Raw genomic sequence first — 57,671 nt, forward strand, 5'->3', positions numbered from 1 at the left:
TATAGAGCACTTACTGTATGTTATTCCATTTACCCAAATTTCCCGCTGAAATTCGTATTAGTCATCTCAATGCGCGTGTGAATGAACAAAGAAAAAAAATTGCACAAACAACAGCGTCTCGTCTGGAATTACTGCAACTGGTTCAGCAACTTGCTAAAGAAGCAAAAGTGCGCCGCAAGAATGATCAAAAGATTTACGTGCTCGATTTTAAAGGCGATGTACAGGCTTCTGCTGTGGATACCATCCGCGAAGAAATCACTTTAATCTTGGCAACAGCAAAAGCTGGACATGATCGTGTCGTGGTGCGTCTGGAAAGCCCGGGTGGCATGGTGCATGGTTATGGGCTGGCAGCGGCGCAACTGGTGCGTTTACGCGATGCAGGTTTTCATGTCACGATCTGTGTAGATAAAGTGGCGGCAAGTGGTGGCTATATGATGGCGTGTATTGCCAATGAAATCATCTCGGCACCATTCGCGGTGGTAGGTTCAATTGGTGTTGTTGCCCAGGTTCCTAACTTTAACCGCCTGTTAAAACAACATAATGTTGATTTTGAATTGTATACCGCAGGTGAATACAAACGTACCGTGACCATGTTTGGGGAAAACACCCCGGAAGGCAAGGCAAAGTTCGAAGAAGAACTCCAGCAAACCCATGCCTTATTTAAGCACTTTGTTGAGAAATATCGTCCCCAACTGGATGTTGCAAAAGTGGCAACGGGTGAGCACTGGTATGGTGAAGATGCCCGCGAGTTAAATCTGGTGGATACCTTGCAGACCTCAGATGAATATTTACTGAGCCTGCTGCCAAAGCATGATATCTATGTGATTAACACGCGTAAACGCCCAACATTTGGTGAAAAGCTGGGTCTACAAGCGGCACAAATGGCTGAGAGTCTTATACCAGCGGTAATGGGTAAAATTACAGATAGTCTTGCGAAGGCGAATAGTACTCTTGTACAAATGCGCGATCCAAAATTCTAATCCGAGTCTACTTCAAGAAACCAGCCAGATCAGGCTGGTTTTTTTATATGGCATCAAAATATGAATCATTTTTTATAGTCCGGTTTTTGAACGCATGGTCAATTTAAATTAAACCGCATAAATGCTGCTGTAGAGATTGTTGTTGTAGGAATGTTTTGATATTTTAAATGCGGATGAATTACTTAATTATTCATTAACCGACAAATAGATAAAAATATAATTGATAAGTGAGCATAAAAATGACAAGAGTTGTCGTTTCTTCGAAGAAAAATTCGAATATTTTACAAGATGGACAAATAAAAGCGGTCATGCTCGATCAGCCGTCGATTGTCCAGATTGGTGTAAATCAGGACGATATCAAATCTATTATGAAACAAGGTAATGATCTTGTCATTACACTTAAAAACGGTGAAAAAATCATTATTAGTGATTTTTATACTGATGCAAATGTCACGGAACATACTTTGGCTTTCCCTGAACAAGATGGTAGCTATAGCATCGCCCAGTTTGATGATTCAGGCCAGTTCGTGCGTTATGTACCGACCACGCAATTGACTCAGTTTGCTTATACGCAATCACCTTCACAGAGCATGATGATGTCAGATGCTACAGAAGACTTAGGGATTACCAAATCACAATTGCTCAAAGCGGGTTTGGTGGCCTTGGCGGCAGAAGGCGTTTATTTGCTGGCTGTCAAAGATGATGATGACGATAAAAAAGCAGAAACTCCTAAAGAGGTTGATCGAACACCGCCAGTCGTTAAGGCTGTAATAGATACCAAGGACTCACAAACAATCACCGTTAAAACTGAAGCAAATGTTGCAATTAAAATCGTCGATAAAAACGGGAAAATCCTTGCAACTGGACAAGCCGATGCTCAGGGAAACTATACCTTTAAATTAACTGATCCTTTACCGGCTGGTGAAAAGGTGACTGTAACCGCAACAGATGCTGCAGGTAATTCAGCAAGTAATGAGGTTGTGGGAAATAAAGATGTCACCGCACCTGATGCACCGACTGCCCAGCTTAATGCCGATGGCACCATTGTCACCGGTAAGACTGAGGCCAATGCCAAAGTCTCGATTTATGATGCCAATAATAACCTGCTCGGGACCGTAATCGCCAATAAACAGGGACTGTATTCGATCAAGGTTTCACCTCCTTTAACCAGCGAGAAGGGCGGAACTGTTGTGGCGGAAGATAAGGAAGGCAACAAGTCAGAACCTTCAAAAGTATTTGCTGGCAAGGATACGGTTGCACCCGATCAACCGACCGTAGAAGTGAATAAAGAAGGGACTTCAATCGTAGGGCGGGCAGAAGCCAATAGCAAAGTTGTGGTCAAAGATGCCGAGGGTAATGTGATTGGAAGTGGCACTACTGATGCGCAAGGCAAGTTTGAGATTGGCTTGTCACCGGCTTTAGGTGCGGATAAAAAGGCCTCTATCGTGCTGGAAGATGCGGCAGGTAATGTTTCAAAACCACTGGAAATCACTGCAGGTAAAGATACTATCGCACCAGACAAAGCTGCTGCCCAGATCAATGCTGCAGGTGATACGGTTACCGGTACTGCCGAAGCGAATAGTAAAATTGAAATTAAAGGCCCGGATGGTAAAACGATCGGGACAGGCACGGTTGGAGCCGATGGGAAATTTAGCATCACAGTCTCTCCTGCGTTAACCGATAAAAATATGGGTAAAGTGTATGTGATTGATGCGGCTGGTAATCGTTCGGATGCCACTGACGTACTGGGCGCAAAAGATACCATTGCCCCGAATAAACCGATCTTGCAAACGGTGACTGATGATGTGGGACCGGTTAAAGGGGCTATTGCTGCAGGTGCAAATACCGATGATAGCAAGCCGACTTTAGCAGGAATTGGAGAGGCCAAAGCAGTACTGACGATTTATGATAATGGTCAGCCGGTGGGTACGGTAACCGTAGGGGATAATGGCAAATGGAGTTTTAACTTTAGCCAAGAATTAGGACTCGGCGCGCATAAGATCACCTTAACCCAGACCGATGCTGCGGGTAATATCAGTGAAATGAGTGATGGATTTAGTTTCAACGTGGTTGCGCCGACCACGACAGCATCACTACAAAGTGAAGCTTCGGACTCTGCCGTAACGCAAGCCTCTCTGGTTGATGCCATCAATCTGGAGGCTTTTCAAAGCAAACAGGCAGCGGTCTCACCCTCATCTGCAGCAGAGAAGTTAAATCTTAGTGAATTGTTGTCTACTACTGAGACGTCAAACCATCAGGTCGATGAGGTGTTGAATCAAATTATTGCTACTCAAGCCCCATCAACGGCGACTGCAAGCCCAGACCATCAGCATTTAGAAAATTTTGATTTTGCCCAAACCATCAAGGCCGGGCCTTTTGACCAGTTGGATGTATTACAGCATTCAATTATCTAATCCCTCTACTGATGTAATAAGACGCTTATTTTTCAATAAGCGTCTTTTGTTTTACCAGTTGAATAATACCGGTCAGGATCGCTCCAATTGTTGCCAGGAACATATCTTTATGCGCATCCCACATATCACCTTGCTGACCATTATAGTTTTCTGCATCTTCCGGCGATAACCCGATAGAAAGTCCCCATTCCAGTAATTCATAAAATACACTGGAGGCCATGACAAACTGAATTACAAGCAGAAATAACGAAAATGGCTTTGCAGTGGGTAGCCAGACCTGAAAGCAGCGATAGACAAAAGGATAGAGCAGCAGTCCATAAGAAAAATGAACCAGCCGATCATACATATTGCGTGACCAGCCCATGCTTTGATCTAAATCAAAATTGAAATAATAGAGAATCCATTGGTTATAAGGTACATAGGAGTAGAGGTAGTGCGCACCAATAATATGAATCAGAAGAAAGACGAGATAGCAGCAGAAACTTGCATAATCAAGGCCCACTTTTTTGAACGTCAGCAGCAGCACAATCAACATAAAGACAGTGCCGGCCTGATGTAACAGATATGCCTCAAACTCCAGTGGATCAATACTTGCAATGGCAACGGCGACTACGATCAGCGCTAGTGCCAGATAATGTTTTAAAGTAAATTGTTTTTCGATCATGTCACGTCCTAAACGCGATCAGGAAAAGCGTATTCCCCTTACTCTGTAGAAGTTACAGCAATCGGTTCTTTTGTTGTAGATATACCGCCAAGTGCCTGACACGCTTGTATATATAATTGATATTTTTGTTGTACAACTTCATCTAGGGGAATGTCAAAGAGATCTTCACCATTTTTATATTGTTCAATATAAGAAGCGGCCTTTTCCTTGTTGGCAGCCAAGGATTGCTGATAAAAAGTTGAAATAGAAGAGGTCGCCAGCTCACTGGATTCAATATTATGACATTGAAAATTTTGTAAGACTTTCTCTGCACGTTTGACCTCGCTTGATTTTCCAAAGATACAACCGGTTAAGCTAAGCGTGGCAAGGAGTAAGCACAAAAGTTTCATGATAGATCGAGATACAGTGAAATTTTAAAGACGCTATTATTGTATAGAAGTTTAGTTTTATAAATTAAATATTTATGTCTGACAGAATAAAAATTAAAAAAACTTATACATCTTTTGCATGATTTCACTCTAGCAAAAACTGCAGGATTGAAATAGCCCATCGAAGCATGCATAAAGATCAGTCGTATAAATTTTAATTGATTGATAAGAAATAACTTTTAGCGTTATCCTAGTTTGGGGGATAAGTAATATAGATGATGATGCGTATTAAGCATATTTTTTTACTGCTTCTGCTGCTTTGTTGCACTGCTGGGGCGCAGGCAGAAGACTATGATTTCTTTGAGCCGTTCCATGATGACCGCGAAGAAATGTTTGACGCCGCCTATCCGCAAATGAAAACAGATTATTCAGTTTTGCATAACCTGTTTTTTCGGAATGAACGGTGGCGTATCTATAACCATACCGCTTATCAGACCAATCAGTTTAACCATAAAATGCTAACTGGCGATACCAGCAGTTTGTCTTTAGACGACTTCTCGATTTCAGTTGGGTATGGTGTCGCTTATCAGCTGAATTTCCGTCATCGCATTGGTTATGAATATCTGTCCAGTTTTCCTTTTGATCGTGGCCAAATGATCCGGTTTTTCTGGCTGAGTATTTTCTAAACCACTTTTTGATAGAGGCCTGCGCGAACCAGCCCAGCTTTGGTTTCTTTGATTTTTTGCCAACTCAGCGGAAGCTTCAGTTGGGACAGGTCACGATCGGCTTCTACATAGATATAAGCATTCGGGTTAAGCATTGGATCAGCCAGCTCAGCCAGCTCTTGCCATAAATCAAGGCTATAAGGTGGATCAAGAAAGACCACATCAAAGCTATTTTTTAATTTGCTTAAAGCTTGCTGGGCCGTTGTGACCAGTAACTGACAATTTTCAGCTTTTAACAGCTGAATATTGTCTTTTAAAAAGCGTGCCTGGGTCGGATTCGGTTCAATCATGGTGACTTGGGCTGCACCACGTGAAAGGGCTTCAAAGCCCAATGCGCCAGAACCGCTGCACAAGTCGAGTACCTGTGCATTTTGAATATCCCACATTAACCAGTTAAATAAGGTTTCCCGGACACGATCTGGGGTTGGGCGTAAACCTTCAATACTTGCAAAGGGTAAAGTACGGCGTTTCCATTCACCACCGATAATTCGTAATTGATTCTTCATTATTCAGTGACTCCATCATCTGCGGGTTGAGCGGCTGGCGGTGTGGTCGCAGGTGGCGTTGCGACCGGGCTTGAAGCTGACGCTGCATTTTGTGCTGCTGCCGCATTTGCCATCGATAACTCACCTGGCTTGATTCCCGCCGTCATTAAACCGCCACTGACCTGATGATTGGCTGGACGCAGTGGATTCTTCTTACGCGTCACCAGCCAGTAATCAAAGATTGGGCGGGCAATCTGTGCAGCTGAACCACCATGTCGACCATTTTCCCAAACTACGGCAATGGCAATTTCTGGATGATCAGCGGGTGCAAAGCCAACAAACAGACCATGGTCCCATTGGCGAGAGGACAGGGCCGCTTCGTTATAGCGTTTACCTTGTGCAATACTCTTCACCTGTGCCGTACCGGTTTTACCTGCAATTGAATATTGCAAACCACCTTTGATGCCGCGACCTGTACCGGATTGAATCACGTCAACCATTGCATCATGCATATTGGTCCAGTCTTGTTCTGTGCCGTTAAACTGGATTTTGCCATCAGGCGCATTGTGTACAGCGAACTTTTTGGCACCTTTGGTTTCTCTGAGGACATGCGGCGTAACATGTGAGCCTTTATTGGCGGTAATCGCAGTGGCCATGGCCAGTTGTAATGGTGTTGCGGTAAATGCACCTTGCCCGATACTGACCGAAATGGTTTCACCCTTGAGCCATTTGGATTTGCGGGTACGCATTTTCCATTCCGGGCTTGGGTATAGGCCTGAGCTCTCGCTTGGTAAATCCACACCGGTTTTTTCACCAAAGCCAAACTGACGCATCCAGTCATTCATTTTTTCAATGCCCATGCGATAGGACAGGACATAGAAATAGGTATCGCAGGAAACGATTTGAGCCTTGTGCATGTTGACGGAACCATGTCCGCTTTTCTTATGGTCACGGAAGCGGTGACTATCGCCCGGCAGAGAGAAATAACCCGGATCTGAAATGGCGGTGCCCCAATCCACCAGACCATAGTGAATGCCACCTAAACCGAACATCGGTTTAATGGTTGAGCCGGGTGGGTAAGCGCCTTGAACTGCACGGTTATACAGGGGCTGGTCGAGATTATCACGCAGTCCGCTATAGTCTTTTGAGCTAATACCAGTGACAAACAGGTTTGGATTAAAGCTTGGGCTAGAAACCAAAGCCAGAATTTCACCTGTGCGTGGATCCATGGCCACAATGGCACCACGACGGTCTGCTAATTGCTGTGCAGCAACGGTTTGTAGACCGTAGTCAATTGATAAATAAAGATCATTACCACGGGCTGGATTCTGGCGGCCTAAATTACGCAGTACATTACCGTGGGCATCCGCTTCAACAGATTCATAGCCTGGTGTACCGTGTAACAAGTCTTCATAACTTTTTTCCACTCCGATTTTACCAATCAGGTTAGTGCCTGCGTATAAGTCCTTATCAATCGATTTGAGCTCTTTATCATTAATCCGTCCGACATATCCAATCACATGGGCAAACAGTTCGCCATGCGGATAGTAGCGGGTCATCTGCGTTTCAATTTTCACCCCGGGAAAAGCATATTTCACTTCGCTGAATTTCGCGATATCGGCTTCAGTCAGGTTTAATTTGATTGCCAGACGTTCGGTTTTACGTGCAGTTTTGACCCGGCTTTTAAAACGGTCTACATCTTCCTGACTGAGATTTAAAATCGGGATCAGGCGAGTAATGGTATCGTCAATATCGCTGACATCGGCCCGGCTTAAGGTTGCGGTGAAGACCGGATAGTTATCTGCGAGCAACACCCCGTTGCGGTCATAGATATAACCACGGGCAGGTGCCAGAGGTTGTAAGCGAATTCGGTTCTTATCTGAGGCCGTTGTAAAGTCATCGTAATGAACAATCTGTAAATATGCATAACGACAGATCAGTAACAGGAGGAAAAAACCGACCAGAAAAATGGCAAAGAAGATTCGACCCTTATAAATGCGCTTTTCTTGTTGCATGTTTTTTAAAGGAAAGTGCTGTTTCATAGGGTGTCGACTTAATTACAGAGGTGAGAGATACAAAGACGCAATATTTTAACGTAAGTTGCATGATCATACTGTAGAATTTTCAACAATTCATGCAAATGTTGACGCGACAGTTTTTGACTTTGCAGACATTAAAATTATAGGGTCTTGTATATTAGAAGCAAAATAATTCTGTTAAAGTCACAAACTATTCGAAATAGGATTTTCCAATACAGACATAGGGAAAATGGAGAAAATAATGAGAAAAATTTGCCTTTTATTATCGGTTTTAACATTTACGGGCTTAAGTCATGCGGATGATAATCCATTTATGCCGGAGCCTAAATTGAAAGATGCAAACGTTTCAACATGGAATGTCGGGGCAGGTTTTACTAAAAAATTATTACATGGCAATTTGGAATGGGTCAATCCTTACGGAATTGCCTATGCGAAAGCAGGTGCCTTCTTAAATGATGACAATGAAATTGGTGGACAAGTCGGTTTTCGCTATCCGTACTATCTAACCGGTACTGACAAAAATGGTTATTACGTTGGGGTCTATGCAGGCCATTTAGACAGTAAAAATTATGGCGGTAAGCAAAAAGCCAACCTGGGGGTGGGTGCCGATCTTGCATATGTCTGGCTGAACAGTGAACGGATTAGTACCTTCAGCGTTGGCGCAGGAGTACGTGAAAAATTAGAAGATGGAGATGGCAATACGGTGAAAAAAGCACAACCTGTGTTGCAGTTTTCTTACACCTTAAGTTTTGGTTTATAAGAGGAGAATGCAGATTTATTCTTTTATAAGCCATCATGTATCAATAATTCTGAGAGTCATGCATGTTTGATTACGTCAATGAATTGTGGCAGATTTTCTTAAATCGACCAGACCATCTGGCAGTGTTAAGTATCATTCCCGTGACCGCCTTTGTAACTTGGGCGCACGTGTGGATGGCACTGAAAATGGTATTTTACCCAATTAATTTCTGGGGATTCCATTTAGGCCCGTTACCTGTCGGTTGGCAAGGGATCGTGCCGCGTAAAGCTGGACGTATTTCAGGCATCATTACCGATAATACCTTATCGAAATTGGGATCACTGCGCGAGTTTCTGGAAGCCATGGATCCTGAAGATATGGCCATGATTATTGGTGAACAGGTTGGTTTTGAGCTTGAACACCTGATTGATGAGGTGATGATCGATCGTAATGCGGTGCTCTGGGAAAATCTGCCTTATTCCATTAAACGCCGTATCTATGCACAAGCCCATAAACAATTACCCAATACGCTTAGAGAACTTGTGACTGAGCTGACCATGAACGTCGAGTCACTGGTCGATATGCGTGAAATGGTGGTGAGCCAGATGGAAGGTGATCGCCGTTTAATGGTGCGCATGTTCCTGAAAGTAGGGCAGAAAGAGATCAACTTTATTTGGCATATCAGTGCCTTGATCGGGATGTTCTTTGGTATTTTCCAGATGATCGTCTGGTTTGTGGTGCCGTGGCACTGGACGGTCCCGTTCTGGGCTGCTATTTGGGGCTTTTTAACCAACTGGATCGCCATCTGGATGGTGTTTAATCCGATTGAACCGCACTATATCCGCTATCCACAGATCTTCCGTTTGACCAAAGACCGTAAATTCCCGTGGATTGTACCTGTCTTGAAGATTGGAACCTATAATGTCCAAGGCGCATTTATGAAGCGTCAGGAAGAGGTTTCGGATGTATTTGCCAGTGTGGTGACTGAAGATTTAATTACCTTAAAATCGATCATGACTGAGATGATGTATGGCAGCAAGAAAGACAAAACCCGTCGTATTGTCAAACGCCATATCAATGAAATCATGGAAACTCCTCTGGTCAGAACTTCATTGCAGCTTTCATTAGGGCCAAGAGAGTATGCTAGACTCAAGACTGACTTGATTGATCGCTCAATTGAAATTACCATGGGACCAGTATGTGACCCAGCTCTGAATGCAAGTCGTGCGCAGAAGATCTTTCAAATGTTTAGAGACCGCATCCGTGAACTAACACCGAAAGAGTTCCAGAATTTATTGCGTCCTGCTTTCCAGGAAGATGAGTGGATTTTGATTGTACTAGGTGGAGTGACTGGTTTCTTTGCTGGTTTAATTCACTTATTTGTTGCTTTCTTATAATTAATTTGATGTTGGTTGAGCGATAACTCTGTATGATATTGCTCAATTTAAGATTTATTGTTTTTAAATGAGGATGTTCTTTTATGCGCATTATTTTACTCGGACCACCTGGGGCAGGCAAAGGTACTCAAGCTCAGTTGATCTGTAAGCGCTACAATATCCCACAAATTTCAACCGGTGATATGCTCCGTGCTGCAATTCGTGAAGGTACTGAACTTGGCTTAAAAGCAAAAAGTGTCATGGAATCAGGCGGTTTAGTTTCTGATGAATTGATCATTGGTTTGGTGAAAGAGCGTATTGCTCAGCCTGATTGTGAAAATGGGTGTATCTTTGACGGTTTCCCACGCACAATTCCTCAAGCTGAAGCATTAGAATCAGCGGGCATCAGCATTGATCATGTGATTGAAATTGATGTACCGGATGAAGAGATCGTGCAACGACTTTCTGGCCGTCGTCAGCATCCAGCTTCTGGCCGTGTTTATCACACGGTTTACAATCCACCAAAAGTGGAAGGTAAAGATGACGAAACCGGCGAAGACTTGGTACAACGTCCAGATGACCAGGAAGAAACCATTCGTAAGCGTCTTGGTTCTTACCACAGCGAAACTGAGCAATTGGTTGGCTTCTATCAAGGTCGTGCTGCGTCTGGTGAAAATGCACCGACTTACGATAAGCTAGATGGTTTACGTGCAATTGAAGACGTTCAAAAAGAATTATTTGCGATTTTAGATAAATAATCTGAATTGCAGACGATAAAAGAGCTCTGGTATAGGGCTCTTTTTATTTTGGAGAAAGACCATGCTACTAAAAGTTGTTCTGATTTTAGTTGTAATTTTTAGCTTGGTTTTATTGTTGTTTTTATTGTATCAAAGCCAAAAAATGTTGCGTCATGTGCAGAAACAGCAGGCTTTGGAAAATAAACTGAACGGTAAAGCACGTCAGCTACATCCAAAATTACAACAGCATAAAAAACCTCAGGATTAACTGAGGTTTTTAACGGCAATGGCTTTGTTTGCGCCAAATTCAAAGCGATCCGGCCAGTTACAGACATCGGCAACCACACATTCACCACATTTCGGTTTACGTGCGATACAGCAATAACGACCGTGCAAGATTAGCCAGTGATGCGCATCGATAATAAACTCTTTGGGAATCACTTTAATCAAGCGATCTTCAACCTCGAGCACATTTTTACCCACCGCCAGACCCGTACGATTACCCACACGGAAAATATGGGTATCGACTGCCATGGTCGGCTGACCAAATGCCGTATTTAGTACCACATTTGCTGTTTTACGCCCGACACCGGGTAAAGCTTCCAGTTCTTTACGTGTTTCCGGAATTTTGCCCTGATATTGCTCTACCAGAATGCGGCAGGTTTTAATTACATTCTCGGCTTTAGAATTATACAGACCGATGGTCTTGATATATTCTTTCAAGCCATCCACCCCAAGATTTAAAATCGCCTGGGCAGTATTGGCAACTGGGTAGAGTTTATCGGTGGCCTTGTTGACACTCACATCGGTTGCCTGAGCAGACAGCAGAACCGCAATCAGCAATTCAAACGGTGAAGAATAGTTCAGCTCGGTTTGTGGATGTGGTCTTTGTTCACGTAAACGTTCGAAAAAAGTCTGAATCTGCTTTTTGGTCATATTTTTAACGGGCATTTAGATGTCCTGCAATTCATTTAAACGTTGTTGTAAAGCCAGTAACTGGGCTTGTTTTTGCTCATCTGCACGGACACTCAGCTGTTTTTCCAGTTTCTTGATCTGCGTGCGTACTTTGGCAAGTTCAATGGTAGTTTTAGCATCCAGTGCTGGCGTTTCTTTGGGTTTATCCACGAGGGTAATCACAGGCACGTTGTTGAGTGCCTGAGAAAACTGAGCAAAGAATTCCACATCAATTTCTGCACGGACAATCGGGCCTTTACGGCTTAAACGACGTTTCTCTTCACGTTGAATATGTGCGTAGTAACGATGTCTTAAATCGTCCTGTTCAACGCTGCGTTGTTCTGCGCTTGGCAAGGGTTGACTGTCTGCCACCAGATCAATGCAATCCACTGGACAAGGCGGAATACATAACTCACAGCCTGTACACAGATCGGTCAAAATGCTATGCATCAGCTTACCACTGCCGATAATTGCATCCACTGGGCAGGCACTAATACACTTGGTACAGCCAATACATTCATCTTCCCGAATGATCGCTTTCATGCGCTGTGGACGACCATCCGCTTGAATTTCCCAGACACTGGGTTCAGCCGGAAGAGAAGGACGTTGCAATAGCTCTGCCAATGCATCAGCAACAGGTTGGCCACCCGGTACACACTTATTTGCCTCTTCGCCTTCTGCAATCGATTTTGCATAAGGTAAACATCCATCACGATGACCACATAAACCACATTGTGTCTGTGGTAAGAGCTGATCTATTTGGACGATAAGAGAATGTTGTACGGTTGATGACATGGACATGGATGAAGCAAAAAACAGGGAGCCTAGTATAACAAATAATGACTTTAGGCGGGGTCGCCAAGCTGGAAAATCATCCAGACTGCATGTTGGTTTTTTGCTTAAAAATAGTGCGATTGTTGATGTTTTTTAGTGCGAATTAAAAATAGGACCGCGATATAAAGGATAAAGCTGGAAAAATATCACCGCATTTTTTAAGCAATTTTAGGTACATTTATTATAAAAATAATGAACATTTATTTAAATAAGTTTTTGATTATTAATAATATAAAGTTTGGCCTAAAAAATAATATTGTGATGCAATAGTAATCTGTATTAAATATATGCGATATTCTATTTTGGTGCATTTTTCGCACCAAGATAAATCATGGACTTGGGGGTGAATGTTGAAGTACAACAGCTTAAATGACTTTCTGGATTATGTTAAAGCGAGAGATCCTAATCAACCTGAATTTTTACAAGCTGTCGAAGAGGTCATGACCAGTTTGTGGCCGTTCATTGAGAAAAATCCTAAGTATGCTCAATATGGTCTGCTCGAGCGTCTGGTTGAACCTGAACGCGCTATCCAGTTCCGGGTATCATGGATGGATGACCAGGGTCAAACCCATGTGAACCGTGCTTTCCGGGTGCAATACAACTCAGCGATCGGGCCTTATAAGGGGGGAATGCGTTTTCACCCTTCAGTGAATCTTTCAATCTTAAAGTTTTTAGGCTTTGAACAAACCTTTAAAAATGCCTTAACGACGCTACCCATGGGCGGCGGTAAAGGCGGTTCTGATTTTGATCCGAAAGGTAAATCAGATGCAGAAATCATGCGTTTTTGTCAGGCATTAATGCTGGAGCTCTATCGCCATCTCGGTTCGAATACTGATATTCCGGCAGGGGATATTGGGGTCGGTGGTCGTGAAGTTGGCTATATGACCGGCATGATGAAGAAGCTGAGCAATGACACTTCTTGTGTCTTTACCGGTAAAGGGATTTCATTTGGCGGTTCTTTGGCCCGTCCTGAAGCAACGGGTTATGGCACGGTTTATTTTGCAGAAGAAATGCTGAAAACCCGTGGCGAAAGTTTTGCAGGCAAGACCGTGTCGATTTCAGGTTCAGGTAATGTTGCTCAATATGCAGCAGAAAAAGCCATGTTCCTGGGCGCAAAAGTGGTGACATTGTCGGATTCAAACGGGACAGTGTATCTAAAAAATGGTTTCAGCAAAGCATTGCTTGATGAAGTGATGGAACTGAAAAATGAAAAACGTGGCCGTATTTCCGAGTTTGCTTCAAAACATGGTTTCGAATATTTCGAAGGTCAAACACCTTGGCATATTCCTGCGGATATTGCTTTACCGTGTGCGACACAAAATGAGTTAAAAGCGGAAGATGCTGCAACTTTGCTGGCAAATGGCGTGATTTGTGTTGCAGAAGGGGCCAACATGCCATCAACGCTTGAGGCGGTTGAAAAGTTTGTTGAAGCGAAGATTTTGTATGCACCCGGTAAAGCTTCGAATGCGGGTGGCGTTGCAACCTCAGGTCTTGAGATGTCTCAAAATGCTAACCGCTTGGGCTGGTCTTTTGAACAGGTCGATGAGCGTTTACATGCGATCATGAAAGAGATTCATCGTAACTGTGTCAAATACGGTACTCAGGAAGATGGTTCAATCAACTATGTTGATGGTGCCAATATTGCGGGTTTTGTAAAGGTTGCTGATGCCATTCTAGCGCAGGGTATTTATTAAAAGTCTCTTTTTAAATTAAGAAAGACTTCCCATAAAAAAAATCCGATGTTAAGACATCGGATTTTTTTTATTTACAGCTATAAATTATGGTTTTTTAACAATCTCTTGTTCAACAACCATATCGAGTACGTCTGCAATGCTTGATTGATCAGCAGCTGGGTTTTGAATGTCAAAACGTTTTACACGTACAATCACACGTTGTTGCGGATTGTGCTCAAAACCTTCGATTTGACCGTAGTAAAGCGACCAGTTTTTGTCAGCGTAAGTTTTTAAACCTTTATCGTCATATTTAACTTCACGCACTTGCATACAAGTTTGTGGCGCAACGCCTGTGCAAGATTTAGTTTCTGGTGCAATTTCCAAGAAAACAGTTTTACCTTCAGACTGGTATTTTGCTTCAGGTGTCATTTTACCCACGAATGTATATTTTTGACCTTTTGCATCCGCGATGACCAAAGTTGGTTGTTCTGGATTGCTTGTATTCACTTCATAAGCGATTTTACGTTTTTGTAAAAGGTCACCCGCAAACTGTTCCTGTTTCATCAATGCAGGTTCGCATGCCATCATTGTTGAAGCCAACGCACCGATCACGATCGCACCGTTTTCGATTTTCCAAGAGGTATTTTGACGGTTACAACCCGTATCTACAGATAAACGGTCATTGCCTAGGAAGCTTAATACGATTGGACGTTTAGTATCAGCAGGTTGATATGACCAAGTATAATTGGTCAATACATTGTTATTTGTCACTTTAGCACCTGTGAATACGTGTTTTTGACCTTTGCTGTCCGTCACAGTCAAGATTGCCTGACCATTCACCGTACTGATTTCAAAAGGTACTTTTTTCTTGCTGAAAATATCAGCAGATAAACGTTCTTGTTGCATTAAATCGTCTGCACACGCCATCATGGTTGATACCAGTGGAGAAGTGACAATGGTATTGCCTTCAACTTTCCAAGTACCGCCCTGATTGTTACAACCGGTTTGGATTGCAAGCTTCTGGTCTGCACCAAATGCTAAAACCAAAGGTTTAGACGCTTTTGAACCTTGGTAAGTCCAGTTGTATTCAGCCAAATTTTTTGCAGCAGTTGTATTAATTTGTGAAATCACGTTATCAGTCACATTTTGTACCGTTTGACACGCCATTAAAGAAAGTGGAAGTAAGGCAAGAACTAAATATTTAATTTTCATATTCAAAACAACGGGAAATAAATAACAGACCTAAGCTTAAAGTATTCTTAAAAAAAGAGCATGGGTGCCACTTAGGCATTAAGTTTGTTAAATGTTTCTATTTGTAAATTTTAAAAAATATAATGGATTTATAGGCTTGCTAATATTATATGCAAGCCTATTTTATTTTTATGTGATTCAGTACGCAATTTAGTCGAATCGGTAAATATCCATCCCGAGGGAACCCATCGAGAAGCTGCTGTGCACAATATTAAAGCGATTTCCTGTGCCCATCGCAAAGAAAAGTGGTGCAAAATGCTCTAGAGAGGGGTGATTTCTCTGTACATAGGGTAAGGATGGCCAGTCCAGCACAGCATCATAATCCTGATGAGTCAGTTTGTTGACCACTGCATTGCGGAAAGTGCTGGCCCAAACTGGCACATCGGCATCTGCTTGCCAGGAAAGTTCAGCCAGATTATGGGTGATACTGCCTGAGCCGATCAGTAAAATCTGTTGTTCACGCAGTGGTGAAAGTACTTGTCCAATTTTATAAATCTCGTCGGCATTCATATGTATCGGTAATGAGATTTCGATCACCGGAATATCTGCATCTGGATACATATGCAGTAACGGCATCCAGACTCCATGATCTCGTGGACGGGTACTGTTGGCATGCGCAGCCAAACCTGCTTCAGCAAACAGCTTCAATATTTCTTCTGCCAACTGCGGTGCGCCAGGTGCCGGGTAGCGAATCTCATAAAGTGCAGGTGGAAAACCACGAAAGTCATGCCAGGTTTCAGGACGTGTCGATGTACTGACTTCCAGCGCCTGACTTTCCCAATGTGCCGACATGACAATAATCGCTTGAGGTTTAGGTAGGTTGCTACTCAAGCGATTTAAGGCCGGGCCAACCTGTTCCGGGTCAAGGGCAAGCATAGGCGAACCATGAGAAATAAAGAGTCCGGGTAAGGTCTGGAAAGTCATATAGGGCACCTGATTAAAATGACATGATTATCGTGACAAAAAAGTGATGACAATGACAGCCATTAAACGTCAACATATTGTTCTAAAATCAGAACAGCCTTTAGGCCCGATGATAAGGATGATTATGGTTAATACTCATCGCTCTATATAACTGTTCAATTAGCAGGATACGCACCATCGGGTGGGGCATGGTCAATTTCGATAATGACCAATGCCAGGCTGCTGCCTTACGAACCGCATCTGAATGTCCATCCGGCCCACCAATTGCAAGCGCAATATCATTGCCTTCCAGCATCCATTGTTTCATGGTATGTGCCAGTTTCTCGGTACTGAGTTCGCGCCCGCCGACTTCTAAGGCAATCAAGGTTTCATTTGGCTTGAGCGCACTTAAAATACTATCACCTTCAATTTGGCAGTATTTTAAAATATCTGCTTCGGAGTCATTTTTTCCGCGTTTTGCCATCGGTAGTTCAATCACTTGTGTTTGCACGAATGGCTGGATACGTTTGAAATAGTCTTCAAATCCGGTAAGAACCCAAGCAGGCATTTTTTGACCAATGGTAAGAATGCGAATTTTCATAAGAACGGCTTATTTAGCAAATTCCACACATTATAAATGTTGCGGACCCGCATAGGGCAAAAGCTGCGGTTTATCTTGTCATAAATAATACAAAAAGCTGTTTTATATTTTCCATAAAAAACGCAGCTCAAAATGCGTATGAGCTGCGATCAAAGAGCCATCCGTCTGGAGTTCAGATGGCACTAAAATGAGTTCACTGAGTCAAACTTGATCTTTGTTTTATCGACTCTATTTTATTATGCAAGATATTGGTTATTTTTCAACCAGAAGATGTAACAAAAAAAGAGAGCCGAAGCTCTCTTTTATCAATCACTGCTTAGTGACGTGCAGCTTTTGCCTCTTCCACCGGTTTTACAATCGGTGTTTTAGGTAAAGGCTTTGGTGTATCCGTTAACGCTAAAGGTAGGATTTCATCAATACTTTTTACAGCCTTGATTTCTAAACCTTCTTTCACGTTATCTGGAATCTCAGCCAAGTCGCGAACGTTATCTTGTGGAATGAAGACCAGCTTGATTCCGCCGCGGTGTGCTGCAAGAAGTTTTTCTTTCAGACCACCAATACGCATTGCACGGCCACCGAGACTGGTTTCACCGGTCATGGCGATATCTGGACGAATCGGAATACCTGTGAATGCCGATACGAGGGCTGTCGTAAGAGCTAAACCAGCAGATGGACCATCTTTTGGCGTTGCACCTTCAGGTAAATGCACGTGAACATCGGTTTCTTCAAAACGTGAAGATTCAATGCCCAATTCATCCGCACGGGTACGTACCACGGTCATTGCTGCGGTAATCGACTCTTTCATAACATCACCGAGTGAACCGGTTGTAATGAATTTGCCTTTACCTTTGACTGCAGCAACCTCGATGGTCAGCAATTCACCACCAACAGACGTCCAAGCCAGACCGTTGACACGGCCCACCTGTGCTTCATCTTCTGCGATACCAAAGTCAAACTTATGCGGACCCAAGTATTCAGGAAGATTGGCAGAAGTCACGTCGATTTGTAAGTTTTTCGACTTCTTGCTGACTGCTTCTTTTACCACTTTACGGGCAATTTTAGAGACTTCACGCTCTAAGCTACGAACACCGGCTTCACGTGTATAACGTTGAACGATGTCGCGGATTGCTTCTTCATGAACAGACAATTCTTTGGCACGTAAGCCATTGTTCTTGATTGCTTTCGGAACAAGGTAACGTTCAGCAATATTGACTTTTTCATCTTCGGTATAACCCGGTAGACGAATCACTTCCATACGGTCCAGTAAAGCCTCTGGAATATTCATGCTGTTTGCGGTACAGATGAACATCACTTCAGAAAGGTCAAGATCAAGATCTAAATAATGGTCATTGAACTTGCTGTTTTGTGATGGATCTAGGACTTCAAGCAAGGCTGATGCCGGGTCGCCACGATAATCCTGTGCCATCTTGTCAATTTCGTCGAGTAAGAACAACGGGTTCTTTACACCAACTTTTGTCAACGACTGCACGATTTTACCTGGCATCGCACCGATATAGGTACGACGGTGACCACGAATTTCAGCTTCATCACGTACACCACCGAGTGCCATACGAACAAACTCACGGCCTGTCGCTTTGGCAACAGATTCACCAAGCGAGGTTTTACCCACACCTGGAGGACCGACGAGACAGAGGATCGGACCTTTGAGTTTTTTCACACGAGACTGAACCGCAAGATATTCCACAATACGATCTTTAACGTCATCTAGGCCGTAATGATCGGTATCAAGAATTTCCTGAGCTTTATTCAGGTTAATGCTCACCTTGCTGGCTTTGTTCCATGGCGTATCCAAAATCACTTCCAGATAGTTGCGAACTACAGCAGCTTCACTTGAAGCAGGTTGCATGGCCTTAAGTTTACGAAACTCAGCTTCAGCTTTTTTGCGCACGTGTTCAGGTAAATCGGCTTCAGCCAGACGTTTTTCAATTTCTGCAACGTCATCTTCAGCCCCGCCATTCATATCGGAAAGTTCACGTTGAATGACTTTCATTTTTTCATTCAGAAAGTATTCACGTTGGTTCTTTTCCATTTGGCGTTTTACGCTGTCGTGCAGCGTTTGTTCAATTTGCTGTTCAGCAGATTGATTCATCAAATAATTCATCAACTCTTGCAAGTGAGCTTCAAATTCATCGTGCTCTAAAAATTTTTGTTTGACTTCAATATTTAAAGGCACACGAGTGGCAACGAAGAACATCAATTGTAATAAGTCTTCAATTTTATTTGCTGCTGCGACGAGTTCACGCGCATTACGTAATTTTGCTTCGGCATATTGAGCAAAAAGGGTACGTAATTCATTTAAGCGAGTTTCTTGGGTCTCTTGATCCAAAGATAATGTCATTGGGCTTAAATGATGTTCAGCTGTTAAGTATTCTTCACCATCAATAATGCGTTCTAACTTAGAACGGTGTAGGCCTTCGATCAGTACTTTAATGCAGTTTTCATCATTTTCATGATTAACAACCTGTACGATTTTGGCTACAGTTCCATATTGATAGAGATTATCGTGATCAATTTCTTCTGTAAGCGAATCTTTTTGCGCAACTACAAATACTAAATTGTCACTGTTACGAGCCACATCCACTGCATTGATCGATTTTTCACGACCCACGAATAGCGCAATTTGCATGTGCGGATACACCACAACATCACGTAACGCTAATAGTGGTAATACACTTGGAACCTGTGGCTCTAAGCTTGTTTCATTATTTAAAATATATTCAGACATGGGCACTCCTAATGAGTGACAACGGTGTTGCCATGTTTTTTATAGTGATGTGCATTTTAAAAATTACAAGGGTTTTTACTTAGAAAATATAAAAAAAAGACTAAATTACTCAAGATTTAGGGCCGTGATAACAAAAAGTGGGAGTTAGCGATTGAAAAAATAGAATTTTTTAGGTGTGAGTAATCCATCTAGAGGTTGATCCCATTTCTCCCGTAATAAAGGTTGTTGTATATATTGGAAGTCATGGGCCAGACCGAGACGATAAGGACGCTGTTGAGCACTGGCTAGAGTCCGGTCATAAAAACCACCTCCCATGCCGATACGTGTTCCCCGATAATCACAGGCCAGCAAAGGCATAAGCAGTAGATCGAGTCGGGAAACATGGTGGCCACGATTTGCCATGGGTTCCTTCATCCCTAGCGGGTGGTGTGAAAAGCGTTGATTAAGATATTGGTTTGAATGCACCCGTACCCAGACCAGTTGCTGGTTCATATTACAGATCATGGGTAAATAAACCTGTTTTCCGTGCTGAAAACAGAGTTTTAGAATTTTGTGAGTATGAATTTCACCAAAGGCATGTAAATACAGCCCGATTTTTCTTGATGTTTGAAAAGGTGCTGACTTTCTGAGCTGAATCAAAACCTGCTGTTCAGCTTGCTTTTGTTGATAAGAGGAGAGTTGTCTTCTTTTAACGCGTAGCTGTTTTCTTAATAATTTTAAATCTTGGCCCATAAGATTGCAGCAATATTTTTGATAAGAGAATCATACTCGATTTAGCAAACAATATCTAAAATCCAGAGTTTTGGAATTCATAAGTAAAAATTGTTAGTGATGTGGTTATTTTTATTCCAGCTAATAAATGATTTTTTGATTACTTATTTCAATAATTAATGATAATTCAAGGTATTGAATATTATTTTGCTTTGTTTTATGGAGTTTTTGCTCTACTTTTCATTTTATTTGTAAAAAGAAACAAAACGAAAACAAAAGAAAACATAAAATTATTTTTTAGTTAAATCATGAATTTATTTTACATGATTTTTTAATAATGTGAGAAATAAGTCTCACATTTTATCAAAAAGTGTTCATTGTATCTTTACCAATTTACTCGGTTTTATTAGCATCCGCGGCTCTTTTTCGGCATCGAAACTAAAAATGCTCATTTGCATTTTTAGACCATCAATAACTGTAGTAAACATCTGAGAATTTTATGAACAAAGTGTATAAAGTGGTTTGGAATGCATCTATTGGCGCATGGGTTGCAACCTCTGAACTGGCAAAAAGTAAAACCAAAACTAAGTCAAAAATTTTAAATTTGTCTGCTGCAGTACTGGTTGGGGCGATCAGTTTTTCTCCTGCGGCATTTGCCGCAAGTGGGATTGAGGGTGGTACGGGTACAGGTACATCTATTTCTGGAAGCAGATGTACTGAAGTACAAGCGAGTGCGGGAAACAAATCAGATATTGTGATTGGTTGTGGGTCTAAAACAACCGCTTTAGGGCGTGCTTCACTGATTGCAGATCGTAATAATCCATATAATAATTCTACTGGGGCATTTGCGAACGGAGGCAATAAAGAGGGTGGATCAATTGCTCTTGGTACGGGTGCCAACGTTGATAAAGGCTTGGGTACTGCAATTGGTTCATATGCTACAGTAAAAGAAATCGCAGGTGTAGCAATTGGTACAGGAGCCTTATCCTCTGGTAATACTGCGCTTGCGATTGGCCGTCAGTCAGCAGCAACTGGAGACTTTTCGCAGGCAATCGGTAATGTGGCAGCCGCAACAGGTAAAGGTTCTTTAGCGATTGGTCACTCTGCAACTGCAGAAGGTTACCGTTCAATTGCCATTGGTTCTCCAGATATTGAAAATGCAGGTTCTGTCGCAGGTCAGGCAGGCGCATCCTATCAGCCAAACATGGCAACCAAGGCGACAGGTAAAGATTCGATTGCATTTGGTGGTGGTGCGGTTGCAACACAAGAAAACTCTTTGGCAATTGGTGCATTCTCGGCATCAACTGGTAAAAAATCAGTTGCGATTGGTACGGGCGCAAAAGCCAATAAAGATGAAGCTGTTGTAATTGGTGACCAAGCAGAAGCTACTTTTGATGGTGGTGTAGCAATTGGTAAAGGCGCACGTTCAGAAGCTGAAAACAGTATTGCTTTAGGTAAAGATTCAAAAGCGACTCAAGCGACTGGTGAAAGTTTTCTAACCAAGCAAGCTGCTCCAACAGGCGTTTTATCTGTAGGGGATGTGGGTGCTGAACGTCGTATTCAAAATGTTGCTGATGGCGCGGTGGATTCTGATGCCGCAACGGTTGGTCAGTTAAAAGCTGCACGTACCCATTATGTCAGTGTTAATGACAATGGCATGCAAGGTGGTAACTATGAAAATGATGGTGCAAAAGGCCGTAATTCAATCGCGGTGGGTGTAAATACAACCTCAACTGGTTCTGAATCGGTTGCCGTCGGTTCAAGTGCAAGAAGTGCTGGGGTTGGAGCTGTTTCTGTAGGTAGTGCCAGTGAAACAGTGGGCAGCGGTGATGTGTCGATTGGTCGTAATGCGTCGACTCGTGGCGCTGCAGGTACAGCGCCTGGCTATAGCAATCAATCGATTGCAATCGGCGACCAGACCAAAGCGATTGGCGACCAGTCTGTTGCGATTGGTGCAGATGTTATTGCGCGAGGCAACTCATCTGTTGCGATTGGCGGTGATGATGTTGATAAAATTGCCCAAGATGCTGAATTAAGCAAAACCTATACTGATATTACAGGTGGAACTTTAAAAGCAGGTCGTTATCCAACCACTGAGGCGAATCACGGCTCAACTGCAGTCGGTACTCAGGCTGTAGCTACAGGTGCCTTTTCATCAGCTTTTGGTATGACCTCTAAGGCAACAGGTGATGCATCAGCTGCCTTTGGTGTAATGTCGAATGCTTCTGGTAAAGGTGCTGCTGCATTTGGTGCGGTCGCTCAGGCGACAGGCGATGGCGCATCAGCAATGGGGATTAACTCACTTGCGTCTGGGACCAATTCAACTGCAATTGGTTCGGGTAATAAACCAGGTGAAGGTGCGACTGCAACAGGTAATGGTGCTGCTGCAATCGGTAGCAATGCCAAAGCAACGGGTGATAGTGCTGCTGCGGTAGGTAAAGGTGCTGAAGCAAGTAATGAAAATGCTGCTGCGATCGGTGGCGGTGCCAAGGCGACAGGCAAAAACGCTGCTGCAATTGGTGGCGGTGCTTTAGCTGATCAGGAAAATGCAGTTGCTGTGGGTCAAGGTGCGCAATCTCAAAGATGGCGACCGTGTCATTAAGGGCGTCGATAATGGAACCATTGCCAAAGATTCTAAAGAGGCTGTGAATGGTGGTCAGATCCATAATATCTCTGACAGCATCAAGAACAGCATCGGTGGTAACACCACGGTTAACCCGGACGGTACGATTAAAACCAATAATATTGGTGGTACAGGTAAAGACAATATCCATGATGCGATTGGTACCTTGAACCAGTCAAATCAGGAATTGGGTAACCGTATTACGAACTTGGGTGATCAGTTACAACAAGCCTTCTACGATACAAACCAGCGTATTGATAGCGTAGAGAAAAAAGCCAATGCGGGTATTGCTGCAGCAATGGCATTGGAAGCAGCTCCATTCGTTGCAGGTAAATATACCTATGCTGCGGGTGCTGCTTATCACGGCGGTGAAAATGCAGTCGGCGTTACCTTGCGTAAAACCTCGGATAATGGTCGCTGGTCAATTACCGGTGGTGTTGCTGCAGCATCGCAAGGTGAGCCAAGCGTACGTATCGGTGTAAGTGGTGTCATTAACTAAGAAACTGGCGGGGAGAGCGCAGGCTCTCCTTACTCAACATATCAAGAGAGTTATGAAATGAAAAAAACGATTCAATGCTTGGCAGTAGCAGCTCTTGCCGGTTTCTCGGTAGCGACTTATGCAGATGAAGATACAGCGGTAGTTCAACAGGAAGAAATCAAGTTTCCTGCGGTTGAAAACAGTTATTTAAAACAGGTAAAGCGTTATGAATATGATGACGTTGCCCGTTTAGATACAGGTTTAACCAAAGACCAGATCCGTCATTTATTGGGTAATCCTCAATTTAGCGAAGGCGTATTCTTGGTAAAAACCTGGAACTATGTTTTAGATATTCGCCAGCCAAATAGCCAAGACTATTTACGTTGCCAACTCCGCGTCGATTTTGACAAAAAATATTTGTCAGAAAGATTGTCATGGAAAGGTGAAGCCTGTGAGGGTTTAATGGCTTGGGGTGCAAATAATCAGGTGCCGAGCGATGCAAACGTAAATACTGCACGTTCTGGTAGCGTATTCTTTGCCTTTGACCGATTCAATGCCAATGCAATTGAACAAGGTTCGGCTTCAGTATCAGCAATTGCACAACGTATTAAACAAAGCAATGCGACAGGTCCAATCCTTGTCTCTGGCTTTGCTGATCCGTTGGGTAAATTTGTGTATAACCACCAATTATCAGCACAACGTGCCAATACGGTAGCGAAGTTGCTGGTAAATGAAGGTGTAGATGCAAACCGTATCCAGATTCAGGCAAATAGCCAGACTGACCTTTATCAACAATGTGCAGGCAGCAAAGCCAACGCTAAACTTGTGGGCTGTTTGGCACCAAACCGACGCGTTAACGTAAGCTGGTAATACAGTTCATCTTAAAAAATGGCTGCTTTAATAGTGGCCATTTTTTTATTTCTATATGAAATCAGTCAGCTAGATGCCATCAAGCATTTTAAGTCAAGTAGAATCACTTTTGCGCCAGATAAGGCAAAAAGTTAAATTTTTGTGAACTGTTAGACAAAATACATAATTGTGCTTAATTAATGATCTAAAATGCACGGCGTGAAATAGCTGCTTGAAAAAGTCATTCACCGGATATCGCTTACGAGGGGAAAAACATGTTTGAATCAAAAAATCTCATTGTTCTGGATCAAATGCTTGTCTTAAAAAAAGAAGGTAAACGTGATCTGGTTTATGAAAATGATACTTTGCTCAAGGTCAAAATGATTTCGAATCAGCATATCGTGGTAGAAGATGATGCTCAGACCAGCTTTTTATTGAAACCTCAGGATGAAAATGTGCTCTGGTCATTTATTTAATTTAAAAAGCCTTGGATAAGCTGCTGGTTTTAATGCGCTAAAGAGCAGCTTATTTACCATATTTTAGTTAAAACTACCGATTTATAAAAATATCCGATAAACGCGAAATTCCTGTTACAAGACTACATCCTTGCATTGCCAAGCATCTTTTAGTGCTTAAATTTAAGCGCCTGATTTATGTTGACTCAATTGACATCGGCTAACTAAATACAGTCAATTCTATTTTTATCTTTTCTCCTTAACTTGAATAAAACTGTTGGGAAATAGCTAAAAATGGATCGGACTATGCAAAATAATAAATTTATCAAATTTACAAAATCCTTTTTGGTGCATTGTACTTTGGCGAGTTCAATTCTGCTGATGAATACAGCTTATGCAGCACCCGAAGGCAAACTGGACTTGACGCTTTCGACACATTCACAGAATAAGATCAAACAGTTGCTCAATGATCCGAAAACCTGGCAACAGATTCCCAAGCAAGTCACTTTATGTGTATTTTCACCCAATGGCGAGCATAGTGAAGCCTTTGAGCAGGCCACCAGTTATATTACTGAAATCCCGCGCATGGTTCGTGTTGCAAAACAGTTCGGCGTCAATATGAATGTGACCCGGCCTTCGCATTTACAATTTAAACTGGATTTTGATTATCCTAAATTAAAAAAACAGGCCTCAACCTTAGTCAATCTCAAGGTCTATACCAATGAAGCGGTGCTTACTGAGGATTTCCGTAGCAAGCGCTGTGATGGGGCTGGAATCAGTAACCTCCGCGCCAAACAATTTAATAAATTCGTCGGCAGTATCGATGCGATTGGTGCATTGCAAACCTATAAGCAGCTCAGTTCTGTTATTCAGGTTTTGGCCAATCCAAAATTCGATGAAAAGATGGTCAATAAAGATTATGAAGTCGTGGGAATCGTACCTTTGGGTGCCGCCTATATCATGGTGACCGATCGTAATATTAATACCTTGGCAAAAGCTGCGGGTAAAAAGGTTGCGGTATTCCAGTTTGATGAAACGCAAAAGAAACTGGTACAGAATGTTGGCGCACAACCGGTTTCTGTCGATCTGGTGACGGTGGGCGGAAAGTTTAATAATAAAGAAGTCGATATCATGGCTGGACCAGCGATTTTATTTGAGCCATTGGAACTACAAAAAGGCATGACCGATAAATCAGGTAAAGCGGTTGGCGGTATTATTAAATTTCCTGTGATACAGGTGACAGGAACCTTGATTATGCAGCGCAATAAGTTTCCAGCAGGGATGGGATCGATTGCTCGTGAGGTGATTTCCAAACAGTTGAATCCAGCCTTTGAATTTGTCGATAAAATCGAAGCCAAGATTCCAGATAAGTTCTGGTTAAAGCTGAATGAAAGTGATAAGCCGGGTTATGTGCGTTTGATGCGTGAAGCGCGGATTCAAATGACCAAAGAAGGTTTTTACGATAAAGATATGATGAAGTTGTTGAAGCAGGTGCGTTGTTCGCAAGAGCCAAGCAATTATGAATGTGCTTTAAATGATGAGTGATTAAGTTTGATTAAGAAAACCAGAGTGTAGAATAGTGTCGAAAATATCGGCATTATTTTATTACTCCTTTGACTAAAAAACTTTTAAATGAAAAATCATCATCCACATCGACCTGTTGTCTTTATTGCAGGAGCAACTGGTGCCATTGGCTATAAGCTTTGCCTGATTCTTCGGCAAAAGGGCTTTAATGTTTACGGTTTGACTCGCTCAGCTGACAAGGCAAGGTTTCTTCAAGCAATCGGTGTTCATCCCTTAATTGCGGATATTTTTGATGCGGAAAGGATTAAAGAAATAATAAGTGAAGTTGCGCCAGATGTGGTGATTCATCAACTCACGGATTTACCTTATGGTTTACAGCCTGAGTTCATGCAACAGGCACGTATCAGAAATGCAAAAATCAGAAAAATAGGGACTGACAATCTTGTTCAGGCTGTTACAAACAAGGCCTGTAAGCTGATTGTCCAAAGTATTGCTTTTGCCTGTGTACCTGACCAGCCATACTATAATGAGCAAACAGAATTAGATTTAAATTCAGCCAATCCTATATCGAGATTGAATGCAGAAAGTATTGATGGACTGGAAAAGCAGATTCAAAGCAGTGGGCTAAATCACGTGATTCTACGATATGGAAAATTATATGGAGAGGCGACAGGATGTATCGCAGCGGATTTCTGTAAAATTCATGTTGATGCGGCTGCACATGCTGCTTATCTTGCGATCGAGAAAGGACAAGGAATTTATCAGATTGTGGAAAATGAACAGTTATACTTGAATGAAAAAGCAAAAAGAGAGTTGGGATTTAATCCAGATTATCGTTTTTATATGGGCTAAGTATTGAATACTTAAAAATAATGCTCCAGAGGTGCCGCTGCATGGTCGTTACCCTGAACCCGATGAGTTCAAGGTGGAGGTGACGCGTACTTAATGGGTTTCCTACTCGAGGCAGGCATACACTCAAAATACACAGAACACATCCATAAATATAAGTATCGGCAGGGGACTAGACGTACTGGCGAACACCCTAGAGACAGTTTTAGTATAACTGATCTTTACGCGATGACAATCCTTGCAAGGCAGTTATCTGTAAAGATACTTACTAATTGATGGGGCTTTGTGCAATTTTACTCAACAGTTTGTTCGACATCTTCCAAAATGGTCTGGAGCAGACGTTCGCAGTGGGCATATTCCTGTAAAGACTTATTTAGGCTAAACACTTCCTGCGCCATTTGCAGGGCCACCATGATCACCAGTTTGTTATGTTCTACGCGTGGCGCATTGCGACGCATGTCATGAAACTTCTGATTCAGCAATTCAGCCGCACGTTCCAGCTCTTCACGTTTATCTTCAGTCGTGTTTAAACGGAAAGTCTGTTCAATCAAGCGAAGTTCGACAACAATGGATTCACTCATGATCAGGTCTCCTCGTGAGTTTCAGCATTTGGATGAGCGAGTTGCTGAATTTCTTGTGCATGTTGATCTTGGGCCGTACCTAAAATAGAAAGGCGCTGGATAATGGCTTCCACTTTAGATTTTGCAAGTTCATTTTTCTGCAACAAGCGATCGCGATCCTGTTGTAAATCCTGAATTTCTTGTTGGCTATGACGTTGCTGTACCTGTAATTTTTCTTTGTTGATACGCAAGTCATTACGCTCAGCCAGAATTTCCTGAAAGCGATTTTTTAAATCGGTGGTGCTTTTCTCTAAACGGCTATAACGTTCCGCTAAAGTTGTTGCATCTTGATTCAGTTGTTTAAATTGATCTTGTAACTGAGTCAGTTGTTCAGTTAAGTTATCAACTTCTTCCTGCTTTTGCGTGATGATGCTATTTTTCTGCACAACTTGTGCATGATGGTCAGTTTCAGCTAATTGTTTAGCTTCAGTGAGCGATGTATTTTCTCGCTCAAAGTGATGTAGGCGTGTTTTTAAAACACCAATATGCGCTTGTAGACGCTGTAATTGTTCTAACATAACGAAGGTCGCACAGAGTTGCAATCAAAGGTAATATATACAGCAGTATAGAGATTGGATAAACGAATGCAAGACGATATTTCAGGTTGGACGGAATGGAATGCCCATTTTGATGGGATTGAAGAAATTTCAAGTCCAAGTGAGTTACATGGTTTACTCACTGGTATAGTTTGTGTGACACAAGCGCCAACCGCAGATGAATGGTCACAAATCTTAAACACCCTTAATGTACCTGCTTTACAACCCCAAGCACTGGACAGTTTGACGGATGAAGCAGAGGATGTGGCGCATGCTTTATCTGATGATGAATTAGACTATTTGCCGATGCTCCCGGATGACAGTCATTTACTGGTCGATCGTGTGCAGGCATTGGCTGACTGGTGTGCCGGAGTGGTGCTGGGTTTCGGTTTGGCTTCGGGTCATATTCGTGGCGAGGAGCAAGAGCTGATTGAACATTTACAAGATGTTGCAGCGGTTGAGTTTGAAGACTCAGACAATGATGAAGAAGGCGAAGAAAGCTATCAGGAATTGTATGAGTTTGTACGCCTGATTCCTGTGAGCTTGTCGATTGGTCGTAAAAAGATTGCTGTGGCTGAAAGTTCTTTGTTACAAAATTTTCATGCTAAAAGCAGAAATTCAGACAACCCTTCCGATCCTCAAACCGTGGTAGAAATGTTTACCCCACATCGTCCGAGTTAACTCGGGCGGTGCCTTAAACTTTTATAAATAAAGATACTTACAATCATTCATCTTCATCAGAAGGACAATATGAAATTAAGTCAGGCCGATTTTAAACAACGTCGTGATCTTCTCGCTCAATATATAGGCAGCAATAGCATTGCAATTATTGCGACGCGGGCAGAAATGTATCGTAACCGCGATGCGGATTATAAATATCGTGCCGACAGTAGTTTTTATTATCTGACCGGATTTGCAGAGCCAGAAGCGGTGGCCGTGATCGAAACCTTTGAAGAGGGTGAGGAATATAGCTATAGCTTGTTCTGCCGTGAACGTAACCGTGAAATGGAAATCTGGAATGGCTATCGTGCCGGGATCGATGGCGCAATTGAAATTTATGATGCTGATGAAGCTTATGCAATTGATCTGCTTGATGAAGAAATCATCGACAAGTTATTAAATAAACAGCGTCTTTACTATCGTATCGGACACAATGCCGAATTTGATGCACGTGTAAGCCAGTGGATTCAAAAGGCGGATGCACATCGTGGGGGGACTGCGCCAGCAGAAGTGGTACAGCTTGACCGTATTGTTGATGAAATGCGGTTAAAAAAATCGGCACAAGAAGTTGAGCTGATGCAGATTGCAGCCAATATCAGTGCCGAAGCGCATACCCGTGCCATGCGAACGGTTAAACCTGAGATGATGGAATACGCACTCGAAGCGGAACTGAATTATATCTTTGGTCAAAATGGCTGTGTGCCGGCGTATAACAGTATTGTTGGTGGCGGTGAAAACGCCTGTATCTTGCATTATGTTGAGAATAACAAGCTGTTAAAAGAGGGTGATCTGGTACTGATCGATGCGGCCTGTGAATATGAGTTCTATGCATCGGATATTACCCGTACATTTCCGGTAAATGGTAAATTTAGCCCTGAACAAAAAGCGTTATATAACGTGGTACTTAAAGCACAGCTGGCTGCGATTGATGCAACCCGTATCGGCAATCACTATAAATATCCGCATGAAGTGGCGGTAAAGATTTTAACCCAAGGGCTGGTTGATCTTGGTTTACTGCACGGTAATGTGGATGAGCTGGTTGAAAATGAGGCATTCCGTCAATTCTATATGCATGGTACAGGGCATTGGCTCGGTATGGATGTGCATGATGTCGGTGCTTATAAGACTGGCGAAGACTGGCGTGCTTATGAAGTCGGTATGGTGGTGACCGTTGAGCCAGGTTTGTATGTTGCGCCAGATGATGAAACCGTTGATGCAAAATGGCGTGGTATTGGTATTCGTATTGAAGATGATATTGTCGTGACAGAAAATGGTCCATTGGTTCTGACCAAGAATGTGGTTAAAACCGTTGAAGAGATTGAAAGCTTGATGGCGAGTCGCTAATCAGTCGAGTTGCAGAACTGAAGCCTTAGTTTTAATGAATGCCTCTTCATCATGTATGAAGAGGCATACAAAAAATTATAATAATATTTAGAAAAATAAGTGGCTTATATGAAATTGTCGAGCTGTGTTTATCGAATAGTCACTGACATTTATTTGATTTTATTGATTTATGTATATTGAAAGGTTCATCATTATTACTTTGATCTGACACGGTGGGAGTAGCATGAAGATCGACAGATACTTTCCCTGCTGTTTATTTCTTTTATATTTTTTTTCAGTGTAACGGCATTGTTTATCTATACTATTTTTTATAACGTTGGGAAATATCGATCTATTGAGTGGACTTTGTATTTTATTTATTTTTGTTTGATGAGTTCAGTTTTTATCGTCTATCTTCCAAGAAAATATATTTAATCTAGTGTCTTCTGTCTTCTGTCTTCTGTCTTCTGTCTTCTGTCTTCTGTCTTCTGTCTTCTGTCTTCTGTCTTCTGTCTTCTGTCTTCTGTCTTCTGTCTTCTGTCTTCTGTCTTCTTTCCTGCGGAAAGACCTACTCAGGTGAAAAGGCTGATTAAGATAGATGAGCATGTTTCTTTTCTATCGATGCTCAAAACAACTTTTGAAGATATTTTAAAAACATAGACCAAACAAAGTACAAATTCCCTTCCTGATTTAAGTTAGAGTAATATAGTCCCGAAACGCAAGTCATGAAAAACTGATAAGGAATAATATTATGCAGCAACAAGTCATCATTGTCGGTGGAGGTATGGTTGGACTCAGCCTTGCTTTAATGTTGGCAAAATCTAATATCGCGGTAAAGCTATTAGAAGCTGTGAAATATCCGAATTATGACGATGAAAATGTCGCCCCTTATCATTCCAGCTTTGATGCGCGTAATACCGCATTGTCACGTCGTAGCGTACAGATTTACCAAAAATTAGGCTTGTGGGATGCATTACAGCAACATGCGACTCCAATTCTGCAAGTGCATATTACCGAGCAGGGCAGTTTTGGTAAGGCACGCCTCGTTGCTGAACAAGAAAAAGTCGAAAGCTTTGGACAAGTGATTGAAAACGCATGGTTAGGTCGTGTATTACTGACCCAAGTACGTCAGCAGCCGTTGATTGAGCTGATTGACGGAGTGCAGGTGACTTCACTCACGCAAAATGAGGATGAGGTTCATATCGAAGCGATGCGCAATGGTGAATATATTCATTCCTTAAAATCCAAGTTGGTGATTGCAGCCGATGGTCGTGATTCTTTCTGTCGACAAGCCATTGGTGTCGGTGTGGATGAGCATGATTATGACCAAGTCGCGATTGTCACGACCGTACAAACCTCTAAACCGCATCAGCATGTTGGTTTTGAACGTTTTAGCGCATTAGGGCCATTGGCATTGTTGCCTTTACCGGGGGAATACCGTCGTTCGGTGGTATGGCCAGTGAAGAAAGGCACAGAAGCAGAATGGTTAGGTGAGGAAAATGATCAGCACTTCCTCGATGCGTTGCAGCAAACTTATGGTGATCGTGCGGGTAAATTTGAAAAAACCGGCAAGCGGTTTAGTTATCCATTGTCACAAGTGTTGGCGCATAAGCAGGCTGTTGGACGTGTCGTGTTGATGGGGAATGCCGCACATACGATTCACCCAGTAGCAGGACAAGGGTTTAACCTGTGCTTGCGTGATGCCGATGTGCTGGTTCGTTTTCTGATGGAGCAACTGGCGAAGTCCGATGATATTGGCGCGCCTGAAAATTTACTGGCCTATGAGCAATCCCGTTTAAAGGATCAGCAACGTGTAATCAAGTTCTGTGATTCGGTGGTGCGTGGTTTTAGTAATCAGAATTCAATCCTTAAATTATTACGTAATACCGGCCTGATTGCATTTGATGTGATTCCGGGGGTTAAGCCTTTGGTTGCCAATTATGCGATGGGGCTAAAAGCATGAGTGAACTGTTAGATGTGGTCATCGTCGGTGGTGGATTGGTTGGTGGTTTAACCGCTTTATTGTTGGCCCAAGGTGGGGTACAGGCCACAGTGCTGGATGCTGCGCCTGTGCTTGATCAGGACAAGACTTTGGCGGTCATGAATCCGCGTGTATTGGCACTTAGCCAAGCGACGATTCACTTACTCAAAACGGTTGATGTATGGAATGATCTGGCACGACAAATGCCTTATTCAGGCATGCAGGTCTGGAATAAAAATGGCTATGGCGAAATCAATTTTGGTCATGCTTCTGAGCAGCCACCACACTCAGATCAGGCCTTAGGGTCGATGGTTGAGCCGAGTGTCCTAAATGTTGCCATTCAACAAAAGATGTTGCAGCAGCTTAAAGACTACCGTACCCAGGTCAAAGTCATTCGGATTGAACAGATTCCACAAGGCTGGTCGATTCAACTGGCAGATGGCACAACATTAAAAACGAAGTTGCTCATCGGTGCAGATGGTGCCAACTCTTTTGTCCGTGAGCAAGCCTATATCGATCTGGATGTACTGGATTACAAACAGGCTGCCATCAGTTGTGCGATTAAAACCACACAACCGAATCAGTATGTGGCTCGCCAGATTTTCTTGCCAACAGGCCCATTGGCGTATTTACCGATGGCCAGTCTGGATGCACAGGACAATGGTTATTGGCAATCGATTGTCTGGACATTACCCGATGACTATGCCGATGAATATTCGGCACTCAATGATCAAGAGTTTATGCAATTGCTGACTCAGGAAAGCCTGCAAATGCTGGGTGAGGTGGTTGAGGTGCGTTCCAGAGCGCAATTTCCACTCAAGGCACGTGCTGCACAGCGCTATATTAAATCGGGGCTGGCATTGATTGGTGATGCAGCACATGTGATTCATCCTTTGGCAGGACAAGGCGTGAATATTGGTTGTCTGGATGCCGCGGTGCTTTGTGATGTGTTACTGCATGATTTAAAACGTGGTGCATGGGCCAATGAACAGACCTTGCTGCGTTACGAGCACCAACGTAAAGGTCAGAATGATGCCATGATGCATAGCATGTCTGCGATTGGCTGGCTGGAAAGTTCGGAGTTGTTTCCTTTGGTCTGGGCGCGAAATTTTGGCTTAAAACAGGTCGAACAATTTGACGGGTTTAAGGATCGTTTCATGCAACAGGCCAACGGATTAGGTGTGTTAAAAGACACCCGTTACGCTTGTTAAAAAAGAGTAGATATTTTTTAAACAATCATTTATAAATCAGAGTGAATTTGGTCGCAAAAAATACGATTTTAGCAATATTGTACTTTGCGAAATGAAAAGAGCTTGCTAAATTTCATCAAGTTCTGATGACCAAATAGCGATGATGAGAAGTTTAGTCATTGTGGGGAGATTAATATGACGGAAATGAATGATTACGACGACAACACAGAAGATTCTGCTGTAGACGATGATGAGGCGAAAGCAGCAGAAACTGGTGCAGATAGCGAAGAGTCGAGCGCCAATGATGCCGATCTTGCCGAGGCTGAAACTTTAACGGTAACGGCAAAGCAGAAACAGCGTCAGGCTTTAGAAGATGAAGTTGCTGCGTTCCTTGCACGTGGTGGACGCATTACCGAAGTCCCACCCGATGAACATCAAGATTAAGTCGAATAAAGACAGCAAAAAAGCATCACGATTGTGGTGCTTTTTTGTGCTGGTGGGATTCGTGTTCGCACTCCAGTGGCTGATGGAGTTCTTTTAAAATTCCACATTGTTCAATGGTACGATGTTGTGAGCATTGCTGTTTTAAATGGGTTAGATCCTGTTTGAGATGTTCCAGATTTTTAATTTTCTGGGAAACCTCAGCCAGATATTGATCAATCAGATGATCGACTTCCATGCAGGTTTGATTGGGGTTCTCTGACATATCCTTGAGCTTTTGAATATCCTGTAAGGTAATGCCCAGTTCACGGCAATGCTTGAGAAACAGAAGTTCGGACAGCATCTGTTCAGAATAATGTCGATAATTGCCCGCCGTGCGTTTGGCTTTCTCAAGCAGCCCAATTTTTTCATAATAACGAATCGTATCCACAGATACGCCAGACTTTTTTGCTAGTTGCCCAATGGTAAGATTTATCATGCTTGACTCTGGAGTTACTCTAGGGTTTTAAATCACTATAAAAGATTAAGTGAGAAAAGTCATGGCAGGATGTGGATGCAACACAACATGTTCCCCAACACAAAAGATTAGCCCCAAGTTTCGCAAAGCGTTGTGGATTGCTTTGGTGCTGAATGCATTGATGTTCTTTGTCGAGATTATTGGTGGTTCACATGCACGCTCGGTTTCTTTATGGGCCGATGCGCTAGATTTTGCCGGTGATGCGGCGAATTATGCCATCTCTCTAGCCGTACTCTCCATGACCCTTTATTGGCGTGCGACCGCAGCTTTAGTGAAAGGGATGACCATGGCGGCCTTTGGTATTTTTGTAATTGTGAAAGTGTTCTGGTCATGGTGGCTGGGAATCACCCCTGAGCCGATGCTTATGGGGGCAATCGGTGTACTGGCATTGACAGTGAATGTAGTTTCAGCATTGATGCTTTACGCATTCCGTGATGGTGATGCCAATATGCGTTCAGTGTGGCTATGCAGCCGGAATGATGCAATTGCCAATATTGCGATTATTATTGCAGCTGTCGGCGTTTTTGGAACTGGAACCATGTTTCCCGATTTATTGGTCGCTTTTGTGATTGCTTATCTTGGTGTTTCTTCGGGTTTAAGCGTGATTAAACAGGCCAGAGCGGAAAGAAAAATGGATCAAGCTAATATCATAACGAAGGCTTAAAACACAGTGTTGTTATTTCATATTTAACGGTTAAGGGGGAGATTTTTTGTAATCTCCCCCTTAGGTTTTATTGATCGTGTTGGGTCAATTCCAACGCGCGTTGATAAGCAATTTTCTTCTTAATACCGGTCAAATCAGCAGCCAGTTGTGATGCCGCTTTGACGGATAAGTCCTGTAATAAACGTTTTAATAACTCATCCAGTTTATCCTGTTCCATATCTTTTTCGGCAGAAGCACCGCCGACCACCACCACGATTTCACCTTTCTGCTGGTTGTGATCATTTTCAATCAAGGTGACCAGTTGTTTTAAGGTCATTTTCTTGATGGTTTCAAATGTCTTGGTAATTTCACGGGCAAAACCGACAGGACGATCTTCACCAAAGACCTGAACCATATCCTGAATACAGGCCAGAATACGGTGTGGTGCTTCATAGAAAATCAGGGTCTGGGTTTCATCTTTGAGCTTTTCCAGTTGGCTAATCCGTTGTGACGCTTTCGATGGCAAGAAGCCTTCAAAGCTAAAACGGTCACTGGGTAAACCCACCGCACTTAATGCAGCAATCGCAGCACAGGCACCGGGCACAGGAATCACGCGAATGCCGTGCTCTTGTGCAGCACGCACCAGTTTAAAACCAGGGTCGCTAATCAGGGGCGTTCCAGCATCACTAATTAAAGCAACATTTTCACCATTTAACATTTTTTGGAGAAGTTGATCAATTTTGTTACTTTCGTTGTGATCATGACACGCGGTTAGTGGAGTTGAGATATTATAGTGTTTGAATAATTGAGCAGATTGACGAGTGTCTTCTGCGGCAACCACCGAAACGGATTTTAATATATCAATTGCACGAAAGGTCATGTCGTCTAAGTGCCCAATCGGGGTTGCTACAACAAATAATTGAGCACTCATAAAAGGTAACTCCCTCATGTATTACAAAAAATATTGGCTGCTACTCAGTTTGGCAGCAATGGTGAGTCCGGTTTATGCGGACGTACTGGTGATTCTACCCGAATCTGGTGCGATGGCGCGAGCCGGTCAGAACATCAAACGCGGTTTCTTGAGTGCTTATACAGCATCTGGTAGCAAAGAAAAAATCATTTTTGTAGATTCCGCCAAAAATAACATCGATACCATTTTCAAAAAGCGGGTTAATAACAAGACCCGTTTGATTGTTGGACCATTGGCCCGACCGGATATTGAAAATGTGATGCAGCGTAATCCGGCAATTCCGGTGCTGGCCTTGAATGATGTGAATACTCAGGCGACCAATGTCTGGCAGTTTAGTCTGGCCAAACAGCATGATGCAGTTGCACTGAATCAACTGTTGAAAAAAGATAAAATCAAAAAGCTACTGGTGCTACGTCAGGCAGGAACCGAGTCGGCAACAGAACTGTTTATGATGGGGTTGATGTCCGAGTTTGGTTCAGATATTCATGTCGTGAATGAACTGCCGAAAAAACTGGCACGTAAAGAAGGGCTATTATTGCTCGGAGACCAGCCATGGCTAGAACAACTGGGCCCACTGCCAGAAAAGAATATTTATGCCACAGCGCTAAGTATAGAGCAGGATAAACCGATACCTAAAGGCCTCAGCTTTTGTGATACACCGGCCTTATATAATGGACAGTGGGCCGATGTCATCAAGGCTTATAAAGAGCAGCCTGAAAATATGGCGTTCCAGCGCTTACTTGCATTTGGTGGCGATGCCTGGAGCATCAGTCAGCAATTCCTAAACAGTCCGGACCGGAAATTTAATTTTGAAGGTCGTACTGGGGCAATTGAGGTGAAGGACGGTAAAATTTACCGACAGCCGTATTGTTATCAACAACAGAAAAATGGCATTCAGATGTTGAAGTAGACGGTTCATCCATGCAATCGTCATGTCAGGATCTAGGGCAATGGGCTGAACAAACAGCACTTGCCTTGCTCCAATCCCATCACTATGAGTGTGTCGCGCGAAATTATCATTCACGTTATGGTGAAATTGACCTGGTTGTACAGCGCCAGCATGAACTGGTCTTTGTTGAAGTCAAAGCCAGATCGGCGGGGAGTTATGCTGCAGCCTGTGAGGTGATTTCCCCAGCTCAACAGCAAAAAATTATTAAAACCGCTCAGCTGTTTTTACAGAAATATCCTAAATATTATGACTTTGACTGTCGTTTTGATGTGATTTGTTTTGATTTTCCACGGAAATTTGCAAAAACAGTACAACCAGATTTTTCAAAATTGCAGTATGATCAGCAATGGATTGAACATGCGTTTACTTTAGACGGGTGAATGCACGGGTCTGAAGCTGAATATTGAAATTGAACAAATGTGTTTGTAGTTAGGGAGTCTTGCCAAGTGTTAAAACGTTTAACGATTACGTTGCTTTGCGCTGCAAGTTTATCGGGATGTGCGAGTTTTATTTCTGGGGGTACGGGAACGTCACCAGTCGGAACAAATAGTGGTGAGCGTAGTCTGGGGCAGATTTTTATTGATTCTTCAATCAAGCGTACTGCAAATATCAATTTGTATAAATTAGATCACCGTTTTAAACAGTCACGTATCAACATTGAAAGTTTTCACAGCAATGTTTTATTGACAGGCCAGGTTCCTGATCCGTATTTAAAACAGTTGGCTGAAGACAACTTGCGCTCAATGACGGATGTTAAAGCAGTACACAACTATATTACGGTGGGCGACAAAGTCGGCTATAACACTATCATGCAAGATGCGACGGTGACTGCCAATACTCGTGGCCTGTTAATGAAAGCGCCAGTAGTGTCGGATAGCAAAGTACTGGTACATACCGAAAATGGTGTGCTGTATGTGATGGGACGTTTAAATACAGCTGAATCACGAGATTTGGATGATGTCTTACAAAAAGTTGGAAATGTGACTAAAATTGTGACGCTCATTGACAATGTGGACCAGCCTTCAGGTACTGTCGCAAGTTCAACAGCAGCTACGCCAATGGCGGGTACTGCGACGACACAGCCTTTAGTTGAGACACCTGTTGCAATTGATCCAGATCAGGCGGACCCTGCGACCATTACTCCAACTAATCCTTAATTTATGAAGCAACTCATCCAACAAGTACAAGAAAATGTCATCAAGGCGAAAACGTTCTATCAGGAGTTTCGCCTTTATGATTTTGCCAGTTATTCGATTAATTATCTAACCCCGAAAGATACGTTTGAAAAACACGAGCATTTGGCCTATGGGCTCAAGTCAAGACAGCGGCTGGATTTGTATCGGACCAAAACCCCGAAAAAGCAAAGACCACTGATTGTTTTTGTGCATGGTGGCTCGTGGCAGCATGGCAATAAGCGTGATTATTTATTTGTTGGAGAAAGTTTTGCCAGAGAGGGCTATGATGTTGCGGTGATCAATTATCATCTTGCTCCGGCTCATATCTTTCCCACCTTTATCGATGACATTGCGCAAGCAATTCACTACCTGAGCCAGAATCAGGACAAGCTCAATATTTCTACCGATAATATCATTTTGATGGGGCACTCGGCGGGCGCTTTTAATGTGATGTCTGTGGTGTATTCTGCTTACTCACAAAATTTTAAATATAAAGATAAGATCCGTGCCATTGTCGGCATGGCTGGTCCTTATCATTTCGACTATAAGGGCGATCCGCTGGCAGAGCATGCTTTTGACCAGAAAGTTTCCTACCAGCAAGTCATGCCTTATTACTTTATTGAGCCGAACCAGATTAAACATTATTTATTGATGGCCGAACAGGATCAACTGGTGGCGAAGGAAAATAGCTTTGATCTGGATAAGGCGTTAAGAGCGAAGGGGAACCATAGTCATATCGCCGTGATTCCAAAGACAGGTCATATCACGATAGTGGCGACGCTGGCGAGCTTAATGAGCCATTATTTCAAGACCAAGCGGACTATCCTGCATTTTCTGGATGAGGCATTGGAGCCTTAAAACAGGACTCATCTGATCAATCCATAGCATATTCAAGGCAGATTACTGAAACTCGGTGATCTGCCTTTATTTTTTGTGTGATTGCATGGCATCCAGAATGAGATGAATCCCTGTGTGTGGATCAATGTTCAGCGCTGTACAGTACCAGACATATTCCACCACATCCAGTCGCCGTTCTCCTTGCTCCACTTTTTGTACATACGAATGTGGCTTAGCCATGCGTGAGGCCAGTTCACGCATGGTCAATTGTTGCATTGTGCGCTGCTGTTTAAGCCAATGGCACAAAATGTTCATTTCATCGGTATGAATACTACTTGTCATTGTACCTATTTATGGTAAATTAACTCAATTACCCAAAATAGGTACAAAATTGATGTCGGGTTGGGCATAAAAAAATCTGAAGTTGCGACATAGATCAATAAAAATTTACACAGGTTGAGGGGGAATGAATGTTAGGCAGTCGCTATAAAAAACCGCCATTACCGCGAGTTTTCTTGGAGGGCAAAGGGAGCGCGAGAACAGGAGCAATGGTATGGCGGACATGAATTACAACAATGATATACAACATTGGGCCCAAGCGTTGCTAACAGAGGAGTCTCCACCAAACCTGTTGTCTTTAGCGCCGCAATTGCTGGATCCGGAGATATTTCCCCCAGAAGTGGTGCCTGCAACATTGGCAAATCTATTTCATTTTTTGATCCGTAATGAAAAAGGACAATGTGAAGCTAGACTAGTGCCAGTCATTCAATGCCTGTTTAAGCATTATCCTGATGCACAGCAGAAGCTGGTTCAACGGATACTTCAATCAAGTTCCAGCATGCGATTGCAACATATTGGCCCGCAATTATTCAGTATTTCACCTCTACTCGATCAGCAGACCCACTGCTGGTTAATTCAGCAGACCCTGAGTCTGATGTTTTTTCGGCAATGGTCAGATGAACAGGTGCGTGATGTGCTGAAGCATTTATCACAAGCATTAGAGATTGATTCAGCACACATGCAGCGGATTATTGCCGGAATGAAGGATATCCATTGATTAGACAATGTGTATGGGTTTGAATCTGATCAAAGCCATTAGGCTTCGGTTTTACTTTCGATCATTTGCATGATCATGTTATGCGCAATACTGCCTTTGAATGGAATTTCTGGTAGCTGATCGAATTTAAAGAATTGTGCATCACTGATTTCTTCAAGCTGCAGCTGGATATCACCCGATTCATATTCAGCATGAAAGGCAATCATCAGGTTGCTTGGAAATGGCCAAGGCTGGCTCGACATATAGCGAATATTTTTCAGTTTCAGTCCGACTTCTTCAAAAGCCTCACGTTGTACGGCTTCTTCCAAGGTTTCGCCGACTTCAACAAAGCCTGCGATCAGTCCATACATATTGCTTTTATTGTGCGCTGATTTAGCCAGCAGCACTTCATTGTCACCTTTGGTGATAATCGTGATGATACACGGCTGAACACGTGGATATTGATGATAAGCGCAAGCAGGACAGACCATGGCATATTCTTTAGCGTGCACTTCGGTTGCATGACCACAGTGACTACAGAACTTGTGGTTACGTCGCCACTCCAGTAATTGCACGGCGCGGCTGGCTTGCAAAAAATCACTGCTTGACCAGCTTTGAATGAGTTCCCGAATTGGAATCAGTTGATAGCCTTCTGGAATGGCTTCATCTTCCAGAAGATCACGTGCGATGACTTGATCATTCTGGTGGATGGGTAGGTCACTTGCTAGTTTTTCAACCTGAGGCAGTTGAAAGTTTTCGTCTACTAAAAGTTTCTGGTGTTGAAAAATATAAGCAAGTGATAGTTGAGTCATTATGCGGCTTTAGATTGTAATTGCTGACTGTTTGATAATGCCACATCAAACATAGATTGCAAGACGGGTTGCTTGTTCTTCAAGTTATCCACCAGTAAATCCAGGCCGGCAACAACATTTAAAACACAATTAATTTCGTCCGCAGAGAAGGCCTGATGTTGATCCAGACGATGCTGGGCAAATTGTGCAGCTCCGATTAAGGCATTTTGTTGCGCCGAACTTCCCAGGAACAGGGCAGCACCCGCAAGCTCTTTCAAATAGCCTGGCAAAGCTTCCAGACTATGGGAGGCCGGGTCTTGAACATACAAGCTTAACGTTTGTGTCAAGGTTTCCACCAGTGTTTTGGTTTCAGTCAATAAGGCCTGATGCGCTTCATCTAAACGGTCCAGCGAGATCTGCATATTGTTGACCCGTAACTGTAAACGGCTTGAGGTGTAATTCCGTTCCAGAATCCCAATCGAGTTCATTGATGCCAGAATGCTGTTCATGAGCTGTTGCACTGAAGTTGCATCGGTTAAGGTATTTGGCAAACTCAGTTTTTCCGCCTGCTGGGTTAATTCTCTTGCGGCTTCGTTGAGATTCAATACCTTGAAAACATTGCAAAGCTGCGTCAGCTTTTGCTGAATTTCCTGCGTCTTTTCAGGCGACATATTCTGATGGTTGTATTCAATTTCATTACGGATTTGCACCATTTCGCTGGTCATTAACTGGCTAATGGTATGCACTGTTTCATAGTCAGGACCATATAGATGGCGGCTCAGCACCTGAAGCTGGGTATCGCTGAGTAACTCATCACCAATATTCAACTGTTCGCGAATATGTTCAGAAATCTCATCTTCCTGACTGATACAGATACATAAAATATCGGCCAGATCAGCAATGCTATTTTTGAAAGCATGGGGTTGTGCCAGAAATTGGCCGATATTGGTTTCGATCTGGATGAGGGTGCGTAAACGTGCTTCGGTAATTGAAAGCTCATCAATGTGACCTAAGCCAACATTGACCAGTTGCCAGTACTGCTGGCTAGGTTGGCCCGATGCTAAACCAGCAAGATAAACACCCACTAATTTAATGCCTTGCAGGTCAAGTGCTGTTTCAGATTGTTTGATCAGTTTGTTCAGGCAAAGCTTATATAACTGATGAATATATTGCGATTGCTCCAGCGTAGGTGCCTGCGGCAAATTAAAACTTGGGGTAATCAATTCCAGCAATGGCTGAACGGTCTGACCTTCTTTGGTAAGCGGTCTACCTAATGCTTTTTCCAGACGATTGAGTGTGTCGAGCAAAAACTGTGGCACTTTCACTTCGCGCAGGCAGATAAACTCAATATAACGCTTGAGCATGGTGGTGCCTTCACTGAGGGCAACCACATCACTGGTCTGAACCTGTTGCGGCTGAGCCATGATTTTACGCATCAGCTCAGCAGAATATTGAGTAATTTGTGATAAGTGAGGCATATCAATCAGAGCAAGTACTTGAGTACATTGCTCAAACTGGTTGAGTGCATCATCAATCCCGAAGGGTAAGGCTTGTTCTTCGGCAAGGGTATTGACGGCTGTTTCTACCAATTTAATCGAATTATCGATCTCATTTTTTATTATTAATAATGCCGTTGGGTCGAAGTGAATCGAGGTTTGGTAAGACATATGACCTACACCTTTCCTGAGTTGTTATATCCATGGGCCTTCTGAAAAAGAAGGCCTGATTCTTTAAGAGTTAATATAACGTAAGTTTTAAAACTTGAAATACAAAAAGTTACATTGAGCAGTAAATTTATTTTGCGAAAAGGCAAGGTTCGCCATGTTTTTGCTCGAATTGTTTGACCCAGGTCTCATGTTCATTTAACTCATGTTCAGAAGGCTCGATCACAGGTAAATCGACTTCCACGCGTTGACGGGTGGTTTTATTCTGATTTTGTTCGGTCTGGGAGAGGGCATCCATATCAAAAGAGACCTGCCCACCGGTCATGGCAAGGTACACATCTGCCAGAATTTCAGCATCGAGTAACGCACCATGGAAAGTACGATCGCGTGCCGGAATTTCGTAACGGCGTACCAACGCATCCAGAGAGTTCTTTTGTCCAGGATGCTTGTTTTTGGCCATTGCCAAGGTATCGGTGACGTCGCAGACTTCTGAAAGTGCAGGTAATCCCGTGCGTTTGAACTCCATATCCAGGAAGTTCATATCGAAGGTCGCGTTATGCGCAATAATTTCAGCGCCCTTCAGGTAAGCAAATAGAACGTCGGCAATTTCGGCGTACTTCGGCTTGTCCTTTAGAAAGTCATCACTAATACCATGGACATTTTCAGAGTCACCAACCGGTTTTTCCGGATTGATATAAATATGAATCGAGCTACCGGTTAGTTTACGGTTGATCATCTCAATCGCACCCACCTCGATAATCCGGTCGCCATCCTGATAGTAAAAACCGGTGGTCTCGGTATCCAGAATCAGTTGACGGGGGCCTTGCAGCTTTAATTTTGCTTCAGTGACCACAATCTGTGGATGTTGACTAGAAACCGGTGCCGAGGATGTCTCTTCTGAAGTTTCAATTTCATCTGCAACATCATCTTCGGTGTCTTCGATCATCTCAACATCATCCGTTTCTGCATCCATATCCAAGCCAAAAGGATCATTTAAGAGCCAGTCAGCTTCAGGCTTTTTTGTATCAGCGTTAGCCTGCGTTGCATTTTTTAATTGTTGAGCCGTCTGTTCTGCGCCTAAATTTGCCAGCTGATCGGCCATTTCATTGCCTTCATGGCCGGCATGTCCCTTGATCCAGTTCCACTCGATGTTTCGATTGGCACAGACAGCATCCAGTTTTTGCCATAAATCCGGATTCTTAACATCTTTCCAGTTTTTCTTTTTCCAGCCATGAATCCATTCGGTGATGCCTTGTTTGACATAGTTGGAGTCTGTCCAGATAATCAGATGCGCATCTACCGGGCAAAAGGAAACGCCTTCAATAGCCGCTTGCAGTTCCATGCGGTTGTTGGTTGTTACCGCTTCACCGCCACAAAGCTTGTGTTCGCCTTGTTCGGTAATGACATACGCACCCCAACCACCGAGACCTGGGTTTCCTTTGCATGCGCCATCAACATAAAGCGTGATTGTTTGTGACATATCTGAACCTGAACAATAAAATAAGCAGCGTGAAAAATCTGAGTTTTAGAATCCGAAAATGAAAGCTAATCTTCAATTGCGGATTAAGCAAATGAACCAGAACCCAGATTTTTACTTGAGTTCAGATCATTTGAGAATTTTAGCATCCCCATGCCCGAAGGGGTATTGTAAAGCCAAATTCTGTTTTTGAACGTTACAAAACTCATCTTTTTTAATTTCTTGTAACATTTCCATGCAAATCACGTTAAATTATTACCTTGTCTAAGTGACATGCTTTAATACAATGGCAAATCTAAAGCAAAACTAGCGTGAGTCGACTGGAAGTTTTTATGTATAAATCGGGCAAATTGATGTCGCAAACATCTGCAACATCATTATTCAAAATCACTGTACTCACTTCTGCTCTAGCCGCGTTGGGAATTACCACGGGTTGTTCTTCAACACCTCAATCAGGGAAAACCTCATCTTCTAAACAGGTCGGTTCAGGCTATCTGGACGCAAGCAGTTTAGATTCACTGGAAGACTTGCTTTCTGCAACCGATATGCGTGCTGTGGAAGGGGATCGTTTACTGGTGTTAAAACACGGTGATGTGTGGAAACGCATGACAGTCGGTTTCAAGATGGACTTGAATCATTGGGATTCCCGTATTGAAGCACAACGTAGCTGGTTTATTTCACGTCAACCTTATCTAGACCGTTTGAGCGCCCGTGCCAGTCGTTATTTATATCATACGGTCAAAGAAGCAGAACGTCGCGGTATGCCGACCGAGCTAGCATTACTTCCGATTATTGAAAGTTCTTACGATCCGGCAGCGACCAGTAGTGCTGCGGCTGCAGGTTTATGGCAGTTTATTCCAAGTACGGGACGTATTTATGGTTTGCAACAAACCAGCCTGTATGATGGTCGCCGTGACGTTGTAGAGTCAACCCGTGCTGCCTATGAGTTTTTTGGAAGCTTGTATAACCAGTTTGGTTCATGGGAACTTGCGCTGGCTGCTTATAATGCTGGCCCAGGCCGTATTCAGCAGGCGATTAACCGTAACCGTGCCGCTGGCCTGCCAACCGATTACTGGTCCTTAAAACTGCCGCAAGAAACCATGAACTATGTGCCGCGTTTCTTGGCAGTAGCCCAAATTATTAAAAATCCGGGGGCGTATGGCGTGAGTTTACCGCCAATCGCCAACCGTCCTCACTTCCGTGAAGTCAGTTTGTCAGCACCACTCGAGTTAAACCAGATCGCTTCGATTACCGGTTTGAGTCGTGCCGAATTATATGCGTTGAACCCGGGCTATCGTGGCGAAATGGTTGATCCAATGAGCCCGATGCGAATTTTAATCCCAGCGGATTTGAGTCCATCAATTGATGCCAAGCTACGTTCAGGCAAATCAGGTTCAGGTGGTTTCTGGGCCAGCAATAAAACACCACCGCCAATGGCAAACAGTTCGTCGAGTACATCGACCACCATTCGGACCACAACCAGCACGCCACAAAACGTAAGTTCGTCGACCAAGACACCACCAAATTTAACGGCCAGCAATAGCACGCGTACCACCACGCCAACCATTCCAAAGTCAAAGATCAATACGCCTAGAGGATCGGATGCGCTGGCTTCATTTGCAGCCGCCGCAGATGTGCCAAGTGCACCACGTATTCCTGTGGCAATTACGCCTGCTGCAAATGTCAAACCTGTGAAAACAGAGCCACCAATTTCACTGAAAGAGCGTGAGCAAATCACGGCTGCAATCAAGGAAGAGGGTAAAAAGGAAACCGTTGCTCAGGCTTTAGAGCCACAAGCGACTCAGGCTGAACGGGATCAGGTGGTTGCAGAAATTAAGGCAATTGCGCCGAAAGGGACCGAGATTGTCGATCCATTTGATGGCAAAATCAAATTAACTGCGATTCAAACCAGCCAATCGGTTGCAGATGAAAAAGGGCAGGAAGTCAGTAAGGGCTTTGCGTATCCAAAGAATCTGCTTGAAGACAGTGCCACGGCAAATAGCGAAGACGCTAAACGTAACCAGGGCAAGCCCTATATCAAGACCGATACCGATGTCGTTGTAACTGCGCCGAAGGGTAAACGCAGTACCTATGTGGTACAACCAGGGGATACCTTGGCAGTTATTGCCCAGAAAAATGGTGTGAACTGGCGCGATATCGCACAATGGAATCAGATTGATCCAAATGGTACTTTGTTTGTTGGTGCAAGCTTGTATTTATACAATGCCAAACCGCAAGCTGAAGCACCGAAAGCCGCAGAGAAACCTGACAGCTATGTGGTGCAATCAGGCGATAGCTTAACCAATCTGGCTTCACGTTTTGATTTAAGCCTGAAGCAGCTCGCGGATTACAATAACCTGTCAGTGACAGATGGCTTATTCGTTGGGCAACGACTTACGCTGATCGAGCCTAAAAATAATGCACGTACGACTCAGCAAAGCGCCCGTAATAACGAGAGCAAAGCGTCTGCTACAGCCAAGGTCGCAACAAAATCTTATACGGTTAAACGTGGCGAATACTTGAAACTGATTGCTGATCGTTATGCGCTGTCAAATCAGGAATTGGCGTCTTTAACCTCCGGCTTAACTGCGGGCAGCAGTTTATTTGTGGGACAGAAAATCAATGTTCCATTACATGAAGTTTCGCAAACAGAAGAAGCTGCCGAGCCGGCTAAAAACACGGTTAAATATGAAAATGTAACGGCATCGACCAGTTATAAAACTGAAAACTATACCGTGCAACGGGGTGATACCTTATCCAGCATTGCGACCAAGTCAAAGATCAGCTTGAGCGAGTTGGCTGAGCTCAACAATCTGAAGACAAATAGCGGTGTTCGTTTAGGTCAAAGCTTGAAGATTCCGGCAGGTTCAACAGTCCCTGATCAGTATGTGGTTCAGTCGGGTGATAGCCTGAATGCGATTGCTGCCAAGTACAATCTGCAATTGAGCTATGTGGCTGACCTGAATGGTCTGGAACGAACTGCAGGCTTACGTGTAGGCCAGCGCTTGAAATTAACAGGTGATGTTCCTGCAAAAACAGCGACTGGCAGCAATACAAAGTCGAGAGAAGACAGCACACCAGAAGTCTACACCGTCAAGTCGGGCGACACCTTAAGCAATATTGCCAACCGTTATAATTTACAACTGGATTATGTGGCAGGCTTAAACGGTTTAACCCGTAGCAGTAACGTGCGTATCGGTCAACGTTTGAAACTCACGGGAGATGCGCCTAAGGCTGAAGCAGCGAGCGTAGACACGGCGAAAACAGCACCTAAAGCTGCAACACCAGGCCGCAACACCGAGCGCTATAGTGTAAAAGCAGGCGAGTCATTGAACAGTATTGCCAATCGTTTTGGTATGTCGGGCCGTGAGTTGGCAGATTTAAATAATCTGAAAGCCAATGCCAGTCTGCAACGTGGACAAAATATCTTGGTACCGAAAACCATTGCCGAGTACAAAGTTAAACGTGGCGATACATTGATTGGTTTAGCAAGTCGTTATGGCATGGAAACCAATGCACTGGCAGAAATGAATGACTTGACCCCAAGTACTCAGTTACGCATTGGTGATGTGATTAAAGTGCCTAGCCTGTAATTCAGCATGAATTTATTGCTTTGCACAAAAAGGCTTAGTCTATGCTATGGACTAAGCCTTTTTGCTCCGCTTTCATTTGCCGCCATCCACACCACTCCCTATTTGGCCATGCATGTGCAGCCAAAATATGCCCAGCTCAAGGCAATGCCTTATGCCAATCCCAATGCGCCCAAAGGTGGCGTACTTAGTCAATCCAGTCTAGGAACCTTTGATAATTTAAATAGCATGAATGGCAAGGGCAGTTCCACCGAAGGGGTGAATTACCTGTTTGATAGCCTGATGGATCGTTCGCTGGATGAACCTCGGGTGATGTATCCCTTACTGGCAGAAAAGGTCAGTTATGATCCGGATCATTTACAGTCGATCACCTTTCATCTAAATCCCAAAGCGCGTTTTAATAATGGGCAGCCGTTAACGGCAGAAGACGTCAAATTTACCTTTGACACCTATCAAAGCAAAGCCAATCTTGGCTTTCAAATGTATTTGTCTGATCTGGCCAGAACGGAAGTGTTGTCTCGGCATCAGGTGAAATTCATTTTCAAATCTAAACATAATGTCGAAATGCCACTGATCGTGGCGAGCTTACCGATCTATTCAAAACTGGACTGGAAAAATAAAGATTTTAGCCGTGTCACGCTGCACCCTATAGTCGGCTCCGGGCCTTATATGGTGGAACGTATTGATGCCGGACGCAGTATTACCTATAAACGCAGTCCGAACTATTGGGCCAAAGATTTAGCTGTGAATAAAGGCCGTTATAATTTTGATCGATTGAAATATGTCTATTACCGAAATTTAGAGGTCAGTTTTGAAGGCTTTAAATCACGGCAATTTAATTTATACGAAGAAAAAAATATCCGAAATTGGGTCACCTCCTATCATTTCCCGGCTGCGAAAGCAGGCTTGGTTAAAAAGTACAAAACACGTTTAGCCACACCGCTTGATATTCAGAGTCTGGTGTTTAATATCCGTCGCGCGCCTTTAAATGACATTCATCTACGTCAGGCATTGACCTATGCCTATGATTTTGAATGGCAGAATAAAGCATTGTTTTTTAATCAAAATCAGCGCTTACAAAGTTATTTTGACAATACCGATCTGGCTGCCACGGGTCGTCCCAGTGCTGCGGAGTTGAAGATACTGCAGCCTTATCTGGCACAGCTCAATCTGGTCATACGACAGGGGGTAATGGCTGACTGGCATTATCCGGTTTCTGATGGCAGTGGTTTTAATCGCCGCAATTTACTGATCGCGCAAAAGATTTTAAAAGATGCCGGCTATGTTATTCGTGATGGCAAATTATATGACCATACTGGCAAAGCGGTTCAAATTGAGCTGTTAATGCAGCAGGAAAATCCGCAGCGTGAGCTGATGCCTTTTGTACGTAATCTGAAAAGACTCGGGGTTCAGGTCAATCTTAGACAGGTAGATGTACCGCAGTATATGGAGCGGATTCGCCGTCAGGATTTTGACATGATGGTATTAAAATTGCCGCAGACCTTAACACCGGGTAAAGAACAGGCCCAGTTCTGGGGAAGTGCTGCTGCAGATGAAGCAGGCAACTATAACTATTCAGGGATTAAACATCCTGTCATTGACCAGATGATTACAAAAATTGTCAGGGCCAAAACCCGTGAAGAGGTGGTGCTGTATAGCCGTATCCTCGATCGATTGTTACGTGCCGGTTATTACCAGATTTTGACCTATGGTAAACCTGAACGCTGGTTTGCTTATTGGGATATCTATCAGCAACCGTCAGTGAAGCCAAAGCTTTCTGTGGGATGGGAATATTGGTGGGTGGATGCAGATAAGGCCAAGAAACAGGGACAGTCTATACAAAAGCATTAATTAGAATGGTTTTGTCTGGCATTTGATGAAGTTGTTAGATTAATATGACAGAGCCAAACCGAGTTGTTATCTTGATTTTAGGCCAAGCTTTTTGCTGGAGTGACTTTGGTTTCGCCAAATAAGAAGCGATGCTACGAAAGCAAGAGTTCTGGCGCCGCCATAAACGTCGCTCACTACAAAACCTGAGGTGCGAATAGCAAAGATTTATTATCTTTGCCGTACCGCAAGGCGAAAGCTATGCTTGAGTATAGACTACGCAGGTTGTTGCCTTGCGCTTCACCAAAGCTTTAGTCGCTTTGGCTTGCTCAGGTTCTGGATGGTGTTTCCGTGTATTTTATCTCATGTTCGATTTCATAAAAACTTAGTAAATGAATGAATAAGGGTTCGATTTCAATGGTTCACTATATTCTCAAAAGAATGTTGTTGATGATCCCGACACTATTTTTTATTTTATTGATCAATTTCTTGATTGTGCAAATTGCGCCTGGCGGGCCGGTTGAACAGGCCATCCAGCAAATTCAGACTGCACAAGGTCTGGGAACTGGCGCAAGTGGTCAGTCGAATCTGGCAAATCTGGCCCAATATCAGGGGGCACGGGGGTTAAGCCCCGAAATGATTGAAACAATCAAAGCCCAGTATGGTTTTGACCGCCCGGCTACAGAGCGGTTCTGGTTAATGCTGAAAGGATATGCACGTCTGGATTTTGGCAGCAGTTTTTTTAAGGATAAGCCTGTTACCCAGCTATTATACGAAAAAATGCCTGTGACCCTGTCTTTAGGGTTGTGGAGTACTTTCCTGATCTACCTGATTGCTATTCCATTAGGGATTAAAAAAGCCAAAAGTAATGGCTTGCTGTTTGATCAATCCACATCGTTATTATTGGCGGTCAGTTATGCCATTCCATCGTTTATTTTTGCCATTTTATTGATTGTCTTTTTTGCAGGTGGCAGTTATTTGCAATGGTTTCCATTACAAGGGCTGGTGTCTGAAAATTTCTCCCAGTTAAGCTTCTTGGCAAAAATCAAAGATTATCTGTGGCACATGTGTTTGCCGATTTTGAGTATGCTGCTCGGTAGCTTTGCCGCACGAACTTACCTGACAAAATATGCATTTGTAGAAGAGCTGAACAAGCCTTATGTATTAACAGCCCGAGCGAAAGGATTAAGTGAAAATCAGGTGCTGTATGGACATGTCTTTCGTAATGCAATTCTGATTGTAGTTGCTGCTTTGCCAGAAACGCTGGTGGGGATTTTCTTTGTCGGTAATTTATTTATCGAGATCATTTTTAATCTGGATGGGATTGGCTTATTAGGCTTTGAGGCAATTACCCAACGTGATTATCCGGTTATTTTTGGCATTTTATTTTTATTTACCCTATTCGGCATGCTTTTACGTTTACTGGGTGATTTACTTTATCAGCTCATCGATCCGCGAATTGATTTTGAATCAAGAGGTGGACAATGATGTCACCGTTGATGCAAGCGCGATTGGAACGCTTCCGGCAAAATAAGCTGGGTTTTCGGTGCCTGATCCTGTTCTTGATTATTTTCGTACTGTCTTTGCTGGCAGAACTGATTGCCAACGATAAACCTTTGCTGGTGCGTTATCAGCAGTCATTTTATTTTCCGATTCTGACAGATTATCCGGAAACCACTTTTGGCGGGGAATTTGAAACAGCTACGGATTATCAAGACCCCGTGGTCAAGCAGTTGATACAAGCACAGGGCTGGATGATTTCTCCACCGGTGGCTTTTTCCTATCAATCCCCGAATCTGTCCCTTGCTGTACCCGTACCTTCTGCCCCAAGCGTACAGAACTGGCTTGGCACCGATGATCAGGGACGGGATGTATTTGCTCGAATCCTGTACGGTCTGCGGGTTTCGCTGCTGTTTGGATTCGCACTCACACTCTGTTCTGCGGTACTCGGCATGATGGTGGGGGCAATACAAGGCTACTATGGTGGCTGGGTTGACTTGATTGGACAACGCATTCTGGAAGTGTGGGGTGGCTTACCGATGCTTTTCATCGTGATGATTCTGGTCAGTATGTTTAGTCCGAGTGTGTATTGGCTGTTTGTGATCATGCTGCTGTTTGGCTGGACCGAGCTTGTGGGATTGGTACGTGCCGAATTTCTACGTGCCCGCAATCTGGATTATGTTCGTGCAGCGCAAGCCTTGGGTGTCAGTCAGCATAAGATTATCTTTAAACACATTTTACCCAATGCGATGAGTTCTAGCCTGTCACAAATTCCCTTTATGCTGACAGCAAATATTATTGCCTTAACTGCACTGGATTTTTTGGGTTATGGCTTGCCACCAGATGCGGCTTCGCTTGGCGAACTATTATTACAAGGGAAAAATAATCTGGATGCACCGTGGCTGGTGTTGTCGGGCTTTTTTAGCTTGGCGATGGTTTTGTCTTTGCTGATTTATATTGGGGAGGCGGCACGTGATGCATTTGACCCAAGACGATAATTTGCCTCTAAAGCAACCTTTACTCAACGTACATCAGCTCAGTATTTGTAATGGCGCTGATAAGCTGCTTGAGCAGGTCAGTTTTGAGATTTATCCTGCACAAACCGTTGCCATTGTGGGAGAAAGTGGTTCAGGTAAATCCATTACTGCACTGGCATTGTTGGGGTTATTGCCGAATAGCTTGCAAGTGATAGGAGTCGTTCAATTTCAGGGTCAGGACATACTGAAACTGAGCCAACCGCAGTTGCAGCACATACGTGGCAAAAAAATTGCCATGATTTTTCAGGAACCGATGACGGCATTGAATCCTTTGCATAGCGTGGAAAAAATGCTTGGCGAAAGCCTGCTTCTACAAGGGTATGTAAAAGCTACGCTACGGTTGCACACGCTACGCTTATTACATGAGGTGGGTCTGCCAGAAGCAGAACACATTTTAAAGCGTTATCCTCATGAATTGTCTGGCGGCCAACGTCAACGCGTGATGATTGCCATGGCTTTGGCTCTAGAGCCCGAGATTTTAATTGCAGATGAGCCGACCACGGCTTTAGATGTGGTGTTACAGGCACAAGTCTTGAGCTTATTAAAAAAACTACAGCAACAACGACAGATGGCAATGATTTTGATTAGCCATGATCTTAGTCTGGTTGAGCAATATGCAGATCATGTGCTGGTGCTGAATCAAGGGCGTGTAGAAGAGCAGGGCGGTAGCACGGAAATCTTTAGCTGTCCTCAGAGCGTTTATACACAAAATTTATTGAATCACGATTTTGGGCAAGCTTTGACCTTACAAGCGACTGAGCCTGTGCTTGAACTCAAACAGGTCACAGTAAAATATCCCTTAAAACGAGGTTTATTTAACCGGATTCAGTCTTATAAAATTGCCGCTGAATCCATTAGCTTCAAGCTCATGCAAGGTGAGGCGCTAGGCATTGTCGGGGAAAGTGGTTCAGGCAAATCCTCGATTGCCTTGGCAATCGCCCGTTTACTTGCCAGTACAGGTGAAATCAGTTTTCAGAGCCAAGACCTGAACCAGCTTAACCAGAAGCAGCTTCGACCGGTTCGTCGTGACTTACAAATTGTCTTTCAGGATCCTTTGAGTAGTTTAAATCCGCGAATGACGGTTGGGCAGAGTATTGCCGAAGGACTTGAATTACAGTCCATGTCCCCACAACAATGCGCAGCAAAAATTGCAGAAGTTTTGCTCAAGGTTGAATTATCGCCAGAGGATAAAAACAAATATCCGCATCAGCTTTCGGGCGGGCAACGGCAGAGGGTCGCACTGGCACGTGCGCTGGTGGTGCAGCCGAAACTGATTATTCTGGATGAACCTACTTCAGCGCTGGATCGATCTACCCAGCTTGCCATCATTCAATTATTGCGGCGTTTGCAACAGCAAGAGCAGATCAGTTATCTGTTCATTAGTCATGACTTGCAAGTCATAAAAGCCTTGTGTCAGCAAGTGCTGGTGATGCATGCAGGGAAAGCCTTGGAATATCAAGCAACCGAGACCTTATTTGCCCATCCTCAAACTGAATACACCCGTCAACTCATTGCTGCCAGCCAATATGAGCATTGTAAATAAACTGACATGTGATATTGTCAATTTATCGGAACAACTATTGACAGCCATAATAATCAGATTAAATTAGAGTAAACACTCTAATTAAAGCAGAGGATGACCATGAGTCAGATTGCAGACAGTATCCAGATACGCAATACCACATTTAAGAATCGCATCATTAAAGGGGCAATGAGTGAAGCGCTTGCCAATGATGCAGGACAACCCAATGATGTGCTGATTGGATTATATGAAGCCTGGGCGAAAGGTGGTTTAGGCTGTGCCATTACAGGCAATGTGATGGTCGATATCGGGGCCAAGAATGAGCCGGGTGTGGTGGCAATTGAAAGCGAACGTGATCTGGAAAAGTTAAAGCAATGGGCTGCCGTGGGTAAAAAACACGGAATGGTGCAATTGATTCAACTGTCACATCCAGGTCGTCAGTGTCCAAAAGGTTTAAATAAAGAAACGGTTGCACCTTCGGCTGTACCTTTTAGTCCTGTATTGGCCACCATGTTTGGTACGCCACGTGAGCTGACGCATTCAGAAATTCTGGATATTATCCAGCGATTTGCAACTGCTGCTGCGGTGTGTGAAAAGGCGGGTTTTGAAGGGGTACAATTCCATGGTGCACATGGTTATTTGATCAGCCAGTTTTTATCACCTTTAACCAATAAACGTACTGATCAATGGGGTGGTTCCATCGAGAACCGGATGCGTTTCTTGCTGGAAATCTACAAGGCCGTACGTGCAGTCACTTCTGAAAACTTCATCATTTCGGTCAAATTAAATTCCGCTGATTTCCAGCGTGGTGGAATTACCGAAGAAGATGTAATTACCGTATTTAAGGCAATTGATGCAGCTGGCGTTGATATCATTGAAATCTCTGGCGGTACCTATGAAGCGCCTGCGATGGCAGGTGCAAAAGCAGAAAAACGCAAAGCCAGCACCATTGCCCGTGAAGCCTATTTCTTGGAATTTGCCGAAAAGATCCGTGAGCATGTGTCATGTAAGCTGATGGTAACTGGTGGCTTCCGTACCGTAGAAGGAATGAATGCTGCATTGCAAAGCGGCGCATGTGATTTTATTGGAATTGCGCGTCCATTGGCGGTTGAAGTTGATTTACCTGAACGTTTAATCGCAGGACATGATGTCCGTTATGCAGTGAATCAGATTAAAACAGGAATTCCATTTGTAGATAAAATGGCCATCATGGAAATCATCTGGTATGCAGCACAATTTAAGGCGATTGGACAAGGCAAAAAACCAAATCCAAAACTGTCTCCATTATTGGTATTTTTGAATTATGCCAAAGGAAATATCAAGGCGGTGGTAAAAGGGCGTGTCAATTCGCGTAAGTCAGCGTAATTTATGTGAGGGCTCTTCGGAGTCCTTTTTATTGGGGTGATAAAAAAAGCCACTGTCTTAAGATGCAGTGGCTTTTTCAAATTTGGCGTCCCTACGGGGATTCGAACCCCGGTTACCGCCGTGAAAGGGCGATGTCCTAGGCCTCTAGACGATAGGGACTTCTTGAGGTGGGTGTATATTAGGGCTCTGTCACCAAAGTGTCAAGAAGATGAGGAGACAGTTTGTTCAAAATATAGCAAAACAGTTCAGCCGTTTTCTGGGTATCGTATAACGCGGAGTGCGCTTCTTTACCATCAAACTCGATTCCAGCCTGAATACAAGCACGTGCCAACACGGTTTGACCGAACATCACCGCGCTTAGCGTAACGGTATCAAAGACTGAAAAGCTATGGAACGGATTCTGGTTCTTCGTTCCTGAGCGTGCAATCGCAGCTTGCAGGAAACCTAAATCGAAGTGTGCATTATGACCCACCAACACGGCATGGGTACAATGTTGTGCTTTGCGGACTTCATTTAAAGATTTGAAAATACGGCGTAAAGCAGTACGTTCATCTTCAGCCATGGCGATACGCATTGGGTTAGAAGGATCAATGCCAATAAAATCGAGCGAGCGTCGATCTAGATTGGCACCTTCGAACGGATTGATATGCGCTTGAAACGATGGGCCCGGTACAAATTGTCCGTTTTCATCGTAAACAATTGGAATACACGCGATTTCAAGCAGTGCATCGGTTTGTGAGTTAAAACCTGCTGTTTCGACATCGACCACAACAGGCAAAAATCCACGAAAACGCTGACCAATCACAGGCGCTTTGTTTTCTTCTTGTGTCACACTTTTCTCCATTGCAGCGTTTTGCCTGCATGAAGTGGAATGATTTTTTGATCTTCAAGATAATCAAAAGACTCGGCAACCGTATTTTCTTCTTTCACCAAGGTGATGGTTGAAGTATTACGTGGTAAACCATAGAAATCAGCACCGAACATGCTGGCAAAACCTTCCAGACGTTCCAGCTTGCCGACCTGGTCAAATGCCTGTGCATACAGCTCAATGGCATTGGGTGCGCTATAGCAGCCTGCACAGCCACATGCATTCTCTTTGGCATTTTGCGCATGCGGTGCGCTATCTGTGCCGAGGAAGAATTTTGGATTACCGCTGGTTGCCACTTCTAATAACGTGGTTTGGTGAGTTTGACGTTTTAAAATTGGCAAACAGTAGAAGTGCGGTTTAACACCGCCGACCAACATGTCATTACGGTTAAACAGTAAATGTTGCGGGGTAATTGTTGCAGCAACATTACGATCCTGTTCAAGCACAAAATTAGCCGCATCGCTTGTTGTAATATGTTCTAGCACGACTTTTAATTGCGGGAATTGCTTGAGCAGCGGTGACAGGACTTCATCCAGAAATCTTTTTTCACGATCAAAAATATCGACGTGATTATGGGTTACTTCACCATGGAGCAATAAAGGAACCTGATGTTCCTCAAGTTGTTCAATCACGCCATATACCTTACGGATATCACTGACACCATTATCCGAGTTAGTGGTTGCACCGGCAGGATAGAGCTTGATTGCATTGACGAATTCAGATTCTTTGATTTTACGAACTTCATCCGGAGAGGTGTGATCGGTAAAATAAAGTACCATGCGTGGATCAAAATTCAGGCCTTCTGGTACATGCGCCAGAATACGCTCACGGTATGCCAAAGCTTCTTCGACAGTTTTAACAGGTGGAACAAGATTCGGCATACAAATTGCGCGGGCAAATTGTTTGGCTAAATCAGGGACAGTACGTTTTAAAGCTAAACCATCACGCAGGTGTGCGTGCCAATCATCGGGTTGTAAAAGTGTAAGAGTATTCAAGGTCTACTTCAAACTTAAAAATAATACAAATAATAATGCATAAACCGCGAAAATGGTAACTACAATTACGGATAAGTGGTTAAGCAAAGCACATGACAAAATGAGAAATTGTGTTATTTTTATGCGGCACAAGAACAGTGCATTATAAAAAGAGTCGTCGGGATGGATAAGCAATATGATCTTGATCAATTAAGGAGGTCGAAAGAAGATCTAGAGCAGCTTGTTGCCCAACATGTCCAGTCCAAAAATGCCCATCAAACTTTACCCCTAAATCTGGAAAATGAATTCTGGAACTTCAATATCGACCGGACCAGGATGAATGCCATTCAATTTTTCGGTCAGGGTGTCATTACCTATACGATTTTCGTATTACTGATTTTACCCACCAATTTCATTGTAATACGCAACAGTGAAAATTTTGTTCTGGATTTTATTTATAGCATCCTTAGCCTGATTGTGGTCGGCGCTGCGCTGTTCCTGTTTTGGGCCGTGTCCCGTTTTAAACAACTAAGTTCCTTATTCTATCCGGCTGTTTGTGTGATTGTTTTTCTGACCATCGTATTGACCTCATTGTTAATGATGAGTGTCTCCAATGTGGTCTTGCAAAATCAGGCCATGGTGCTGGTGGCATTCCTGTACATGTTAGGTTTTATCCTGAGTGGCATTCGACCGCTACATATGCTGTGGATCGGTTCTTTTGCGGCCTTGAGCATTGTTGTATTTCTCTATGTATTGAATATTCCCTGTGATTTTCTCATGATCGGCAGGACCCTGATTGGCAGTTTATTATTGGGTTTTTCAATTAGTGTAATGCTGACCTCCAAAGAGAGAAAAATCTTTATAAAGTCAAAAATTTCGGAAATTGATGAGCAGATTTTACGCCTACAGGCCTCTGAACTGTTACATCTCAGTCAGCATGATGAACTGACTAATGTTTCAAACCGCCGTACTTTTGAAGAGATGTGCACCTATTACTATCAGCAGGCCTGTAAAGAACATACCGCCTTGTCGGTGTTGTTTATCGATATTGATTATTTTAAAAACTATAATGATTTTTATGGTCACCAAATGGGGGATCAGGTCATTTCTGAAATTGCCAAAACGATCAAAGGCTCGATT

At 43.4% G+C, this 57,671-nt stretch carries 52 protein-coding genes, 1 tRNA gene, 1 other RNA gene and 2 pseudogenes (1 of these 56 running past the window's edge); 32 read left to right on the plus strand and 24 right to left on the minus strand.

Translation table 11 applies throughout. From position 1 onward, the window contains the following. Positions 1 to 17: 17 nt before the first annotated feature. Together sohB and blp2 are read left to right on the plus strand one after the other, a co-directional pair. The gene (sohB, locus tag ACINWC323_RS11335; protein WP_005231730.1) at positions 18 to 980 is read left to right on the plus strand and encodes a protease SohB; all 963 of its coding nucleotides are present in this window, start codon (positions 18 to 20) and stop codon (positions 978 to 980) included. A gap of 239 nt (positions 981 to 1,219) precedes the next feature. Continuing rightward, on the plus strand, positions 1,220 to 3,394 hold the full coding sequence (blp2, locus tag ACINWC323_RS11330; RefSeq protein WP_032881348.1) for an Ig-like repeat protein Blp2: 2,175 nt from the start codon (positions 1,220 to 1,222) through the stop codon (positions 3,392 to 3,394). Positions 3,395 to 3,419: 25 nt separating this feature from the next. Here blp2 and ACINWC323_RS11325 read toward each other — a convergent pair whose 3' ends face one another. Beyond that, positions 3,420 to 4,058 (minus strand): DUF2238 domain-containing protein, encoded by a 639-nt coding sequence (locus ACINWC323_RS11325; protein ID WP_009510773.1) that lies wholly within the window; start codon positions 4,056 to 4,058, stop codon positions 3,420 to 3,422. A gap of 38 nt (positions 4,059 to 4,096) precedes the next feature. Then, positions 4,097 to 4,447: a hypothetical protein gene (locus tag ACINWC323_RS11320; RefSeq protein WP_005231727.1), complete on the minus strand. Its 351-nt coding sequence runs from the start codon at positions 4,445 to 4,447 to the stop codon at positions 4,097 to 4,099. A gap of 260 nt (positions 4,448 to 4,707) precedes the next feature. Between ACINWC323_RS11320 and ACINWC323_RS11315 the strand changes: the two genes are divergently transcribed. Further along, positions 4,708 to 5,112, plus strand: a complete 405-nt coding sequence (locus ACINWC323_RS11315; protein ID WP_032881380.1) for a hypothetical protein — start codon at positions 4,708 to 4,710, stop codon at positions 5,110 to 5,112. Here ACINWC323_RS11315 and rsmD read toward each other — a convergent pair. Continuing rightward, positions 5,109 to 5,657, minus strand: a complete 549-nt coding sequence (rsmD, locus tag ACINWC323_RS11310; RefSeq protein ID WP_009511264.1) for a 16S rRNA (guanine(966)-N(2))-methyltransferase RsmD — start codon at positions 5,655 to 5,657, stop codon at positions 5,109 to 5,111. The two genes, ACINWC323_RS11315 and rsmD, sit on opposite strands and share 4 nt — an antisense overlap. Then, positions 5,657 to 7,678, minus strand: coding sequence for a penicillin-binding protein 2 (gene mrdA, locus ACINWC323_RS11305; protein WP_009510809.1), 2,022 nt, complete (start codon positions 7,676 to 7,678; stop codon positions 5,657 to 5,659). Before mrdA ends, rsmD begins: the two co-directional genes overlap by 1 nt. Positions 7,679 to 7,916: 238 nt before the next feature. On the opposite strand from mrdA, the gene ACINWC323_RS11300 reads away from it, so the two are divergent. The 4 genes from ACINWC323_RS11300 to ACINWC323_RS11285 all read left to right on the plus strand — a co-directional run bounded on the left by ACINWC323_RS11300 (position 7,917) and on the right by ACINWC323_RS11285 (position 10,795). Next, positions 7,917 to 8,435 carry a hypothetical protein gene (locus tag ACINWC323_RS11300; protein WP_009510862.1) on the plus strand — a complete coding sequence of 173 codons (519 nt, stop codon included), beginning with the start codon at positions 7,917 to 7,919 and terminating at the stop codon, positions 8,433 to 8,435. A gap of 62 nt (positions 8,436 to 8,497) precedes the next feature. Beyond that, a complete protein-coding gene (locus tag ACINWC323_RS11295) occupies positions 8,498 to 9,811 on the plus strand; it encodes a DUF445 domain-containing protein (RefSeq protein ID WP_004652140.1) in 1,314 nt (437 codons plus the stop codon). 83 nt (positions 9,812 to 9,894) lie between these two features. Further along, positions 9,895 to 10,548, plus strand: coding sequence for an adenylate kinase (gene adk, locus ACINWC323_RS11290; protein WP_005231721.1), 654 nt, complete (start codon positions 9,895 to 9,897; stop codon positions 10,546 to 10,548). 61 nt (positions 10,549 to 10,609) lie between these two features. After that, positions 10,610 to 10,795, plus strand: coding sequence for a hypothetical protein (locus tag ACINWC323_RS11285; RefSeq protein ID WP_005231720.1), 186 nt, complete (start codon positions 10,610 to 10,612; stop codon positions 10,793 to 10,795). On the opposite strand, the gene nth is transcribed toward ACINWC323_RS11285, so the two are convergent. Both nth and ACINWC323_RS11275 read right to left on the minus strand, forming a co-directional pair. Then, positions 10,792 to 11,478 (minus strand): endonuclease III, encoded by a 687-nt coding sequence (gene nth, locus ACINWC323_RS11280; RefSeq protein ID WP_009510799.1) that lies wholly within the window; start codon positions 11,476 to 11,478, stop codon positions 10,792 to 10,794. The genes ACINWC323_RS11285 and nth overlap by 4 nt on opposite strands. Next, entirely contained in the window at positions 11,479 to 12,312 is an 834-nt protein-coding gene (locus ACINWC323_RS11275) for an RnfABCDGE type electron transport complex subunit B (protein ID WP_283201999.1), read from the minus strand. 350 nt (positions 12,313 to 12,662) lie between these two features. Between ACINWC323_RS11275 and gdhA the strand changes: the two genes are divergently transcribed. Next, positions 12,663 to 14,009 carry an NADP-specific glutamate dehydrogenase gene (gene gdhA, locus ACINWC323_RS11270; protein WP_005231717.1) on the plus strand — a complete coding sequence of 449 codons (1,347 nt, stop codon included), beginning with the start codon at positions 12,663 to 12,665 and terminating at the stop codon, positions 14,007 to 14,009. An 84-nt stretch (positions 14,010 to 14,093) separates the two neighbouring features. Here gdhA and ACINWC323_RS11265 read toward each other — a convergent pair whose 3' ends face one another. From ACINWC323_RS11265 to ACINWC323_RS11245, 5 genes are all read right to left on the minus strand, one after another. Beyond that, complete coding sequence (locus tag ACINWC323_RS11265; protein ID WP_009510893.1) at positions 14,094 to 15,200, minus strand: META and DUF4377 domain-containing protein; 1,107 nt, start codon at positions 15,198 to 15,200, stop codon at positions 14,094 to 14,096. Positions 15,201 to 15,389: 189 nt separating this feature from the next. After that, positions 15,390 to 16,163, minus strand: coding sequence for a DODA-type extradiol aromatic ring-opening family dioxygenase (locus tag ACINWC323_RS11260; RefSeq protein ID WP_005231714.1), 774 nt, complete (start codon positions 16,161 to 16,163; stop codon positions 15,390 to 15,392). 100 nt (positions 16,164 to 16,263) lie between these two features. Continuing rightward, a complete protein-coding gene (rlmH, locus tag ACINWC323_RS11255) occupies positions 16,264 to 16,743 on the minus strand; it encodes a 23S rRNA (pseudouridine(1915)-N(3))-methyltransferase RlmH (protein ID WP_009511292.1) in 480 nt (159 codons plus the stop codon). A gap of 316 nt (positions 16,744 to 17,059) precedes the next feature. Further along, entirely contained in the window at positions 17,060 to 19,489 is a 2,430-nt protein-coding gene (gene lon / locus ACINWC323_RS11250) for an endopeptidase La (RefSeq protein WP_009511433.1), read from the minus strand. Between the two features lie 144 nt (positions 19,490 to 19,633). After that, positions 19,634 to 20,221 carry a 5-formyltetrahydrofolate cyclo-ligase gene (locus ACINWC323_RS11245; RefSeq protein ID WP_009511229.1) on the minus strand — a complete coding sequence of 196 codons (588 nt, stop codon included), beginning with the start codon at positions 20,219 to 20,221 and terminating at the stop codon, positions 19,634 to 19,636. A 478-nt stretch (positions 20,222 to 20,699) separates the two neighbouring features. Here ACINWC323_RS11245 and ACINWC323_RS0118905 point away from each other — a divergent pair. The 6 genes and pseudogenes from ACINWC323_RS0118905 to ACINWC323_RS11225 form a co-directional block, all read left to right on the plus strand. After that, positions 20,700 to 22,778: pseudogene (locus ACINWC323_RS0118905) on the plus strand (ESPR-type extended signal peptide-containing protein); the annotation flags it as partial. Between the two features lies 1 nt (position 22,779). Next, positions 22,780 to 23,322 (plus strand): annotated as a pseudogene (locus ACINWC323_RS20540) (YadA-like family protein); the annotation flags it as partial. A gap of 57 nt (positions 23,323 to 23,379) precedes the next feature. Beyond that, on the plus strand, positions 23,380 to 24,171 hold the full coding sequence (tpgA, locus tag ACINWC323_RS11240; protein WP_009511396.1) for a trimeric autotransporter adhesin/peptidogylcan-associated protein TpgA: 792 nt from the start codon (positions 23,380 to 23,382) through the stop codon (positions 24,169 to 24,171). Between the two features lie 254 nt (positions 24,172 to 24,425). Continuing rightward, positions 24,426 to 24,626: a hypothetical protein gene (locus ACINWC323_RS11235; protein WP_005231707.1), complete on the plus strand. Its 201-nt coding sequence runs from the start codon at positions 24,426 to 24,428 to the stop codon at positions 24,624 to 24,626. Between the two features lie 285 nt (positions 24,627 to 24,911). Continuing rightward, a complete protein-coding gene (locus ACINWC323_RS11230; RefSeq protein ID WP_009511056.1) occupies positions 24,912 to 26,150 on the plus strand; it encodes a putative solute-binding protein in 1,239 nt (412 codons plus the stop codon). An 87-nt stretch (positions 26,151 to 26,237) separates the two neighbouring features. Continuing rightward, entirely contained in the window at positions 26,238 to 26,981 is a 744-nt protein-coding gene (locus tag ACINWC323_RS11225) for an NAD-dependent epimerase/dehydratase family protein (RefSeq protein WP_009510887.1), read from the plus strand. 18 nt (positions 26,982 to 26,999) lie between these two features. On the opposite strand, the gene ssrS is transcribed toward ACINWC323_RS11225, so the two are convergent. The 3 genes from ssrS to ACINWC323_RS11215 all read right to left on the minus strand — a co-directional run bounded on the left by ssrS (position 27,000) and on the right by ACINWC323_RS11215 (position 28,116). After that, positions 27,000 to 27,181: non-coding RNA, 6S RNA (gene ssrS, locus ACINWC323_RS19700), on the minus strand. A gap of 90 nt (positions 27,182 to 27,271) precedes the next feature. Continuing rightward, entirely contained in the window at positions 27,272 to 27,559 is a 288-nt protein-coding gene (locus ACINWC323_RS11220) for a cell division protein ZapA (RefSeq protein WP_009511386.1), read from the minus strand. Positions 27,560 to 27,561: 2 nt separating this feature from the next. Further along, the gene (locus tag ACINWC323_RS11215) at positions 27,562 to 28,116 is read right to left on the minus strand and encodes a hypothetical protein (protein ID WP_009510760.1); all 555 of its coding nucleotides are present in this window, start codon (positions 28,114 to 28,116) and stop codon (positions 27,562 to 27,564) included. Between the two features lie 66 nt (positions 28,117 to 28,182). Here ACINWC323_RS11215 and ACINWC323_RS11210 point away from each other — a divergent pair, with 66 nt between their 5' ends. Together ACINWC323_RS11210 and ACINWC323_RS11205 are read left to right on the plus strand one after the other, a co-directional pair. Beyond that, a complete protein-coding gene (locus tag ACINWC323_RS11210; protein ID WP_005231702.1) occupies positions 28,183 to 28,815 on the plus strand; it encodes a UPF0149 family protein in 633 nt (210 codons plus the stop codon). 69 nt (positions 28,816 to 28,884) lie between these two features. After that, a complete protein-coding gene (locus ACINWC323_RS11205) occupies positions 28,885 to 30,198 on the plus strand; it encodes an aminopeptidase P N-terminal domain-containing protein (protein ID WP_009510762.1) in 1,314 nt (437 codons plus the stop codon). A gap of 375 nt (positions 30,199 to 30,573) precedes the next feature. On the opposite strand, the gene ACINWC323_RS20545 is transcribed toward ACINWC323_RS11205, so the two are convergent. After that, positions 30,574 to 30,783, minus strand: a complete 210-nt coding sequence (locus tag ACINWC323_RS20545; RefSeq protein WP_032881350.1) for a DUF874 family protein — start codon at positions 30,781 to 30,783, stop codon at positions 30,574 to 30,576. Positions 30,784 to 30,928: 145 nt separating this feature from the next. Between ACINWC323_RS20545 and ubiH the strand changes: the two genes are divergently transcribed. The 3 genes from ubiH to ACINWC323_RS11190 all read left to right on the plus strand — a co-directional run bounded on the left by ubiH (position 30,929) and on the right by ACINWC323_RS11190 (position 33,792). Then, complete coding sequence (gene ubiH / locus ACINWC323_RS11200) at positions 30,929 to 32,140, plus strand: 2-octaprenyl-6-methoxyphenyl hydroxylase (RefSeq protein ID WP_009510831.1); 1,212 nt, start codon at positions 30,929 to 30,931, stop codon at positions 32,138 to 32,140. Further along, positions 32,137 to 33,369 carry an FAD-dependent monooxygenase gene (locus ACINWC323_RS11195; RefSeq protein ID WP_009511464.1) on the plus strand — a complete coding sequence of 411 codons (1,233 nt, stop codon included), beginning with the start codon at positions 32,137 to 32,139 and terminating at the stop codon, positions 33,367 to 33,369. Before ubiH ends, ACINWC323_RS11195 begins: the two co-directional genes overlap by 4 nt. 174 nt (positions 33,370 to 33,543) lie before the next feature. Next, positions 33,544 to 33,792: a hypothetical protein gene (locus ACINWC323_RS11190; RefSeq protein ID WP_005231697.1), complete on the plus strand. Its 249-nt coding sequence runs from the start codon at positions 33,544 to 33,546 to the stop codon at positions 33,790 to 33,792. A 25-nt stretch (positions 33,793 to 33,817) separates the two neighbouring features. On the opposite strand, the gene ACINWC323_RS11185 is transcribed toward ACINWC323_RS11190, so the two are convergent. Then, positions 33,818 to 34,267 carry a MerR family transcriptional regulator gene (locus ACINWC323_RS11185; protein WP_032881351.1) on the minus strand — a complete coding sequence of 150 codons (450 nt, stop codon included), beginning with the start codon at positions 34,265 to 34,267 and terminating at the stop codon, positions 33,818 to 33,820. 61 nt (positions 34,268 to 34,328) lie between these two features. Here ACINWC323_RS11185 and ACINWC323_RS11180 point away from each other — a divergent pair, with 61 nt between their 5' ends. Next, positions 34,329 to 34,970 carry a cation efflux transmembrane domain-containing protein gene (locus ACINWC323_RS11180; protein WP_009511380.1) on the plus strand — a complete coding sequence of 214 codons (642 nt, stop codon included), beginning with the start codon at positions 34,329 to 34,331 and terminating at the stop codon, positions 34,968 to 34,970. 67 nt (positions 34,971 to 35,037) lie between these two features. Here ACINWC323_RS11180 and rsmI read toward each other — a convergent pair whose 3' ends face one another. After that, a complete protein-coding gene (gene rsmI / locus ACINWC323_RS11175; protein ID WP_009511225.1) occupies positions 35,038 to 35,880 on the minus strand; it encodes a 16S rRNA (cytidine(1402)-2'-O)-methyltransferase in 843 nt (280 codons plus the stop codon). Between the two features lie 16 nt (positions 35,881 to 35,896). Here rsmI and ACINWC323_RS11170 point away from each other — a divergent pair, with 16 nt between their 5' ends. From ACINWC323_RS11170 to ACINWC323_RS11155, 4 genes are all read left to right on the plus strand, one after another. Then, positions 35,897 to 36,829, plus strand: a complete 933-nt coding sequence (locus tag ACINWC323_RS11170; RefSeq protein WP_009511372.1) for a penicillin-binding protein activator — start codon at positions 35,897 to 35,899, stop codon at positions 36,827 to 36,829. An 11-nt stretch (positions 36,830 to 36,840) separates the two neighbouring features. Beyond that, entirely contained in the window at positions 36,841 to 37,248 is a 408-nt protein-coding gene (locus tag ACINWC323_RS11165) for a YraN family protein (RefSeq protein ID WP_009511150.1), read from the plus strand. Positions 37,249 to 37,314: 66 nt separating this feature from the next. Next, complete coding sequence (locus ACINWC323_RS11160) at positions 37,315 to 38,025, plus strand: BON domain-containing protein (protein ID WP_009510945.1); 711 nt, start codon at positions 37,315 to 37,317, stop codon at positions 38,023 to 38,025. A 3-nt stretch (positions 38,026 to 38,028) separates the two neighbouring features. Then, the gene (locus ACINWC323_RS11155; RefSeq protein WP_005288016.1) at positions 38,029 to 38,901 is read left to right on the plus strand and encodes an alpha/beta hydrolase; all 873 of its coding nucleotides are present in this window, start codon (positions 38,029 to 38,031) and stop codon (positions 38,899 to 38,901) included. A gap of 66 nt (positions 38,902 to 38,967) precedes the next feature. Here the strand turns inward: ACINWC323_RS11155 and ACINWC323_RS0118915 are convergent, their stop codons facing one another. Next, positions 38,968 to 39,222, minus strand: coding sequence for a helix-turn-helix domain-containing protein (locus tag ACINWC323_RS0118915; RefSeq protein ID WP_005288014.1), 255 nt, complete (start codon positions 39,220 to 39,222; stop codon positions 38,968 to 38,970). Positions 39,223 to 39,433: 211 nt separating this feature from the next. Here ACINWC323_RS0118915 and ACINWC323_RS11150 point away from each other — a divergent pair, with 211 nt between their 5' ends. Further along, on the plus strand, positions 39,434 to 39,937 hold the full coding sequence (locus tag ACINWC323_RS11150; RefSeq protein ID WP_009511277.1) for a hypothetical protein: 504 nt from the start codon (positions 39,434 to 39,436) through the stop codon (positions 39,935 to 39,937). Positions 39,938 to 39,975: 38 nt separating this feature from the next. On the opposite strand, the gene nudC is transcribed toward ACINWC323_RS11150, so the two are convergent. From nudC to dnaQ, 3 genes are all read right to left on the minus strand, one after another. After that, positions 39,976 to 40,728, minus strand: coding sequence for an NAD(+) diphosphatase (gene nudC / locus ACINWC323_RS11145; protein ID WP_009511148.1), 753 nt, complete (start codon positions 40,726 to 40,728; stop codon positions 39,976 to 39,978). Continuing rightward, positions 40,728 to 42,374 carry a hypothetical protein gene (locus tag ACINWC323_RS11140; RefSeq protein ID WP_009511311.1) on the minus strand — a complete coding sequence of 549 codons (1,647 nt, stop codon included), beginning with the start codon at positions 42,372 to 42,374 and terminating at the stop codon, positions 40,728 to 40,730. Before ACINWC323_RS11140 ends, nudC begins: the two co-directional genes overlap by 1 nt. A gap of 127 nt (positions 42,375 to 42,501) precedes the next feature. Further along, entirely contained in the window at positions 42,502 to 43,851 is a 1,350-nt protein-coding gene (gene dnaQ / locus ACINWC323_RS11135) for a DNA polymerase III subunit epsilon (protein WP_009510955.1), read from the minus strand. Between the two features lie 329 nt (positions 43,852 to 44,180). Here dnaQ and ACINWC323_RS11130 point away from each other — a divergent pair, with 329 nt between their 5' ends. From ACINWC323_RS11130 to ACINWC323_RS11105, 6 genes are all read left to right on the plus strand, one after another. Then, positions 44,181 to 47,441 (plus strand): lytic transglycosylase, encoded by a 3,261-nt coding sequence (locus tag ACINWC323_RS11130; protein ID WP_009511357.1) that lies wholly within the window; start codon positions 44,181 to 44,183, stop codon positions 47,439 to 47,441. A gap of 6 nt (positions 47,442 to 47,447) precedes the next feature. Continuing rightward, the gene (locus ACINWC323_RS11125) at positions 47,448 to 49,289 is read left to right on the plus strand and encodes an extracellular solute-binding protein (RefSeq protein WP_032881352.1); all 1,842 of its coding nucleotides are present in this window, start codon (positions 47,448 to 47,450) and stop codon (positions 49,287 to 49,289) included. A 393-nt stretch (positions 49,290 to 49,682) separates the two neighbouring features. Further along, positions 49,683 to 50,753 carry a microcin C ABC transporter permease YejB gene (gene yejB, locus ACINWC323_RS11120; RefSeq protein WP_032881353.1) on the plus strand — a complete coding sequence of 357 codons (1,071 nt, stop codon included), beginning with the start codon at positions 49,683 to 49,685 and terminating at the stop codon, positions 50,751 to 50,753. Beyond that, entirely contained in the window at positions 50,753 to 51,763 is a 1,011-nt protein-coding gene (locus ACINWC323_RS11115) for an ABC transporter permease (RefSeq protein ID WP_009510706.1), read from the plus strand. Before yejB ends, ACINWC323_RS11115 begins: the two co-directional genes overlap by 1 nt. After that, on the plus strand, positions 51,741 to 53,345 hold the full coding sequence (locus tag ACINWC323_RS11110; protein WP_009510777.1) for an ABC transporter ATP-binding protein: 1,605 nt from the start codon (positions 51,741 to 51,743) through the stop codon (positions 53,343 to 53,345). Before ACINWC323_RS11115 ends, ACINWC323_RS11110 begins: the two co-directional genes overlap by 23 nt. Positions 53,346 to 53,444: 99 nt before the next feature. Next, positions 53,445 to 54,689, plus strand: coding sequence for an NADH:flavin oxidoreductase/NADH oxidase family protein (locus ACINWC323_RS11105; RefSeq protein WP_009511221.1), 1,245 nt, complete (start codon positions 53,445 to 53,447; stop codon positions 54,687 to 54,689). Between the two features lie 83 nt (positions 54,690 to 54,772). Here ACINWC323_RS11105 and ACINWC323_RS11100 read toward each other — a convergent pair. The 3 genes from ACINWC323_RS11100 to pyrC form a co-directional block, all read right to left on the minus strand. After that, positions 54,773 to 54,848, minus strand: a tRNA-Glu gene (locus tag ACINWC323_RS11100). Between the two features lie 19 nt (positions 54,849 to 54,867). Beyond that, complete coding sequence (gene rnt, locus ACINWC323_RS11095) at positions 54,868 to 55,533, minus strand: ribonuclease T (RefSeq protein ID WP_032871505.1); 666 nt, start codon at positions 55,531 to 55,533, stop codon at positions 54,868 to 54,870. Continuing rightward, positions 55,518 to 56,552, minus strand: coding sequence for a dihydroorotase (pyrC, locus tag ACINWC323_RS11090; RefSeq protein ID WP_004773730.1), 1,035 nt, complete (start codon positions 56,550 to 56,552; stop codon positions 55,518 to 55,520). Before pyrC ends, rnt begins: the two co-directional genes overlap by 16 nt. Positions 56,553 to 56,714: 162 nt before the next feature. On the opposite strand from pyrC, the gene ACINWC323_RS11085 reads away from it, so the two are divergent. Beyond that, a protein-coding gene (locus tag ACINWC323_RS11085; RefSeq protein WP_009511410.1) for a GGDEF domain-containing protein crosses the window boundary here: on the plus strand, positions 56,715 to 57,671 show its 5' portion. Its footprint extends 315 nt past the window's final position; only the first 957 of its 1,272 coding nucleotides appear in the window; its start codon is at positions 56,715 to 56,717; its stop codon lies beyond the right edge, outside the window.

This window comes from Acinetobacter sp. WC-323, assembly GCF_000314615.1.
GTDB lineage: Bacteria > Pseudomonadota > Gammaproteobacteria > Pseudomonadales > Moraxellaceae > Acinetobacter > Acinetobacter courvalinii.

What these genes read in the sequence shown, in the direction of transcription:
- sohB (WP_005231730.1), top strand. Translation starts at nt 18, where the DNA reads ATGTTATTCCATTTACCCAAATTTCCCGCTGAAATTCGTATTAGTCAT.
- blp2 (WP_032881348.1), top strand. Translation starts at nt 1,220, where the DNA reads ATGACAAGAGTTGTCGTTTCTTCGAAGAAAAATTCGAATATTTTACAA.
- ACINWC323_RS11325 (WP_009510773.1), bottom strand. Translation starts at nt 4,058, where the DNA reads ATGATCGAAAAACAATTTACTTTAAAACATTATCTGGCACTAGCGCTG.
- ACINWC323_RS11320 (WP_005231727.1), bottom strand. Translation starts at nt 4,447, where the DNA reads ATGAAACTTTTGTGCTTACTCCTTGCCACGCTTAGCTTAACCGGTTGT.
- ACINWC323_RS11315 (WP_032881380.1), top strand. Translation starts at nt 4,708, where the DNA reads ATGCGTATTAAGCATATTTTTTTACTGCTTCTGCTGCTTTGTTGCACT.
- rsmD (WP_009511264.1), bottom strand. Translation starts at nt 5,657, where the DNA reads ATGAAGAATCAATTACGAATTATCGGTGGTGAATGGAAACGCCGTACT.
- mrdA (WP_009510809.1), bottom strand. Translation starts at nt 7,678, where the DNA reads ATGAAACAGCACTTTCCTTTAAAAAACATGCAACAAGAAAAGCGCATT.
- ACINWC323_RS11300 (WP_009510862.1), top strand. Translation starts at nt 7,917, where the DNA reads ATGAGAAAAATTTGCCTTTTATTATCGGTTTTAACATTTACGGGCTTA.
- ACINWC323_RS11295 (WP_004652140.1), top strand. Translation starts at nt 8,498, where the DNA reads ATGTTTGATTACGTCAATGAATTGTGGCAGATTTTCTTAAATCGACCA.
- adk (WP_005231721.1), top strand. Translation starts at nt 9,895, where the DNA reads ATGCGCATTATTTTACTCGGACCACCTGGGGCAGGCAAAGGTACTCAA.
- ACINWC323_RS11285 (WP_005231720.1), top strand. Translation starts at nt 10,610, where the DNA reads ATGCTACTAAAAGTTGTTCTGATTTTAGTTGTAATTTTTAGCTTGGTT.
- nth (WP_009510799.1), bottom strand. Translation starts at nt 11,478, where the DNA reads ATGCCCGTTAAAAATATGACCAAAAAGCAGATTCAGACTTTTTTCGAA.
- gdhA (WP_005231717.1), top strand. Translation starts at nt 12,663, where the DNA reads ATGTTGAAGTACAACAGCTTAAATGACTTTCTGGATTATGTTAAAGCG.
- ACINWC323_RS11265 (WP_009510893.1), bottom strand. Translation starts at nt 15,200, where the DNA reads ATGAAAATTAAATATTTAGTTCTTGCCTTACTTCCACTTTCTTTAATG.
- ACINWC323_RS11260 (WP_005231714.1), bottom strand. Translation starts at nt 16,163, where the DNA reads ATGACTTTCCAGACCTTACCCGGACTCTTTATTTCTCATGGTTCGCCT.
- rlmH (WP_009511292.1), bottom strand. Translation starts at nt 16,743, where the DNA reads ATGAAAATTCGCATTCTTACCATTGGTCAAAAAATGCCTGCTTGGGTT.
- lon (WP_009511433.1), bottom strand. Translation starts at nt 19,489, where the DNA reads ATGTCTGAATATATTTTAAATAATGAAACAAGCTTAGAGCCACAGGTT.
- ACINWC323_RS11245 (WP_009511229.1), bottom strand. Translation starts at nt 20,221, where the DNA reads ATGGGCCAAGATTTAAAATTATTAAGAAAACAGCTACGCGTTAAAAGA.
- tpgA (WP_009511396.1), top strand. Translation starts at nt 23,380, where the DNA reads ATGAAAAAAACGATTCAATGCTTGGCAGTAGCAGCTCTTGCCGGTTTC.
- ACINWC323_RS11235 (WP_005231707.1), top strand. Translation starts at nt 24,426, where the DNA reads ATGTTTGAATCAAAAAATCTCATTGTTCTGGATCAAATGCTTGTCTTA.
- ACINWC323_RS11230 (WP_009511056.1), top strand. Translation starts at nt 24,912, where the DNA reads ATGCAAAATAATAAATTTATCAAATTTACAAAATCCTTTTTGGTGCAT.
- ACINWC323_RS11225 (WP_009510887.1), top strand. Translation starts at nt 26,238, where the DNA reads ATGAAAAATCATCATCCACATCGACCTGTTGTCTTTATTGCAGGAGCA.
- ACINWC323_RS11220 (WP_009511386.1), bottom strand. Translation starts at nt 27,559, where the DNA reads ATGAGTGAATCCATTGTTGTCGAACTTCGCTTGATTGAACAGACTTTC.
- ACINWC323_RS11215 (WP_009510760.1), bottom strand. Translation starts at nt 28,116, where the DNA reads ATGTTAGAACAATTACAGCGTCTACAAGCGCATATTGGTGTTTTAAAA.
- ACINWC323_RS11210 (WP_005231702.1), top strand. Translation starts at nt 28,183, where the DNA reads ATGCAAGACGATATTTCAGGTTGGACGGAATGGAATGCCCATTTTGAT.
- ACINWC323_RS11205 (WP_009510762.1), top strand. Translation starts at nt 28,885, where the DNA reads ATGAAATTAAGTCAGGCCGATTTTAAACAACGTCGTGATCTTCTCGCT.
- ACINWC323_RS20545 (WP_032881350.1), bottom strand. Translation starts at nt 30,783, where the DNA reads ATGCTCATCTATCTTAATCAGCCTTTTCACCTGAGTAGGTCTTTCCGC.
- ubiH (WP_009510831.1), top strand. Translation starts at nt 30,929, where the DNA reads ATGCAGCAACAAGTCATCATTGTCGGTGGAGGTATGGTTGGACTCAGC.
- ACINWC323_RS11195 (WP_009511464.1), top strand. Translation starts at nt 32,137, where the DNA reads ATGAGTGAACTGTTAGATGTGGTCATCGTCGGTGGTGGATTGGTTGGT.
- ACINWC323_RS11190 (WP_005231697.1), top strand. Translation starts at nt 33,544, where the DNA reads ATGACGGAAATGAATGATTACGACGACAACACAGAAGATTCTGCTGTA.
- ACINWC323_RS11185 (WP_032881351.1), bottom strand. Translation starts at nt 34,267, where the DNA reads ATGATAAATCTTACCATTGGGCAACTAGCAAAAAAGTCTGGCGTATCT.
- ACINWC323_RS11180 (WP_009511380.1), top strand. Translation starts at nt 34,329, where the DNA reads ATGGCAGGATGTGGATGCAACACAACATGTTCCCCAACACAAAAGATT.
- rsmI (WP_009511225.1), bottom strand. Translation starts at nt 35,880, where the DNA reads ATGAGTGCTCAATTATTTGTTGTAGCAACCCCGATTGGGCACTTAGAC.
- ACINWC323_RS11170 (WP_009511372.1), top strand. Translation starts at nt 35,897, where the DNA reads ATGTATTACAAAAAATATTGGCTGCTACTCAGTTTGGCAGCAATGGTG.
- ACINWC323_RS11165 (WP_009511150.1), top strand. Translation starts at nt 36,841, where the DNA reads ATGCAATCGTCATGTCAGGATCTAGGGCAATGGGCTGAACAAACAGCA.
- ACINWC323_RS11155 (WP_005288016.1), top strand. Translation starts at nt 38,029, where the DNA reads ATGAAGCAACTCATCCAACAAGTACAAGAAAATGTCATCAAGGCGAAA.
- ACINWC323_RS0118915 (WP_005288014.1), bottom strand. Translation starts at nt 39,222, where the DNA reads ATGACAAGTAGTATTCATACCGATGAAATGAACATTTTGTGCCATTGG.
- ACINWC323_RS11150 (WP_009511277.1), top strand. Translation starts at nt 39,434, where the DNA reads ATGGCGGACATGAATTACAACAATGATATACAACATTGGGCCCAAGCG.
- nudC (WP_009511148.1), bottom strand. Translation starts at nt 40,728, where the DNA reads ATGACTCAACTATCACTTGCTTATATTTTTCAACACCAGAAACTTTTA.
- ACINWC323_RS11140 (WP_009511311.1), bottom strand. Translation starts at nt 42,374, where the DNA reads ATGTCTTACCAAACCTCGATTCACTTCGACCCAACGGCATTATTAATA.
- dnaQ (WP_009510955.1), bottom strand. Translation starts at nt 43,851, where the DNA reads ATGTCACAAACAATCACGCTTTATGTTGATGGCGCATGCAAAGGAAAC.
- ACINWC323_RS11130 (WP_009511357.1), top strand. Translation starts at nt 44,181, where the DNA reads ATGTATAAATCGGGCAAATTGATGTCGCAAACATCTGCAACATCATTA.
- ACINWC323_RS11125 (WP_032881352.1), top strand. Translation starts at nt 47,448, where the DNA reads ATGAATTTATTGCTTTGCACAAAAAGGCTTAGTCTATGCTATGGACTA.
- yejB (WP_032881353.1), top strand. Translation starts at nt 49,683, where the DNA reads ATGGTTCACTATATTCTCAAAAGAATGTTGTTGATGATCCCGACACTA.
- ACINWC323_RS11115 (WP_009510706.1), top strand. Translation starts at nt 50,753, where the DNA reads ATGTCACCGTTGATGCAAGCGCGATTGGAACGCTTCCGGCAAAATAAG.
- ACINWC323_RS11110 (WP_009510777.1), top strand. Translation starts at nt 51,741, where the DNA reads ATGCATTTGACCCAAGACGATAATTTGCCTCTAAAGCAACCTTTACTC.
- ACINWC323_RS11105 (WP_009511221.1), top strand. Translation starts at nt 53,445, where the DNA reads ATGAGTCAGATTGCAGACAGTATCCAGATACGCAATACCACATTTAAG.
- rnt (WP_032871505.1), bottom strand. Translation starts at nt 55,533, where the DNA reads ATGGAGAAAAGTGTGACACAAGAAGAAAACAAAGCGCCTGTGATTGGT.